This is a genomic window from Kribbella sp. VKM Ac-2566 (assembly GCF_004366005.1).
Taxonomy (GTDB): Bacteria; Actinomycetota; Actinomycetes; order Propionibacteriales; family Kribbellaceae; genus Kribbella; species Kribbella pratensis.
The window spans coordinates 335,733-392,442 of sequence record NZ_SODT01000013.1; the positions used below are offsets into that span (position 1 = coordinate 335,733).

55 protein-coding genes (2 of these 55 only partly in view) are annotated in these 56,710 nt (G+C 67.7%); 33 read left to right on the forward strand and 22 right to left on the reverse strand.

All coding sequences use genetic code 11. The annotated features are described in order from the left end of the window. Window positions 1–70, forward strand: partial view of a glycosyltransferase family 4 protein gene (locus tag EV647_RS32345; RefSeq protein ID WP_134009734.1) — the 3' end only. 1,028 nt of this gene lie to the left of the window's left edge; 70 of the gene's 1,098 nt are visible here — the last part of the coding sequence; the start codon falls outside the window, past its left edge; it ends in the stop codon at window positions 68–70. On the opposite strand, the gene EV647_RS32350 is transcribed toward EV647_RS32345, so the two are convergent. After that, window positions 46–1,008, reverse strand: coding sequence for a YafY family protein (locus tag EV647_RS32350; protein ID WP_134009736.1), 963 nt, complete (start codon window positions 1,006–1,008; stop codon window positions 46–48). The two genes, EV647_RS32345 and EV647_RS32350, sit on opposite strands and share 25 nt — an antisense overlap. A 63-nt stretch (window positions 1,009–1,071) precedes the next feature. Between EV647_RS32350 and EV647_RS32355 the strand changes: the two genes are divergently transcribed. Then, window positions 1,072–2,211 (forward strand): epoxide hydrolase family protein, encoded by a 1,140-nt coding sequence (locus tag EV647_RS32355; RefSeq protein ID WP_134009738.1) that lies wholly within the window; start codon window positions 1,072–1,074, stop codon window positions 2,209–2,211. A 3-nt stretch (window positions 2,212–2,214) separates the two neighbouring features. Here EV647_RS32355 and EV647_RS32360 read toward each other — a convergent pair whose 3' ends face one another. Beyond that, a complete protein-coding gene (locus EV647_RS32360) occupies window positions 2,215–2,619 on the reverse strand; it encodes an HIT family protein (protein ID WP_134009740.1) in 405 nt (134 codons plus the stop codon). Between the two features lie 82 nt (window positions 2,620–2,701). Here EV647_RS32360 and EV647_RS32365 point away from each other — a divergent pair, with 82 nt between their 5' ends. The 3 genes from EV647_RS32365 (at window position 2,702) to EV647_RS32375 (ending at window position 5,386) form a co-directional block, all read left to right on the forward strand. After that, complete coding sequence (locus EV647_RS32365) at window positions 2,702–3,151, forward strand: hypothetical protein (protein WP_134009742.1); 450 nt, start codon at window positions 2,702–2,704, stop codon at window positions 3,149–3,151. Continuing rightward, window positions 3,148–4,023, forward strand: coding sequence for a tetratricopeptide repeat protein (locus tag EV647_RS32370; protein ID WP_134009744.1), 876 nt, complete (start codon window positions 3,148–3,150; stop codon window positions 4,021–4,023). Before EV647_RS32365 ends, EV647_RS32370 begins: the two co-directional genes overlap by 4 nt. 115 nt (window positions 4,024–4,138) lie before the next feature. Further along, the gene (locus tag EV647_RS32375) at window positions 4,139–5,386 is read left to right on the forward strand and encodes an AAA family ATPase (protein ID WP_134009746.1); all 1,248 of its coding nucleotides are present in this window, start codon (window positions 4,139–4,141) and stop codon (window positions 5,384–5,386) included. 1 nt (window position 5,387) lies between these two features. Here EV647_RS32375 and EV647_RS32380 read toward each other — a convergent pair whose 3' ends face one another. Continuing rightward, the gene (locus tag EV647_RS32380; protein WP_134009748.1) at window positions 5,388–7,538 is read right to left on the reverse strand and encodes an elongation factor G-like protein EF-G2; all 2,151 of its coding nucleotides are present in this window, start codon (window positions 7,536–7,538) and stop codon (window positions 5,388–5,390) included. A 118-nt stretch (window positions 7,539–7,656) separates the two neighbouring features. On the opposite strand from EV647_RS32380, the gene EV647_RS32385 reads away from it, so the two are divergent. Next, a complete protein-coding gene (locus tag EV647_RS32385) occupies window positions 7,657–9,621 on the forward strand; it encodes a DUF2207 domain-containing protein (RefSeq protein WP_134009750.1) in 1,965 nt (654 codons plus the stop codon). Window position 9,622: 1 nt separating this feature from the next. Here the strand turns inward: EV647_RS32385 and EV647_RS32390 are convergent, their stop codons facing one another. Genes EV647_RS32390 through EV647_RS32400 form a run of 3 tightly spaced genes read right to left on the reverse strand, consistent with a single transcriptional unit; the run spans window position 9,623 to window position 13,122 of the window. Continuing rightward, window positions 9,623–10,150 carry a ferritin gene (locus tag EV647_RS32390; RefSeq protein ID WP_134009752.1) on the reverse strand — a complete coding sequence of 176 codons (528 nt, stop codon included), beginning with the start codon at window positions 10,148–10,150 and terminating at the stop codon, window positions 9,623–9,625. A 51-nt stretch (window positions 10,151–10,201) separates the two neighbouring features. Continuing rightward, on the reverse strand, window positions 10,202–12,109 hold the full coding sequence (locus tag EV647_RS32395) for a DUF2264 domain-containing protein (protein ID WP_134009754.1): 1,908 nt from the start codon (window positions 12,107–12,109) through the stop codon (window positions 10,202–10,204). Continuing rightward, complete coding sequence (locus EV647_RS32400; protein ID WP_238177497.1) at window positions 12,106–13,122, reverse strand: hydroxyacid dehydrogenase; 1,017 nt, start codon at window positions 13,120–13,122, stop codon at window positions 12,106–12,108. The genes EV647_RS32395 and EV647_RS32400 overlap by 4 nt, the downstream gene beginning before the upstream one ends. Before the next feature lie 173 nt (window positions 13,123–13,295). Here EV647_RS32400 and EV647_RS32405 point away from each other — a divergent pair, with 173 nt between their 5' ends. Continuing rightward, window positions 13,296–14,210 carry a proteasome assembly chaperone family protein gene (locus EV647_RS32405; RefSeq protein ID WP_133788382.1) on the forward strand — a complete coding sequence of 305 codons (915 nt, stop codon included), beginning with the start codon at window positions 13,296–13,298 and terminating at the stop codon, window positions 14,208–14,210. 253 nt (window positions 14,211–14,463) lie between these two features. Then, a complete protein-coding gene (locus EV647_RS32410) occupies window positions 14,464–15,303 on the forward strand; it encodes an acyl-CoA thioesterase II (protein ID WP_134009756.1) in 840 nt (279 codons plus the stop codon). Between the two features lie 7 nt (window positions 15,304–15,310). Here EV647_RS32410 and EV647_RS32415 read toward each other — a convergent pair whose 3' ends face one another. Continuing rightward, window positions 15,311–16,669, reverse strand: coding sequence for an aminotransferase class I/II-fold pyridoxal phosphate-dependent enzyme (locus EV647_RS32415; RefSeq protein WP_134009758.1), 1,359 nt, complete (start codon window positions 16,667–16,669; stop codon window positions 15,311–15,313). A 153-nt stretch (window positions 16,670–16,822) separates the two neighbouring features. On the opposite strand from EV647_RS32415, the gene EV647_RS32420 reads away from it, so the two are divergent. From EV647_RS32420 to thrS, 6 genes are all read left to right on the forward strand, one after another. After that, window positions 16,823–17,776, forward strand: a complete 954-nt coding sequence (locus EV647_RS32420) for a hypothetical protein (RefSeq protein WP_134009760.1) — start codon at window positions 16,823–16,825, stop codon at window positions 17,774–17,776. Further along, entirely contained in the window at window positions 17,773–18,597 is an 825-nt protein-coding gene (locus EV647_RS32425) for a deaminated glutathione amidase (RefSeq protein WP_202876374.1), read from the forward strand. The genes EV647_RS32420 and EV647_RS32425 overlap by 4 nt, the downstream gene beginning before the upstream one ends. Window positions 18,598–18,613: 16 nt before the next feature. Further along, complete coding sequence (locus tag EV647_RS32430) at window positions 18,614–19,549, forward strand: ABC transporter substrate-binding protein (protein WP_134009762.1); 936 nt, start codon at window positions 18,614–18,616, stop codon at window positions 19,547–19,549. A 2-nt stretch (window positions 19,550–19,551) separates the two neighbouring features. Further along, the gene (locus EV647_RS32435; RefSeq protein WP_134009764.1) at window positions 19,552–20,475 is read left to right on the forward strand and encodes an amino acid ABC transporter permease; all 924 of its coding nucleotides are present in this window, start codon (window positions 19,552–19,554) and stop codon (window positions 20,473–20,475) included. Beyond that, entirely contained in the window at window positions 20,472–21,236 is a 765-nt protein-coding gene (locus EV647_RS32440) for an amino acid ABC transporter ATP-binding protein (protein ID WP_134009766.1), read from the forward strand. The genes EV647_RS32435 and EV647_RS32440 overlap by 4 nt, the downstream gene beginning before the upstream one ends. Window positions 21,237–21,390: 154 nt before the next feature. Further along, window positions 21,391–22,638: a threonine--tRNA ligase gene (gene thrS / locus EV647_RS32445; protein ID WP_134009768.1), complete on the forward strand. Its 1,248-nt coding sequence runs from the start codon at window positions 21,391–21,393 to the stop codon at window positions 22,636–22,638. Window positions 22,639–22,682: 44 nt separating this feature from the next. Here the strand turns inward: thrS and EV647_RS32450 are convergent, their stop codons facing one another. The 4 genes from EV647_RS32450 to EV647_RS32465 are packed head-to-tail and all read right to left on the reverse strand — an operon-like array spanning window position 22,683 to window position 26,905. After that, entirely contained in the window at window positions 22,683–23,540 is an 858-nt protein-coding gene (locus EV647_RS32450) for a MaoC/PaaZ C-terminal domain-containing protein (RefSeq protein WP_134009770.1), read from the reverse strand. Window position 23,541: 1 nt separating this feature from the next. Continuing rightward, entirely contained in the window at window positions 23,542–24,888 is a 1,347-nt protein-coding gene (locus EV647_RS32455) for a 3-oxoacyl-ACP reductase (RefSeq protein WP_134009772.1), read from the reverse strand. Window positions 24,889–24,896: 8 nt separating this feature from the next. Then, window positions 24,897–26,174, reverse strand: coding sequence for an acetyl-CoA C-acetyltransferase (locus tag EV647_RS32460; protein ID WP_134009774.1), 1,278 nt, complete (start codon window positions 26,172–26,174; stop codon window positions 24,897–24,899). After that, window positions 26,171–26,905 carry a TetR/AcrR family transcriptional regulator gene (locus EV647_RS32465; RefSeq protein ID WP_134009776.1) on the reverse strand — a complete coding sequence of 245 codons (735 nt, stop codon included), beginning with the start codon at window positions 26,903–26,905 and terminating at the stop codon, window positions 26,171–26,173. The genes EV647_RS32460 and EV647_RS32465 overlap by 4 nt, the downstream gene beginning before the upstream one ends. A gap of 88 nt (window positions 26,906–26,993) precedes the next feature. On the opposite strand from EV647_RS32465, the gene EV647_RS32470 reads away from it, so the two are divergent. Beyond that, on the forward strand, window positions 26,994–28,337 hold the full coding sequence (locus EV647_RS32470) for an acyl-CoA dehydrogenase family protein (protein ID WP_238177498.1): 1,344 nt from the start codon (window positions 26,994–26,996) through the stop codon (window positions 28,335–28,337). 12 nt (window positions 28,338–28,349) lie between these two features. Here the strand turns inward: EV647_RS32470 and EV647_RS32475 are convergent, their stop codons facing one another. From EV647_RS32475 to EV647_RS32485, 3 genes are all read right to left on the reverse strand, one after another. Continuing rightward, on the reverse strand, window positions 28,350–29,228 hold the full coding sequence (locus tag EV647_RS32475) for a site-specific integrase (RefSeq protein WP_166680478.1): 879 nt from the start codon (window positions 29,226–29,228) through the stop codon (window positions 28,350–28,352). 101 nt (window positions 29,229–29,329) lie between these two features. Further along, window positions 29,330–29,545 (reverse strand): hypothetical protein, encoded by a 216-nt coding sequence (locus EV647_RS32480; protein WP_134009780.1) that lies wholly within the window; start codon window positions 29,543–29,545, stop codon window positions 29,330–29,332. A gap of 795 nt (window positions 29,546–30,340) precedes the next feature. Continuing rightward, a complete protein-coding gene (locus EV647_RS32485) occupies window positions 30,341–31,234 on the reverse strand; it encodes a CPBP family intramembrane glutamic endopeptidase (RefSeq protein WP_238177499.1) in 894 nt (297 codons plus the stop codon). A 292-nt stretch (window positions 31,235–31,526) separates the two neighbouring features. Here EV647_RS32485 and EV647_RS32490 point away from each other — a divergent pair, with 292 nt between their 5' ends. Continuing rightward, on the forward strand, window positions 31,527–32,180 hold the full coding sequence (locus tag EV647_RS32490) for a hypothetical protein (RefSeq protein ID WP_134009785.1): 654 nt from the start codon (window positions 31,527–31,529) through the stop codon (window positions 32,178–32,180). On the opposite strand, the gene EV647_RS32495 is transcribed toward EV647_RS32490, so the two are convergent. From EV647_RS32495 to EV647_RS32510, 4 genes are all read right to left on the reverse strand, one after another. Then, window positions 32,170–32,829, reverse strand: a complete 660-nt coding sequence (locus tag EV647_RS32495; protein ID WP_134009787.1) for a histidine phosphatase family protein — start codon at window positions 32,827–32,829, stop codon at window positions 32,170–32,172. The genes EV647_RS32490 and EV647_RS32495 overlap by 11 nt on opposite strands. Then, entirely contained in the window at window positions 32,826–33,428 is a 603-nt protein-coding gene (locus EV647_RS32500; RefSeq protein WP_134009789.1) for a histidine phosphatase family protein, read from the reverse strand. The genes EV647_RS32495 and EV647_RS32500 overlap by 4 nt, the downstream gene beginning before the upstream one ends. Window positions 33,429–33,474: 46 nt before the next feature. After that, window positions 33,475–33,816, reverse strand: coding sequence for an alpha/beta hydrolase (locus tag EV647_RS32505; RefSeq protein WP_134009791.1), 342 nt, complete (start codon window positions 33,814–33,816; stop codon window positions 33,475–33,477). A gap of 148 nt (window positions 33,817–33,964) precedes the next feature. Then, window positions 33,965–34,150 (reverse strand): hypothetical protein, encoded by a 186-nt coding sequence (locus EV647_RS32510; protein ID WP_134009793.1) that lies wholly within the window; start codon window positions 34,148–34,150, stop codon window positions 33,965–33,967. A gap of 78 nt (window positions 34,151–34,228) precedes the next feature. Between EV647_RS32510 and EV647_RS32515 the strand changes: the two genes are divergently transcribed. The 5 genes from EV647_RS32515 to EV647_RS32535 all read left to right on the forward strand — a co-directional run bounded on the left by EV647_RS32515 (window position 34,229) and on the right by EV647_RS32535 (window position 38,335). After that, window positions 34,229–34,705, forward strand: a complete 477-nt coding sequence (locus EV647_RS32515) for a hypothetical protein (protein WP_134009795.1) — start codon at window positions 34,229–34,231, stop codon at window positions 34,703–34,705. Then, window positions 34,693–34,887 carry a hypothetical protein gene (locus tag EV647_RS32520; protein WP_134009797.1) on the forward strand — a complete coding sequence of 65 codons (195 nt, stop codon included), beginning with the start codon at window positions 34,693–34,695 and terminating at the stop codon, window positions 34,885–34,887. Before EV647_RS32515 ends, EV647_RS32520 begins: the two co-directional genes overlap by 13 nt. A 501-nt stretch (window positions 34,888–35,388) precedes the next feature. After that, window positions 35,389–36,642, forward strand: coding sequence for an AI-2E family transporter (locus EV647_RS32525; RefSeq protein WP_166679760.1), 1,254 nt, complete (start codon window positions 35,389–35,391; stop codon window positions 36,640–36,642). A gap of 24 nt (window positions 36,643–36,666) precedes the next feature. After that, window positions 36,667–37,566 carry a YihY/virulence factor BrkB family protein gene (locus EV647_RS32530; protein ID WP_134009801.1) on the forward strand — a complete coding sequence of 300 codons (900 nt, stop codon included), beginning with the start codon at window positions 36,667–36,669 and terminating at the stop codon, window positions 37,564–37,566. Window positions 37,567–37,873: 307 nt separating this feature from the next. Beyond that, window positions 37,874–38,335, forward strand: coding sequence for a hypothetical protein (locus tag EV647_RS32535; RefSeq protein ID WP_134009803.1), 462 nt, complete (start codon window positions 37,874–37,876; stop codon window positions 38,333–38,335). Window positions 38,336–38,566: 231 nt separating this feature from the next. On the opposite strand, the gene EV647_RS32540 is transcribed toward EV647_RS32535, so the two are convergent. Both EV647_RS32540 and EV647_RS32545 read right to left on the reverse strand, forming a co-directional pair. Next, the gene (locus EV647_RS32540) at window positions 38,567–38,794 is read right to left on the reverse strand and encodes a thioesterase family protein (RefSeq protein ID WP_134009805.1); all 228 of its coding nucleotides are present in this window, start codon (window positions 38,792–38,794) and stop codon (window positions 38,567–38,569) included. A 1,075-nt stretch (window positions 38,795–39,869) separates the two neighbouring features. Further along, window positions 39,870–41,096 (reverse strand): MFS transporter, encoded by a 1,227-nt coding sequence (locus tag EV647_RS32545; protein WP_134009807.1) that lies wholly within the window; start codon window positions 41,094–41,096, stop codon window positions 39,870–39,872. A 105-nt stretch (window positions 41,097–41,201) separates the two neighbouring features. On the opposite strand from EV647_RS32545, the gene EV647_RS32550 reads away from it, so the two are divergent. The 5 genes from EV647_RS32550 (at window position 41,202) to EV647_RS32570 (ending at window position 45,693) form a co-directional block, all read left to right on the forward strand. Continuing rightward, the gene (locus tag EV647_RS32550; protein WP_134009809.1) at window positions 41,202–41,672 is read left to right on the forward strand and encodes a helix-turn-helix domain-containing protein; all 471 of its coding nucleotides are present in this window, start codon (window positions 41,202–41,204) and stop codon (window positions 41,670–41,672) included. Between the two features lie 398 nt (window positions 41,673–42,070). Beyond that, window positions 42,071–42,922, forward strand: coding sequence for an alkaline phosphatase family protein (locus EV647_RS32555; RefSeq protein WP_238177500.1), 852 nt, complete (start codon window positions 42,071–42,073; stop codon window positions 42,920–42,922). A gap of 54 nt (window positions 42,923–42,976) precedes the next feature. Further along, entirely contained in the window at window positions 42,977–44,251 is a 1,275-nt protein-coding gene (locus tag EV647_RS32560) for an MFS transporter (protein ID WP_202876375.1), read from the forward strand. Next, window positions 44,248–45,225 carry a PD40 domain-containing protein gene (locus EV647_RS32565; RefSeq protein WP_134009811.1) on the forward strand — a complete coding sequence of 326 codons (978 nt, stop codon included), beginning with the start codon at window positions 44,248–44,250 and terminating at the stop codon, window positions 45,223–45,225. The genes EV647_RS32560 and EV647_RS32565 overlap by 4 nt, the downstream gene beginning before the upstream one ends. A 246-nt stretch (window positions 45,226–45,471) precedes the next feature. After that, complete coding sequence (locus tag EV647_RS32570) at window positions 45,472–45,693, forward strand: hypothetical protein (protein WP_134009813.1); 222 nt, start codon at window positions 45,472–45,474, stop codon at window positions 45,691–45,693. Between the two features lie 44 nt (window positions 45,694–45,737). Here EV647_RS32570 and EV647_RS32575 read toward each other — a convergent pair whose 3' ends face one another. Beyond that, the gene (locus EV647_RS32575) at window positions 45,738–48,053 is read right to left on the reverse strand and encodes an FdhF/YdeP family oxidoreductase (RefSeq protein WP_134009815.1); all 2,316 of its coding nucleotides are present in this window, start codon (window positions 48,051–48,053) and stop codon (window positions 45,738–45,740) included. Between the two features lie 161 nt (window positions 48,054–48,214). Next, the gene (locus EV647_RS32580; protein ID WP_134009817.1) at window positions 48,215–49,429 is read right to left on the reverse strand and encodes a CdaR family transcriptional regulator; all 1,215 of its coding nucleotides are present in this window, start codon (window positions 49,427–49,429) and stop codon (window positions 48,215–48,217) included. A 306-nt stretch (window positions 49,430–49,735) separates the two neighbouring features. Between EV647_RS32580 and dnaK the strand changes: the two genes are divergently transcribed. From dnaK to EV647_RS32615, 7 genes are all read left to right on the forward strand, one after another. Then, window positions 49,736–51,616 carry a molecular chaperone DnaK gene (gene dnaK / locus EV647_RS32585; RefSeq protein WP_134009819.1) on the forward strand — a complete coding sequence of 627 codons (1,881 nt, stop codon included), beginning with the start codon at window positions 49,736–49,738 and terminating at the stop codon, window positions 51,614–51,616. After that, window positions 51,616–52,119, forward strand: a complete 504-nt coding sequence (locus EV647_RS32590) for a nucleotide exchange factor GrpE (protein WP_134009821.1) — start codon at window positions 51,616–51,618, stop codon at window positions 52,117–52,119. Before dnaK ends, EV647_RS32590 begins: the two co-directional genes overlap by 1 nt. A gap of 4 nt (window positions 52,120–52,123) precedes the next feature. Then, on the forward strand, window positions 52,124–53,101 hold the full coding sequence (locus tag EV647_RS32595; protein ID WP_134009823.1) for a DnaJ C-terminal domain-containing protein: 978 nt from the start codon (window positions 52,124–52,126) through the stop codon (window positions 53,099–53,101). Then, complete coding sequence (locus EV647_RS32600) at window positions 53,098–53,403, forward strand: chaperone modulator CbpM (protein WP_134009825.1); 306 nt, start codon at window positions 53,098–53,100, stop codon at window positions 53,401–53,403. Before EV647_RS32595 ends, EV647_RS32600 begins: the two co-directional genes overlap by 4 nt. Continuing rightward, on the forward strand, window positions 53,394–56,027 hold the full coding sequence (gene clpB / locus EV647_RS32605; RefSeq protein ID WP_134009827.1) for an ATP-dependent chaperone ClpB: 2,634 nt from the start codon (window positions 53,394–53,396) through the stop codon (window positions 56,025–56,027). Before EV647_RS32600 ends, clpB begins: the two co-directional genes overlap by 10 nt. 101 nt (window positions 56,028–56,128) lie before the next feature. Beyond that, window positions 56,129–56,563, forward strand: coding sequence for a thioredoxin TrxC (gene trxC, locus EV647_RS32610; protein WP_134009829.1), 435 nt, complete (start codon window positions 56,129–56,131; stop codon window positions 56,561–56,563). A gap of 57 nt (window positions 56,564–56,620) precedes the next feature. Beyond that, window positions 56,621–56,710, forward strand: partial view of a manganese catalase family protein gene (locus EV647_RS32615; RefSeq protein WP_134009831.1) — the 5' portion only. 591 nt of this gene lie beyond the right edge of the window; the window shows 90 of its 681 coding nt (coding positions 1–90); its start codon is at window positions 56,621–56,623; the stop codon falls past the right edge of the window.

Genomic DNA, 56,710 nt, shown 5'->3' on the forward strand with positions numbered 1-56,710 from the left:
ACCGAAGTACGACTGGTCCGTCCTGCTGCCAGACCTGCTCTCGGTCTACGAACTCGTAGCGCGCCGGTAGCGCTCGGCCAGCCGCGCCACGTACGCCGTCAGCTCCGGAGGACCGTCGAGTACGACGAAGTCCGCGTCGAGCAGGCCGAGATGCAGAGCGAGATTCTGGACGCTGTCGGCCCCTGTCCGCAGCAGACACCGCTCCTCGTCGATCGGCTCGACGACTCCGACGGCAGGCGTCAGCTGTTCCACAAGCATCGGCGCAGGTACGGCGACCTCCACGGACGCCCGGTACCGCCAGGCCGCGGCGGACACCCGCCGGGACACGTACGCCGCCACGTCACCGTCCTCGGGCAGCTCGCGCGGAGCGAACCGCGGACCGGTCGGGATCCGCGGCCGCACCCGATCGACCCGGAACGTCCGCCAGTCTCCGCGCTCCAGGTCGAACGCGACGAGGTACCAGCGCCGGCCCCAGTTGACCAGCCGGTGCGGTTCGACCCGCCGGAGCGACTCCGAACCGTCATGTGCAAGGTAGTCGAACCGCAGCTGCTCCCGGTCCCGGCAGAGCCCGGTCAGCTGCGTCAGCAGCTCCGGATCGACCTGCGGACCCACCTCGTCCGCCGGCACCTGCACTGTGTATCCGGCGAGAGTGTTGACTCGCCGACGCAGTCGCGACGGCAGCACCTGCTCCAGCTTGCTCAGCGCCCGTAGCGAGATTTCCTCCACTCCGGCGACGCCGGCGGCCTTCCGTAGCCCGATCGTCACCGCTACGGCTTCGTCGTCGTCCAGCAGCAACGGCGGCAGCGCAGCTCCCGCCCCCAGCCGGTAACCACCCACGGATCCACGGGTGGCGTCCACCGGATAGCCGAGCGACCGCAGCCGCTCGACGTCGCTGCGCACCGTCCGGGCGCTGACCTGCAATTTCTCGGCCAGCTCGGCACCGGTCCAGTCGCGCGGCGACTGCAACAACGTGAGCAGCTTCAGCAGCCGTGCCGAGGTCTCGATCATGTGCGAAAGTCTCGCATGCATTTAGGAAGCTAACCCGCCTAATGGGCTTCTAGCGTGAAGGACATGACGAACAACATCGAGATCCGGCCCTTCCGCATCGACATTCCGCAGGCGGACCTGGACGACCTGCGCGACCGCCTCACCCGCACCCGGTGGGCGAACGAGCTCGACATCGACTACACGGACGCCGTCCAGACCGGGCCGCTACCGCCCGAGTGGGAGTACGGCGTACCGCTGTCCTACGTACGGCGGCTCGCCGGCCAGTGGCTGACGTCGTACGACTGGCGGAAATGGGAGGAGCGGCTGAATTCCTACCCGCAGTACGTCACCGAGATCGATGGGCAGAACGTCCACTTCTTCCACGTCCGGTCCGCCGACCCGGACGCGATCCCGCTGATCCTCACTCACGGCTGGCCGAACACGTCGCTGGAGTACGTCGACCTGATCGAGCCGCTGACCAACCCGCAGAACGGCGAGCAGGCGTTCCACCTGGTCATCCCGTCGGTTCCCGGCTTCGGCTTCTCCGGCCCTACCAAGGACCGCGGCTGGAACAGGTACCGGGTGGCCGCCGCCTGGGCGGAGTTGATGCGCCGGCTCGGTTACGAGCGGTACGGCGCCCACGGCAACGACGGCGGGTCCTACGTGTCCCCGGAGGTTGGACGTGTCGACCCGGAGCACGTCCTCGGCGTCCACGTGACCCAGCTGTTCTCGTTCCCGAGCGGGGACCCGGCGGAGTTGGAGAACCTCACCGAGGAGGAGCAGGGGTACCTTCAGTTCCTGCAGTTCTTCAACGAGAACCTGGGCGCGTACGCGAAGCTGCAGGAGCAGGCTCCGCAGAACATCGCTCACGCGGTGGCAGACTCGCCGACCGGTCAGCTCGCGTGGATCGCCCAGTTGCTCAGCTCCTGCTCCGACGAGCACGTCCTGACCAACGCGACGATCTACTGGCTGACGAACACCGGTGCGTCGTCGGCGCGGTTCTACTACGAGGACAAGCACGCCGAGCATCCGAAGGAGCCGACGACCACGCCGACCGCGCTGGCCAGCTTCGCGTTCGACTTCCGTCCGCTCCGCCGGTTCGCCGAGCGGGACCACGCGAACATCGTTTCCTGGCACGAGTTCGACCGCGGCAGCCACTGGGCCACCCAGGATGCGCCGGACCTGCTCGTCCAGGACCTTCGCGAGTTCTTCTCCGGGCTATGAGGCTCAGGTGAGTTTGGCGGCTGTTGCGTTGATCTCCTCCAGGTCTCCGGGAGTCGGGTGCCAGGGGAGCTGGAGGGGATCGTCCTTGTAGCGGGGGATGACGTGCAGGTGGGTGTGGAAGACGGACTGCCACGCCTCGGCGCCGATGCAGCTCAGCAGGTTGGCGCCGTCGGCGTCCAGGCGGTCGATCACCCGGGAGATCAGCGACTGGGCGAGCAGGGTCGCGGCGGTGAGGTCCTCGGGAGCGGCCTCGCGCAGATCGGTCGAGTGTTCGCGCGGCACCACGAGCAGGTGTCCGGTCGTGCCGGGGTTGATGTCCATGAACGCGATCGCCCGGTCGGTCTCGGCGACCCGCGTGGAGGGGATGGTGCCGGCCACGATCCCGCAGAAGATGCAGTTCTCGCTCATCGGCCCAGGCTATACACTGCGCGAGCCGAACCCTGCCCATTTGCATTGCCCATTTGCACTGCCCATCTGCACCTGGAGCCCGATGCCGGACGAACTCCTGCGCCCGACCGTCGGCGCCGGCCTGGACATGTCGGCGCGCCCGTGGCGCTTGCTGTCCCAGACGTACGTCGCGTTCTTCGGCGGCGTGCTCGCGTCCACGGCCGTGGCCTTCCTCAACGCGGGCCGGCTCGGTGTCGACGCCGCGAAGCGCCGGCTGATCCTGCTGACCGGGCTGGTCGGCCTGCTCGCGGTGATCGGCGTGTTCGTCCTGCTGTACGACGACGCCGGCGTCACGTCGGGTCTCCGGGTGAGCATCCGCGTGGTCGCCGTACTGTGCTGCCTGGTTCAACTGCGGCTGCAGCGTCCGATGGACCGCGCGTTCCAGTTGCGGGGCGCGGACTACGGATCATTGTGGGGCTGGGGAATCGCGGTGACGATCGGCGGCGCGATCGCCGAGGCGTTGATCCTCTTCCTGGTGACGGTGGTGCTGTGAACGAACCGAGTGAGGCACGGCTGCGGATGGCCGCGCACTGGCTGCAGATCGCCCGCCCCGAGCGCGTGCTCGACGAGCTGCAGGGGCTGTCCGGTGATGCCGCGTTGGACTACCGGGCGTACCTGTTCCGCGGCGCCGCCCTGCACGCGTTGCAGCGGGACGCCGAGGCGGTCGACGTACTGCGGGACGGCCTTGCCCAGCACGGCCCGTTCCCCGCGATGCTCCACGTTCTCGGGTCCGCGCTGCGTTCGGAGGGCCGTCTGCCTGAGGCCGAGGCCGCGTTCCTGCAGGGCCTGAGCCTCGATCCGAACGATCCGGATCTGTTGCTCGGGTACGCCCACGTCTGTTTGGCGGCTGGGCAGGCCGAGAAGGCGAGTGCCCTGGTCGAGCGTGCGGCGTCGCACGCGCCGGAGAGCGTGGCGGTCTCGGCGGCCCGTGCGCAGGTGGCGTTCGCGCTCGGCAAGGACCGCGACATGCACCGGCACAGCACCGAAGCCTTGTCGTACGACCCGGAGGACCCGAACGCGCGGGCGTTGCACGGTACGGCGTCGATGCTGACCGGCGACTCGCGAGCCGGATACAACTCGCTGCGGTCGGCCGCCGCGTCGCAACCGGGTGACGCCGATCTGCGGGCCGCCGCCCGCGAGGCGAAGCTGTTCAACCATCCGCTGATGGTTCCGCTGCGCCCGTTCGCCCGCATCAATCCGTTGGTCGTCTGGATCGGAGCGGTCGCGGTCATCTACGGCCTCCGCGCGGCCGGGCTCGCGCCGCTGTCGTTCGCGTTCGCCATGGTCTGGCTGGGCTTCTGCGTCTACTCCTGGGTGGTCCCCCCGCTGGTCCGCCGCTGGATCAACAGGAAATGGGGATCATGACTGTGTTGAATGCCGCGCCTCCGGCGCGGGGGTCATGGGGCTGTTACTCCTGCCCTTCCCTCGTCGCTCCGGTCGCTTCGCTCCCTCCGCTCCTCAGTCCAGGGCAGGAGGCCCCATGACCGGCGAGCGGATCGAGGCGTTGCGTAAGGCGGTCGACGCGGCGCCGGACGACGTACTGCTGCGGCTCGTTCTCGCGGAGTCGCTGGCCACTGCCGGTGAGATCGAGGGGGCGCTCGACCAGTACGTCGTACTGCTCGATCAGCACGGGCTACCCGATGACCAGTTCGTGCCGGTCGGTGAACTGGCCGCTGCGAACGGGCGGCTGGCACTGCTGCGGAACCTGCTCGAAGCGGCTCGTCAGCGCGGCGTGGTCGAGGGGACCGGGCGGCTGCAGCAGCTCGTCGACGGCATGATCGCCGAGCGCAGCGGCGTACGGATCAAGGTCGGGCCGGAGGACGAGCACGATCCGCTGATCCCGGACACGCCCAAGGAGACCACCACCTTCGACCAGGTCGGGGGGATGGAGGAGATCAAGCGGGTCATCCACCGGATGGTGATCCTCCCGCTGAGCCGGCCGGAGCTGTACGAGAAGTACGGGCGGAAGTCCGGCGGCGGCGTGATGCTGTACGGCCCACCCGGCTGCGGCAAGACGCTGCTGGCGCGAGCGACTGCGGGAGAGTGCGGACTGCCGTTCGTCAACGTCCGGATCGAGGACGTGATGGACCCGTACCTCGGGGTCTCCGAGCGCAACCTGCACGCCGCGTTCGAGCGTGCCCGCGCCAACTCGCCGTGCGTGCTGTTCCTCGACGAGCTGGACGCGCTGGCGTTCGCACGGCACAAGCACGGAGGGTCCGAGGCGCGTCGGCTGGTCGACGTACTGCTGCAGGAGCTGGACGCGATCGGCTCCGAGAACGAGGGCCTGCTGGTGCTCGCCGCGACCAACGCGCCGTGGGATGTCGACGAGGCGATGCTCCGCCCCGGCCGATTCGACCGGGTGATCTTCGTGCCGCCGCCGGACGAGCCGGCCCGCGCCGACATCCTGTCCGTGCTGACCAAGGAGGTCCCGGCCGACGGCCTCGACCTGAAGGCACTGGCCGGGCAGACCGCGATGTTCAGCGGCGCCGACCTGCGCGCGCTGATCGAGCGCGGCGTCGACAAGGTGATCGACGAGGCGCTGTCGAGCGGTGGCGAGCCGCCGCTCGCGATGCGGCACCTCACCGACGCGCTGACCGCGGTGAAGCCGTCGACGCTCGACTGGCTGCACCGCGTCCGCTCGTACATCGAGTTCGCCAACCAGAGCGAGCGCTACGACGACGTGGCGGCGTACCTCAAGTCCCGCGACGTACGCCGCCGCCTCAGCTGACTCACTTCAGTTTGGACGCGATCGACTCCGGCATCGGCTCGTAGCGGGCGAACTCGCGGGTGAACGACGCCGAGCCGTGCGACAGCGAGCGGAGGTCGATGGAGTAGCGGGTGATCTCCACCTGCGGTACTTCGGCCTTCACCAGCGTCCTGTTCTCGCCGACCTTGTCGGTCCCGAGCAGCCGTCCGCGACGCCCGGACAGGTCGCTCATCACCGCGCCGACGAGATCGTCGGGCACCAGCACCGACACCAGGTCCACCGGCTCCAGCATCGCGACCTTGGTAGCGGCCGCGGCCTCGCGGAGCGCCAGCCCGCCGGCCATCTGGAACGCCATGTCGGACGAGTCCACGCTGTGCGCCTTCCCGTCGCGCAACGTGACCCGGATGTCGACCATCGGGTACCCGGCCCCGACGCCCTTCTCCATCTGCGCCCGGATCCCCTTCTCGACGCTCGGGATGAACTGCCGCGGCACCGCACCGCCGACCACCTTGTCGACGAACTCGAACCCCGACCCGCCCGGCAGCGGCTCGACCTCGATGTCACAGACGGCGTACTGACCGTGCCCGCCGGACTGCTTCACGTGCCGCCCGTGGCCCTTGGCCGGCCCGCCGAACGTCTCCCGCAGCGGCACCCGTAGCTCGACGGTGTCCACGGTCACGCCGTACCGGTTCGACAGCGCGTCCAGTACGACGTCCGAGTGCGCCTCGCCCATGCACCACAGCACGATCTGGTGGGTCTCCGGGTTCTGCTCGATCCGCAGCGTCGGATCCTCGGCCGCGAGCCGCTGCAGCCCGGCGCCGAGCTTGTCCTCGTCGGTCTTGGCGTGCGCCTGGACCGCGATCGGCAGCAACGGCTCCGGCATGTTCCACGGCCGCAGCAGTAGCGGATCCGCCTTGTCGGAGAGCGTGTCACCGGTCTCCGCGCGGGTCAGTCGGCCGATCGCGCACAGGTCACCCGCGATCACCTGCCCAGCCGGGCGCTGCGTCTTGCCGAGCGGGAACGACAGCGAGCCGATCCGCTCGTCCTCGTCGTGGTCCTCGTGCCCGTGCGACGCGCCGTCGTGATCACCGAAGAAGGACGTGAAATGGCCCGACACGTGAACCGTCGCGTCGGGCCTGATGGTGCCGGAGAACACCCGCACCAGGCTGACCCTCCCGACGTACGGGTCCGACGTCGTCTTCACCACCTCGGCGAGCAGCGGTCCGGCGGTGTCGCACGTGAGACCCTGGCGGGCGACCCCGTGCGGGGTGAAGACGTCCGGGAGCTTGTGCTCGAGCGGCGACGGGAAACCGCTGGTGATCACCTCGAGCAGCTCCAGCGTGCCGACCCCGGAGGCGCTGCAGACCGGGATCACCGGGAAGAACGAGCCGCGCGCGACCGCGCGCTCGAGGTCGTCGATCAGTACCTTCTGGTCGATCTCCTCGCCGCCGAGGTACCGGTCCATCAACGACTCGTCCTCGGACTCCTCGATGATGCCCTCGATCAGCGTGCCGCGCAGTTCCTCGATCTGGCCGGCGTACGACGGGTCCGGCGCCGCGACCGAACGTTTGCCGCCGGCGTACTCGAAGTACGACTGGGAGAGCAACCCGATCAGCCCGTCACCAGCGGGCAGGTAGAGCGGCAGCACCTTGTCGCCGAACGCGGCCTGCGCCGTGGACAGCGCGTTCTGGTGGTTCGCGCGGGCATGGTCGAGCTTGGTGATCACGACCGCGCGCGGCATCCCTACCTGGTCGCACTCCTGCCAGACCGTCCGGGTCGGCTCGTCGACGCCCTCGCTCGCCGAGATCACGAACAGCGCGCAGTCGGCGGCGCGGAGCCCGGCCCGCAGTTCACCGACGAAGTCGGCGTACCCGGGCGTGTCGATCAGGTTGATCTTGACCTTCCCCTGGCCGCCGTCGTGCGGCAGCGAGGCGAGCGACAGGCCGACCGAACGCTGCTGCCGGATCTCGGCGTCGTCGAAGTCGCACACCGTGGTTCCGTCCAGGACGGTGCCGGGTCTGTTCAGGACTCCGGAGGCCACCAGCAGGGCCTCGACGAGGGTGGTCTTGCCGGAGCCCGAAGGGCCGACCAGGACCACGTTGCGGATGGCTGCCGGGCTGTCCACAGCGGGCGCGGCTCCGGTGCCTTGGGAAGTGTTCGCCTTGTCTGCCATGACGTTCCTCCTGGTCCACCCACGATTCCCCTAACCGACACTTCGCACAAGGCCCCTCAGCTCGCGGATTCGTGTCGGGCATACAACCCAGGACCCTGGCCGTCGGTAGGGTCGCGGCATGCTTAGAGCGCGTCTCCCGATCCCACGCCTACTGCGCGGCACTCGGCTCGCTACGGCGTGGGACCGGGAGACACGCTCCAGGGCACTCGGGGTCGTCATCAGTACGTTGGTCGCCGTCCTGGCGCTGGCCGGTTTCGCCGTACCGGCGAGCGCGGGTACGGCGGACGCCGGGGACGAGATCAAGAACTTCAAGATCGACTACAACGTCTCCGCGGACGGGGTGCTGCACGTCACGGAGACGATCGACTACACGTTCGGGAGCACCGGCCGGCACGGGATCTACCGCGACCTGGTCACCCGTGAGCCCTACAAGGACGACGACTCCAAGGACCAGGAGTACCAGGTCTCGAACATCAAGGTCTCGTCGCCCTCGGGTGCCCCGGACGAGTTCACCGAGAAGACGTTCGAATCGAACAAGGGCCGTTACAAGGACCTGCAGATCAAGATCGGCTCGGCCGACGAGACGATCTCCGGGTACGACGCGACGTACGTCATCAAGTACGACGTACGTGGCGCGCTGCGGCACTTCGACGACCACAGCGAGCTGTACTGGGACGCGACCGGCAGCGCGTGGAGTGCGGACATCAAGCAGGTCGACATCAGCGTCACCGTGCCGGGCGGGGTGCAGAAGACGGACTGCTTCCAGGGACAGACCGGCTCGACGCAGCAGTGCACGAGCACGGTCAGCGGTGACCAGGGTGTCTTCGGCGGCACCAACCTCGCCCGCGGCGAGGGGATGACGATCGTCGCCGGGATCACCGCGGGCGCCGTCCAGAACGACACCCCGATCCTGGTCGACCCGCCGAGCTGGCTGGAGCGCAACGGGGTGTCCTGGCCGTCGCTGATCGGCTCCGGTATCGCGACCGTGGCCGCCATCGTGCTCGCCGCGCTCTACGCGAAGTTCGGCAACAAGGACCGGCGGTACGCCGGGATGCCGCCGGGAGCGTTCCCGCCGGACGGGATCGCCGCGCAGCCGGTGAAGGACGACCTCACCGAGGACCAGATCCCGGTGGCGTTCGCACCGCCGCGGATCCCGGTCGCCGAGGGCGGTCTGCTGATCGACGCGAAGGCGAACACGACCGAGACGGCCGCGACGCTGATCGACCTCGCGGTGCGGGGCGGCGTACGGATCGACAACGACGGATCGTCGCAGAAGGCGGTGCTGCTGAATCCGGCGGCCGCGACCGCACCCCACGAACAGGCACTGATGCTCGGCCTGTACCCGGGACTGCAGCCAGGCATGGAGGTGCAACTGGAGCGCGGAGCAGTGGGTGACAACACCATGCGGAACGCGCACAACGAGATGATCAAGGCACTCCGTGACCAGGTGAGGGCTCGCGAGTGGTACCTGCGGATGCCGCGGGCCGGCGGCGGCTCGGCGTTCAAGAACGGCTTCGGCTGCGCCTGTATGGCGATGATCGGGATCTGGGTCGTCGGCGCCGGACTGATGGGCACCGTGGTCAGCGCCGCCACCGGCGGGTTGGGCCGGGCGGTCGTCGTCGCGGTCCCGGTGATCGCGGTCATCGTTGCCATCGGCACCTGGATCGCGATCCGGGGCCGCGGGCAACGGAACCCTGCCGGACGCGCGGTGGCCGACCAGCTGATCGGCTTCCGGAAGTACCTCGCCACGGCCGAGGCGGACCAGCTGCGCTTCGAGGAGGGCGAGGACATCTTCTCGAAGTACTTGCCCTGGGCCATCGCTTTCGGTCTCGCGGACCGGTGGCAGAAGGTGTGCGAGCAGCTCGTCGCCGCAGGTCGCATCCCGCCCGACCCGTACTGGTACTCCGGACCGTCCTACTACACCTCCGGCTGGACCGCGGGCGCGGTCGGCGCGACCGTCGCGACCACCTTCAGCCCGCCGCCCACACCGTCCAGCTCCGGCGGTGGCGGCGGCAGCTCGTCCGGTTTCAGCGGCGGCTCCTCCGGCGGCGGTGGAGGTGGAGGTGGCGGCGGGAGCTGGTAGGTCAGACCGTTCCGCCCGCGGCGGTCGGGGCCGTGGGGTCGGTGCCGGCGTCGCCGACGGTCTCGCGGGCCAGGTAGTCCTCGAGGTGGAACAGGTTGTCGCCGGCGCGCTTGGCGACGTTGACCAGAGTCTTCATGGCGGCGACCTCCTCGACCTGCTCCTTGAGGAACCACTGCATGAACTGCTCGCCGATGTAGTCGCTCTCGTCACGGGCTGTGCGCGCGAGCATCTCGATCTGCTTGGTGACCGTGATCTCCTGCGCCAGCGCGAGCTCCAGCGGCTCCAGCGCGGTCTTGAAGTCGTTCTCGACCTCGCCGACCGACGGGATGTGCGGCCGGATGTCCTTGTCGAGCAGGTACTGGACCATCATCATCGCGTGGTTGCGCTCTTCCAGTGACTGCTTGTAGAAGTGCGCGGCCAGCTGCGGCAGGTCCTGGTCGTCGAACCAGACAGCGACTGCCACGTACTGCTGAGCGGCCGTGAATTCGTTACGGATCTGTTCCTGCAGGAGTTTCTCGTACGTGCTCATTCCGTCAATCTAACGGCCGCCCGCCGAATGCACACCCTTGGCGAGCCTGACCTAACCGGCGCGTTTCCGTCCCAGTTCGACCACCTCTGTACCGCCTCCGGGCAGGCTGATCCGCACCGTCGTACCGTCGACGGCGACATCGATGCCCTCGGCAAGCGCCTCCGGCCGGAGCGCGTCGCGGGTCAGCAGGACGGCGTTCACGAGCACCAACGGCTCCCCGTGATGCGGTGCCGTCAGGTACGGCGTCGCCGAGTGCGCGCCGTACGGGTTCACTCCGAGCCCACGATGCACGCCCGCTTCGTCGTACCCGTGCAGGCCGACCACCGCCGACACCAACCCGTCTGCATCCCGTGTGGAGGCGGCCTTTTCACTGACCGTTGCCTCCGGCAAAGAATCGCCCGCGACCGCGAATCCGCCGCTTCGCACCAGCGCTCCGGAAGGACCTTCGACCAGGGCGCACCGGATCTCCCAGCCGCTGTGCACCACCGACGTGATCTCGATCGCCCACGGTCCTTCGTCGCCGAGCCAGGCGTTGTGCCACGAGGACGCCGTACTGCCGTCCACACCGAGCCGCCGGATCCGCCCGCGCCCGCTGGCCAGACCCTCGGGGGAGACCAGCGAGATCAGGTTGTCGACGTGCGGCTCGTGATCCGACAGGTCCGGGCCCGCGTGGTTCGCGTACGCCAGCCGGTTGTAGTGGGCATCGCCCGCCGGCTCCACGCCCTGCGGCTCGGCCACCGGCGCGTGGTCCGCCCCATGGTTCACCAGCTGCACCACCTGGTCGTGACGGCTCGCGTGCACGATCCACCCCGGCTCAGGCATCGCTCGGAGCTGGTCCGCGTCGTCCAGCGGAATCGAGTCCTCCGGGTCCGCCCACACCGGGTGCTCCGGCGGCAGAATCAGCCCGACGAAACCCTTCGAGGCCCAGTACGGCGAACCGGGACCGGAGTACTGCTGCGTCGTCGGCAGGAACGTGTCGTACCACCCGAGCGTCAGGACCCCACGCTCGTCCGGCACCCCGTGCTGCACGAAATGCCGCGCGATCCCAGAGCACAGCCGCCGCGTCTCACCCGGCGTCAACGGTGTCGAGTCGAGGATCGCGCCCATCCAGTACGGCGCCGCGGCCGCCATCCGGTAGGTCAGCGACCGCCCCTGGTAGATCGGTGCACCGTCGTTCCCGACGAGGTGTACGGCGTCCTCGAGGAAGAGCTTGATCCGCTCCTTGTAGAGCTTGAGCCGGTCCTCGTACTGCGCTCCCGGCGTCACGGCGGCCATCCGCGCCCACAGGCCCGGGTACAGGTGCATCGCCCAGCCGATGTAGTTGTCGAAGTTCTGCCCGTCGCCGTCGGAGTACCAGCCGTTGCCGACGTACCAGTCCTCGATCCGGTCGAGGCCGCCGTCGATGTCGTCCTGCGAGTACGGCGCTCCGACCGATGCGAGGAACTGCTCGCTGACGACCTGGAACAGTCGCCAGTTGTTGTCGTGCGTCGTCGACCCGTTGAAGCCGCCGAGCCACTCCGCGACGTGCTCCTGCGCCCGCGTGTCGAGGCGGTCCCAGATCCATTCGCGGGTCTCGTGCAGCGACACCGCGATCGCCGCGGCCTCGACCATCTGCTGCGATCTCGGGGTGAGCCGCAGCCACGCCTCGCGGTGGTCCGGGTTGGCGCCGTTCGCGACGCCCCGCGCGTACCGCTCGATCAGTTCCTCGCAGCCCTTGCCCTGAACGCCGGCGATCCGGAACGCGGCGAGCATGAACGACCGGGCGAATCCCTCCAGCGCGTCGGACGCCGTACCCGACCGGCTCGGCCGGCCCGGGAGCTCGACCAGGGATGCGCCGGGGGAGAAGTACGGAACGAGCGAGTCGAGCAGATGGTCCGCAAGCGCCTCCCAGTGCGCCCGCACCCATCCGGTCTGACGCGACAACTCACGGTCGGTGTCCGGCAGGATCAAGCGGGTCATGCGAGTCTCCCGATTTCGGAGGGGCTGATGGCGTGTTCGAGGGGCAGGCCGGCGGCGAGGCGTTCGAGTTCGCTGACCGCGAGCTCGCCGAGGCGGGCGATCTCGTTGCCGACCGCACCGGCGACGTGCGGGGTGACGAAGACGTTCGGCAGGTCGAGCAGCGGCGAGTCCGGCGGCAGCGGCTCGGGGTCGGTGACGTCGAGGATCGCGTCGATCCGGCCGGTCACGCATTCGCGGATCAGCGCCTCGGAATCGATGATCTTGCCGCGGGCCGTGTTGATCAGCGAGGAGCCGTCCTTCAGCAACGCGAGCAGCCGCGCGTCCACCAGGCCGACCGTCTCCGGGAGCAGCGGCGCGTGCACGCTGAGGATGTCACTGCGGCGGAAGAGCGTGTCGTTGTCGACCAGCTCCGCGTCGAGCGCCGCGGCCTCGTCCGTGGTCAGGTACGGGTCGCTGATCAGCACTTCGAGGTCGAACCCGCGCAGCCGCTCCGCGACCATCTTCGCGATCCGCGACGCCCCCAGGAGGCCGACCGTCGTACCGTAGCTGCCCGGCATCCCGTGGGGATCGGCCTTGTGCCGCTCCAGCCGGTACTGCGCCGCGAGCCGGAAGGCCCGCTTCCCGGCCAGCACGATCGCCGCGACCGTGAACTCGGCGACCGGCTGCGCGTTCGCCGTGGCCGCCGACGAGACCTGGATCCCGCGGTCGAACGCCGCCGGATCGACGATCGCCTTGACCGAGCCGGCCGCGTGCAGGATCGCCTGCAGCTTCGGCGCCGCCTCCAGAACGTCCGGCCCGATCCGCGGGCAGCCCCACCCGGTGAGCAGTACGTCGACGTCCGGGAGAGCCGCCCGTACGGCGGGATCCGCGAGAAAACTGGACCCGGGTCCGACCGGCAGCACAGTGGCGACCGCCTCGAGGCGCTGCCGGACCCGCGGTACGAGGACGCGGTCCCGGCTGGCGTCGTTCATCGCCAGCATGACGGTCAGGGCGGAGTTCGGCTCAGGGCTCACGACGATAACCTAGCAAGCGCTTTCCGCCGCTGTCTCGCCGACCGCCGAGTCTTGGAACATCCTGAATCTTTCCGGCAACTTCCCCAGGCTCGGAATTACTCCGCGACATCGCGGCGTTGGGAAAGGTAGAACTGCCTGTCAGTCTGTTGGAAGAAGTTGCGAAGGAGACGACGATGCTGCGACCGGACGACCTCTACGAGATCGTCGACGAGTCGGTGGCGACCGGCCCGGCGGCGACGCCGAAGGTCCTGGTGCACTCGCTGGACGGGTTCATGGACGCCGGCCAGGCCGGCCGCGTGACCGCGGACCACCTGCTCGAGGTGCTGGACCACCGGCTGCTCGCGCGATTCGACGTCGACCTGCTGCACGACTACCGGGCCCGGCGGCCCGAGGTGACGTTCGCCGAGGACCGGTTCACCGACTACACCCCGCCGCACCTCAGCCTGCACCTGGTGACCGACGACGCGGGCGTCGACTTCCTGCTGCTCGAGGGCGCGGAGCCGGACAACCACTGGGACCGGTTCGCCGGGGCGATCCGGCAGCTCAACGAGCTCTACAACGTGACGCTCACGGTCGGTGTGCACGGCATTCCGATGGGTGTTCCGCACACGCGGCCGCTCGGCCTGACGGCGCACGCGACGCGGCCCGAGCTGGTCACCCGCTCGAACATCTGGGACGGCGAGATGCTGCTGCCCGCGAGCGCCGGGACGATGCTCCAGGTCCGTCTCGGCGAGGCGGGCAAGGACGCGATGGGCTTCGCCGTCCACGTGCCGCACTACCTGGCCGAGAACCGCTTCCCGGGCGCCGCACTGGCCCTCGTCCACGCGATCTCGGCCGCGACCGGCCTGCTCCTCCCTAGCAAGGCCCTGCTCGACGAAGCCGCCGTCACCGGCCGGCTGGTCGACGAGCAGGTCGAGGCTTCCGAGGACGCCAGCGCAGTCGTCAAGGCACTCGAAACCCAGTACGACGCCGCCGAAGGCTCCCTCACCCGCAAGAGTCTCCTCGCCGACTCCACTCCGTCGGCCGACGAACTAGGCGCGGAAGTAGAACAGTTCCTCGCCGAACTCAACCGCGAAGACAACGACTAACTTTCCGCACCGCCGCCCCCCGCACCGTCACGCCAACGCCCCGCAGTCGCCCCGCAGCACCCTGATTTGCCTGGCAGACCCATCAATTTGCCTGGTGGACCCATCAAGTGAGGGGTTTGTGACCCTTAGCCAGGGTCAGGAACCCCCCATTTGATGGGTCTGCCAGGCAAATGGGGACGGGGCGTTGGGCGCACGTGACGGTTTGCACAGTGGGTACGGCGTTGCGCGGCGGGCGGGGCTGTCAGGATGAGGCATGCCTGAGTCGCTGGAGGATCTGGTCGAGCTGCTCGACCTGGAGATGATCGACGTCGACCTGTTCCGCGGCCGTCAGCCGCAGACCTCGATGCAACGGGTGTTCGGCGGTCAGGTGCTAGGACAAGCGCTGGCCGCCGCGAGCCGAACGGTCGACCCGGAGCGGGTGGTGCACTCGTTGCACGGCTACTTCCTGCGCGCCGGCGACACGTCCGTGCCGATCGTGTACCGCCCGGAGCCGACCCGCGACGGCGGGTCGTTCAGCAGCCGTCGAGTTGTGGCGTCGCAGAACGGCAAGCCGATCTTCTACATGTCCGCGTCCTTCCAGCGACCCGAAGCCGGTCTGGATCACCAGGATCCGATGCCGGACGACGCCGTACCGCCGGAGGAGGCACCGCGACTGGCGACCGTCCTCGAGGCGCGGTCCGGCCGGTCGGCGGCCGACTGGGACAAGGAGTGGGCGGCGCTCGACGTACGCCTGGCCGGAGTCACCGGCCGGCAGTTCTGGATCAGGGCCGCCGGCAAGCTGCCCGACGATCCAGCGCTGCACGCGTGTGTGCTGGCCTACGCCAGCGACCTGACGCTGCTCGGCGCCAGCCTGCTCCCGCACGGCATCGTCATCGGTGACCGCCGCATCCAGCCGGCTTCGCTCGATCACGCCCTCTGGTTCCACCGGCCGTTCCGCGCCGACGAGTGGCTGCTGTACGACCAGTCGTCGCCGTCCGCCTCCGGAGCCCGCGGTTTCGCGACCGGCCGCCTCTACAACGAGGCAGGCAGCCTCGTCGCATCCGTTGCCCAAGAAGGTCTCATCCGCCCCGTCGGCCTGGACCTCGAGAGCTAGCCGCGGCTTATCGGGCCTGTACGGCGCGGGCGACGGCGTCGGCCACCCGATCGGCGTCGGGGATGGGCAGGCCGGTGGCGATGCGGATGGCAGGTGGACCGGGTTTCGTCCAACTGGCGCTCGCACCGGCGACGGCGATGCCGTGTGATGCGAGAACGAGGAGTGCCTCGTGTTCGCTGCGGACCGGCACCCAGATCGCCAGGCCGTCGACGCCGGTCGCCTGGACACCCCGTGCGGCCAGCAGTTCCGTGAGATGGTCACGGCGTTCCCGGTACGTCGTACGCGCGGCGGCGATCGCGGTCTTCGACAGCTCGTCGTCGAGTAGCCACGCGAGCGCGTTCTGCAGCATGCGGCTCGTCCAGCCTGATCCGAACTGCCGGTAGACGCGGACCCGCTCGATCGGCTCGGCGGCGCCGGCCATCACGGCGAGACGGAGATCGGGGGAGTGCGACTTGGAGTAGCTCCGCACCAGCACGCTCTGATCCGGCAGCACTTCGCCCACACCGTGGTACTCGAACGAGCTCAGCTCGCCGAGCCCGTCGTCCTCGATCACGAGGGTGTCGGTGCCGGCGAGCAACGCCGCCAGCTCGTCGCGGCGCGATGGCGTCACCGAGGCGCCGAAATGTGAGCTGCTCCGCGGCTCGTAGATGAACGCGACCGGATCGTGCTGGAGCGCCGCTCGCAGCGATGCCGGGACCGGCCCCTCCGCATCGGCCGCGACCGGCACGGGCCGCGCGCCGACGTTGTCGAGGATGTCCAGCAGTCGAGGAGTGGCGGGCTCTTCGATCGCCACGTGTTCGCCGGGGACAACCGTCGTACGCATGAGCAGGAGGAGACCCTCGTAGCCGCCGTTCACGCACATCCAGTTCTCGGTCTCGAAGGGCCACGTCCGGGCAGCGGCAGCGTGGAGCGGCCCGCTGATCGAGACCACCTCGTAGGAGTGTAGGTCGGGGTCGCGAAGGGCATGGACGAACGCGCCCGCCATGTCCGGCAGCAGGGCCGGATCCGGGATCGCGCGGGTGAGGTTGAGGGTCTGGTCCGGCCAGAGACGGGAGATGTTCTCGTAGCGGGTCGGCCGGGGAACCGCGAGTCCGCCGAGCACCCAGGTGCCCTGCCGTCCGCCTCCGGCGACGACGCGTTGCTTGCGCAGGGTCGCCCAGGCCGCGGACACGGTCGCCGGGCTGACGTCCAGCCGGGGAGCGAGCGCGCGTACGGTCGGAAGACGGGTCTGCGGCTCGAGCTCACCGTGCCGGACCAGCCGGGAGATCGCCGCCGCGATCCCCGCCGCGCTGGGTTCGGTGATCTGCTCGGCGAGCCAGGCCGACGACACCGCCGGACCGTCCTGCGGTGGAACGTCTTCGGCCATGCCTTCCCCCAGTTTTTGATCAGTAACATTTCAATGCATTGTTCGGGCGATCGCGCTGAACATAGGCTACCGAACAATCGAGCTCGCGACAGCGACGTCGCGCATCCGACCCGGACCCCACGAGAGCGTCCCGGCATCGAAGGAACGAACCGCGTGAAGCTTCACCTCGGCGTACGCCACTGGGACCATGTGATCCCGTTGGCCCTCGGCGACGTCCCCGGCCCGGCCGTCACCCGGCTGGAGGCGACGCCGGATCTGTGGGGCTCACCCGAGTACGACGGTGGCGAGACCTCGTTCAGTCGCTACGTCCGCGCCCGTGCGGCCGGGGACGACCGGGTGGTCGCGCTGCCGATCTTCCTGATGCGCGGCTTCCGGCATCGCTGCATCATCGTGCGGCGGGACGCGACGGCCGAGACGGCGGCGGACCTGAAGGGCGGCCGGATCGGCCTGACCGGCTGGCCGGACAGCGGCAACACCTGGACCCGTGCGATCCTCGCCGAGGCCGGCGTCGGCATCCATGACGCCGAGTGGCAGGTCGGCCCGCTGACCGCGGCCCACCCGGTCGTGGACCGCATCGGGGGAGTTGCTGTCGGCAACAACATCCGTCACACCGCCGACGGCGCCCGGCTCGTGGATCTCCTGCTGGACAAGGAGCTCGACGCCGTGATGACGCCGTTCATGCCACCCGGATTCCATGCCGAGGACTCGCTGTACCGCACGCTGTTCCGTGACACTCGCGCCGAGGAGCGGGAGTACTACGGTCGCCACGGCTACATCCCCGGCATCCACTTGCTTGCCCTGCGCAAGGAAGTGCTGGAGGAGCGGCCGGAGATCGCTCAGCAGCTCATCGACCTGTTCGAGCAGGCGAAGCAGCTCAGCTTCCAGCGCCGGAACAAGCTGATGGACATCACCCCCTGGCACAACGAGGAAATCGGCGTCACCACCAGGACCTTCGGACCGGACTGGATGCCGTACGGCGTCTCCGCCGACCGCCGCATGGTCGCCGCCTTCCAGGACCACCTCGTGGCCCAGGAGTTGCTCGCGCAGCCGGTGCCCGCTGAAGACCTGTTTCCTTACCAGATCGACCCGTTGGAGAAGATCGCATGAGTACGCTGAACGTCTCTGCCGCGCAGTTCGTCGCGAGCATCGACTGGCAGGAGAACCTGGACACGGCGACTCAGCTCATCAAGCAGGCGGACGCCGACGGCGTCGACCTGCTCGTGCTCCCCGAAGGCGTCCTCGCGCGCTTCATCGAGGAGCGTGAGCGCATCCGCGAGCACGCCCAGCCGCTCGACGGCCCGTTCGTCACCGGCCTGCTCAAGGCGACCGAGGGCCTCCAACTCACCGTCGTCGTCGGTATCCACGAGAAGTCCGCCAACGACAAGCCCTACAACACGCTCGTCGTCCTGAAGAACGGCGCCATCACCGGGCTCTACCGCAAACTCCACCTGTACGACGCGTTCAGCCAACTGGAGTCCGACAACGTGACCCCGGCCGACGTCGTCCCCGAACTGATCGACGTCAACGGTTTCAAGGTCGGCCTGATGACCTGCTACGACGTCCGGTTCCCCGAACTGTCCCGCCTCCTCGCCCTCGACGGCGCCGACATACTCGTGCTGCCGGCCGCCTGGGTCAAAGGCCCGCTCAAGGAACACCACTGGCAGACCCTCGTCACCGCCCGCGCGCTCGAGAACACCGTGTACGTCGTCGCGAGTGGTGAATGCGGTCAGCGCAACATCGGCCAGAGCCTCATCGTCGACCCGCTCGGTGTCCCGCTCGCCCAAGCCGCAGAGGAGCCGGCCACCATCACGGCCGTCGTCTCCCGGCAGCGTCTGACCGACGCTCGCCGCCGCCTGCCGGTCCTGATCAACCGGCGCTTCTCCGTCATCCCCACCCCTCGACCGGTCGAAGCCGTCCCCACCAGCTGAAGCCGTAGGAGTAGTCGTGTCCATCCCCCGCAGCACCACTCTCGCCGTACTGGCCGCAAGTCTGCTCGGCGTGACCGCCTGCACCGCAGACCCGGTCGACACCAGCACCAACGCCAACGCGAAGGCGCCTGCCGCCGCGATCCCGCAGCAGCAGGTCGACAAGGCCCTGCACGACCAGCTGCCGGAGAAGATCAAGACCGCCGGCAAGATCGTTGCCGTCAACAACGGCTCGTTCCCGCCGTACGTGATCGTCGGCACCGACAAAGACACGTCCATCGAGGGCGCGACCGCCGATCTGTCCCAGGCGATCAGCCAGCTGCTCGGCATCCGGATCGAGCACACCACCGTGGACGGACTGGCCAGCGTCCTGTCAGGGATGCAGGCGAAGCGGTACGACCTGGATCTCGGCCCGACCGGCGACTTCGTCGAACGGCAGAAGCAGGCGACCTTTATCGACTACGTCCAGGAGTACGTCGTCTTCGCCGTACACAAGGGGAATCCGAAGGGCATCGACGGCCTGGACACCGCGTGCGGCAAGCGGATCGCCGTACAGGCAGCGGGATCCGCGGAGAAGGTCATCAAGGCGCAGTCGGCCAAGTGCGTGGCGTCCGGGAAGCCGGCGGTCGAGGTGCAGTCGTACAAGGACCAGCCGTCGTCGATCCTCGCGGTGCAGTCCAACCGGGCCGACGCGTTCTTCTCCTCGCAGGCGCCGCTGACCTACTTCGTCGCGCAGTCCGGTGGCAAGCTGGAGCTGGCCGGCGTTGGCAAGAGCAACGGTTTCGACGACCTGTTCCAGGGTGCGCTCGTGCCGATCGGGTCGCCGCTGGCCGACGTACTGCTCGCCGCACTCGAGAAACTGCATGCCAACGGCACCTATGACGCGATCATGGCGAAATGGGGGCTGGAGAAGAACAAGCTGGCCAAACCCGGCCTCAACCTCGGGAAGAGCTGACCATGGCAACCACGGTGCAGGACGCTCCGGCCGCCGGCCTGGAGCTCGACGTCCGCAACGCGGCGCATCGCAAACACCCCTGGCGCTGGCTGTCGGCGCTCGTCGTACTGGTGTTCGCCGCGCAGCTGGTCAAGATGCTGATCACCAACGACAACTTCGGCTGGGACGTGGTCTGGAGCTGGTTGCGGGCCGAGTCGATCGCCCGGGGCCTGGGCATCACGCTGATGCTGACGGTCGTCGCCATGGTGATCGGCGTCGTGCTCGGCGTACTCCTCGCGGTCTGCCGGATCTCGGCCAACCCGCTGTTGCGCGGCGCCGCCGGACTGTACATCTGGTTCTTCCGCGGTACGCCGACACTTGTGCAGCTGATCTTCTTCTACAACCTGTCCGCGCTGCTGCCCAAGCTGAACCTCGGCATTCCGTTCGGTCCGGTCTTCGCCAGCGTCGACACGAACACCCTGATCACCCCGTTGCTGGCGGCGATCCTGGGTCTCGGGCTGAACGAGGGCGCCTACATGGCCGAGATCGTCCGCGGCGGTCTGCTCTCGGTCGACCCCGGCCAGCGTGAGGCGGGTCAGGCGCTCGGGATGAAGAACTCCCGGATCATGAAGCGGATCATCCTGCCGCAGGCGATGCGCTTCATCGTGCCGCCGACCGGCAACCAGGTGATCAGCATGGTGAAGGCCACCGCGCTGGTCAGCGTGATCGCACTCTCCGACCTGCTCTACACGGCGCAGTCGATCTACAACCGGACCTTCGAGACGATCCCGATGCTCATCGTGGTCTGCCTCTGGTACCTCGCAGTCACCTCGGTCCTGTACGTCGTCCAGTCGTTCATCGAACGGCACTACAACCGCGGCGCGCGGCATCAGGCTCCCAGCTTCTGGGACTTCCTGCGTATCCGTCCGAAGGGGAGTGCGGCATGAGTACGGCGGTCCTGCAGGCGCGCGGCGTCCGCAAGAGCTTCGGGCACACCGAAGTACTGTCCGGGATCGACCTCGACGTGACGCCGGGCGAGACCGTGGTCGTCCTCGGCCCGTCCGGATCCGGCAAGTCGACCTTCCTGCGGTGCATCAACCTGCTCGAGTCCCTCGACGCCGGCCGCATCACGGTGGACGGCCGTGATGTGGGGTACGACGTACGCAACGGCCGGCTGCACGAGCTGTCGCCGAACGAGATCGCCCGGCGGCGCAAGGACATCGGCATGGTGTTCCAGCAGTTCAACCTGTTCCCGCACATGACCGCGCTGGAGAACATCATCGAGGCGCCGATCGAGGTCCTCGGGGAGGGGCGACGGGAGGCGACCGCGCGGGCCGTCGACCTGCTCGCCGAGGTGGGACTGGCCGGCCGGGAAAAGGCGTACCCGCGCCAGCTCTCCGGCGGTCAGCAGCAACGTGTGGCGATCGCCCGCGCGCTGGCGATGCGGCCGAAGCTGATGCTGTTCGACGAGCCGACGTCGGCGCTCGACCCCGAGCTGGTCGGCGAGGTGCTCGCCACCATGAAGCGTCTCGCCAGCGCCGGTCTCACGATGGTCGTCGTCACCCACGAGATCAGCTTCGCCCGCGAGGCCGCTGATCGGGTCGTCTTCATGGACGCCGGCCAGGTCGTCGAGCAGGGCACGCCGGAGCAGGTGATCGACAATCCACAGCACGAACGAACTCGTGCTTTCCTTTCCCGTTTCCTCTGATACCGTGAAGACATGTTGCAGCGCGCAGTAGTCACGACGACGCCGGACCTCGTCCTGGCGCGCTGACACCTGACTGTCTGACCAAGCCCCGGGGCGAGTGCCCCGGGGCTTTGTCGTGCTCCGTGGGTGACTCGCCTCAACCCATGGAGGAATCTTGTACGACCACCGCAAACTCGGCCGCGAACTCGGCCTGTTCGACTCCGACCCGCTGATCGGCGCGGGCCTGCCCTACTGGTTGCCCGCCGGTGCCGCCGTACGGCACGCGTTGGAGAGCTACGTCGCCGAGGTGGAACGAAGAGCCGGCTACCAGCAGGTCTACTCACCGGTCCTCGGCAAGCGCGAGCTGTACGAGATCTCGGGCCACTGGGCCAAGTACCACGAGGACATGTACCCGCCGATGGATATGGGCGGTGAGCAACTGGTCCTGCGACCCAGCATCTGCCCGCACCACGCGCTGATGTTCCGATCCCGCTCACACAGCTACCGCGAACTCCCACTCCGCTACTCCGAGCTCGGCGGACAGTACCGCGCCGAACTCTCCGGAGCGATCGGCGGCCTGAGTCGGGTCCGCGCGATGCAACTCAACGACGCCCACATCTTCTGCCGCCTCGACCAGGTCGCGGAAGAGGCCTCCGGTGCCTTGAGACTGATCAAGCAGGCGTACGCCGACATGGGCATCAGCGCATCGCGCTACGTCCTCGCGCTGCCTTCGGACGACGCGGAGTTCAACAGCCCGGCCAGCAAGTACGTCGGTGACGCGGCGAGCTGGGCGCAGGCCGTCGAGCTGCTCCGAGAGGTGCTCGAGAACGCGGGCGTCGAGTACGAGGACGCGCCGGGCGACGCGGCGTTCTACGGGCCGAAGATCGACATCCAGCTGGAGGATTCGGCGGGCCGCGAGTTCAGCCTGTCGACCGTCCAGATCGACTTCCACCAGCCGGAGCGGTTCGGGCTCGAGTACATCGGTGCCGACGGCAACAAGCATCGCCCGGTGATGGTGCACCGGGCGATCGTCGGAAGCATCGAGAGGGCGGTTGCTCAGCTGATCGAGGTGCACGGCGGCGCGTTCCCGGCGTGGCTGGCCCCGGTACAGGTCGTCGTACTGCCGATCTCCGACGACGAGGAGAAACTCGCCGCGGAGGTCGCCCGCAGAGCGTCCGATCGCGGTCTCCGGGTCGAGATCGCGCACGCCGACGAGGGCAGTCTGGGAGCCCGGATCCGCGAGAACCGGCTGGCGCCGTACCAGGCCGTCATCGGTTCCCGCGAGGCCGCGGCCGGCCAGCTCGCGGTCCGGGAACGGGACGGCAGGCGGTGGGATGCGGCCCCGATCGGCGAGGTGCTGGATCGGATCCGGTCAGCGGCGGATCCCCAGGCCATCGCAATTGCCGACGGCGGCGAGCTATGAGCGTGAAGGTCGGCCGAGGAGCGCGATTGTGATGGCCTGGCGGTTCAGTTCTCCTGCAGTTGCCCGATCAGGTGGGTCACGTCGTGGCCTTCGTCGTACAGCGCGAAGTCGACCGTCTTGCCCGTCTGCTGGTAACCGAACCCGACCCGGGACGGCAGCAGCAACGGCTTGCGGAAGTCCACGCGGACCGTGAACGCGTCCGGCAACGCGCCGGCCCGCTGGAGCGACGCCAGTGCGGCAGCCTTGGCCCACATCCCGTGCGCGATCTGGCGCGGGAACCCGAACGCTTGAGCGGTCAGCTTGAAGAGGTGGATCGGGTTCCGGTCGCCGGACGCGGCGGCGTACCGGCGGCCGAGGTTGCCGTGCAGGTCCCACCACGCGCTCGGTCTCAGCACCGGGTCGGTCAGCAGATCGGCGTGCGCGCCTTCCGTCCCGGACGAGCGGCTGAGCAGGGTGGTGAGATCGCTCCACACCAGTTCCTTGTCGACGAAGACCTCGCTGATCACGTCGAAGACGGTGCCCTTCGGGTGCGGCCGTTCCGCCGTACTGTGCACGCGGATCGCCGGCTCGGCGTGCAGCGGGATCGGCTGCTTCTGCGTGATCGTGTTGGACAGATGCACGATCCCCATCGGCTTGTACGGGAACGAGGGATCGGACATCAGGTCCAGGTGCAGCGGGAACGCCAGAACATGTGGGTACGTCGGCGGCAGCGCGGGACCCGCCGCGAAGCCGGTCACCTCGCGATACGCGGTCAAGTGATCCTGGTCGATCGCCGACCGGGGCAGCTCGAGCGTCAGCCCGTCCGCGTCCGGCTCGTAGTCGGCCCGTCGGAGCGTGGCCCGGACGGTGCGCGCGTAGAGCGAGCCGAGCCCGGGGGAGTCGTCGTACCGTCGGGTCGGCATCTCAGGCGCCCATCATGCTCTGGCCGCAGACCCGCACCACGTTGCCGGTCACGCCGGCGGAGGCCGGATCCGCGAACCAGGCGATGGTCTCGGCCACGTCGATCGGCAGACCACCCTGCTGCAGTGAGTTGATCCGCCGCCCGACCTCGCGGATCGCAAACGGGATCTTCGCGGTCATCTCGGTCTCGATGAACCCGGGCGCGACCGCGTTGATCCGGATCTGCCGCTCGGCCAGCGCGGGAGCCAACGCCTGTACGAGACCGATCACGCCGGCCTTCGAGGTCGCGTAGTTCGTCTGGCCGTTGTTGCCGGCGATCCCGGCCATCGACGACACCCCGATGATCGAGCCGCCGTCGTGGAGCGCCCCGGATTCGACCAGGTGCTTGGTGATCCGCTCCGGCGCGCGCAGGTTCACGTCGAGTACGGCGTCCCACGCGTCGGTGCGCATGTTGACGAGCCGCCGGTCGCGGGTGATGCCCGCGTTGTGGACGACGATGTCGAGCCCACCGTGCTGCTCCTGCGCGTGCGCCGCGATCCGCTGCGCCGCGTCGACCGCGGTGACGTCGAGGAGGAGCTCGGTCCCGCCGATCTTGGAGATCACCTTGCGCAGCGGGTCCGCGTTCTGCGGTACGTCGACGCCGATGATCGTCGCGCCGTCGCGGGCCAGCGTGTCCGCGATCGAGGCTCCGATACCACGGGCCGCTCCGGTCACCAGCGCCGTACGGCCGGCGAGCGGACGGCTCGGGTCGTTGCTGACCAGCGGTCCGGTCCCGATCCGGGCGACCTGGCCGTCGACGTACGCCGACTTGGGGGAGAGGAAGAAGCGGAGCGTCGAGTCGAGTTGCTCGTGCGCATCCGGAGCGACGTACACGAGGTTGACCGTGGCGCCGCGCTTCACCTCCTTGCCGAGGCTTCGCGTGAAGCCCTCGAGGGCACGCTGCGCGATGTGCTGCTCGGGGGAGCTCGCGAGTTCCGGCGTACGGCCGACGACGATGACGCGACCGGCCGGGGCGAGCTGGCGGACGACGGGGGAGAAGAAGCGCTGCAGGCTGGTCAGGTCCGCGGTCGAGGTGGCACCGGTCGCGTCGAAGACGATCGCCTTCGGCCGGATCGTGCTCGACGCGACGCCCTCGGTGACGGTGCTGAACGAGGCGCCGATGTCGCGGAGCAGCGCCTGGATCGCCTTACCGGCGTCGGTCTCGCCGATCGCGCCGAAGACGACCGGCCCGTCGATCACCGGCGAGCCCTCGGTCCAGCGGGGCAGCGGCGCCGGGTCGGGCAGACCCAGGTTCTTCACCAGCGTCTTGCCGAGCGGCGTCCGGGTGAAGGTCTGGTAGCGATCCGTCATCTCAGCTCCTACTTCTCGAGGATGGCGACGACACCCTGGCCGCCCGCGGCGCAGATCGAGATCAGGCCCCGCCCGCCACCGTTCTCGTCCAGTTGCTTGGCCAGCGCGGCAACGATCCGCCCGCCGGTCGCCGCGAACGGGTGACCCGCGGCGAGCGAGCTGCCGTTCACGTTCAGCTTGTCCCGGTCGATCTCCCCGAGCGGCGCGTCCAGGCCGAGCCGCTCCTTGCAGAAGATCGGATCCTCCCACGCCTTCAGGGTGGACAGCACCTGGGACGCGAACGCCTCGTGGATCTCGTAGTAGTCGAAGTCCTGGAGGGTCAGCCCGGCGCGCGCCAGCATGCGCGGTACGGCGTACGCGGGGGCCATCAGGAGGCCCTCGGCGCCCTTCACGTAGTCGACCGCGGCGGTCTGGGAGTGGGTCAGGTACGCGAGTGGCCGCAGTCCGTGCTCCTGCGCCCACTCGTCGGTGCTTAGAAGGACGGCCGACGCGCCGTCGGTCAGCGGCGTCGAGTTGCCGGCCGTCATCGTCGCGGTCTCGCCCTTGCCGTACACGGTCCGGAGCTTGGCGAGCTTCTCGAGCGTGGTGTCGGGACGCAGGTTCTGGTCCTTCTCCAGGCCCAGGTACGGCGTGATGAGGTCGTTCTGGAAACCACGGTCGTACGACTTCGCGAGGTTGATATGGGAGTTGTACGCGAGCTCGTCCTGCGCCTCCCGGGTGATGCCCCACTCGAGCGCGGTCAGCGCGGCATGGTCGCCCATCGACTTGCCGGTGCGCGGCTCGGCGTTGCGCGGGATCTCCGGTACGACGTCCTTCGGGCGGACGCGGGCGAGGACCTTCAAGCGGTCCGGGTACGTCTTGGCGCGGTTGAGGTCGAGGAGAATGTTGCGCAGGCGGTCGTTGACCGAGATCGGGGCGTCGGACGCGGTGTCGACACCACCCGCGATGCCCGCGTCGATCTGGCCGAGGGCGATCTTGTTGCCGACCAGGATGGCCGCCTCGAGACCGGTGCCGCAGGCCTGCTGGATGTCGTACGCCGGGGTGGTCGGGGCGAGCTTGGACCCGAGGACCACCTCTCGCGCCATGTTCCAGTCGCGGGCATGCTTGAGGACGGCTCCGGCGACCACCTCACCGACCTCCTGACCACCGAGGCCGGTGCGGTCGACGAGACCGTTCAGGGCGGCGGTGAGCATGTCGGAGTTGGAGGCGTGACGGTAGGTCTTGTCCTGCCGGGCAAACGGAATCCGGTTGCCGGCGACCACGGCCACCTTGCGCGGTTCGGTCACGATATGTCTCCTGCTCTAGCGGAGCGGGTCTTCTTGGTTGTCAGGGCTTTCTGTCCCACCGCGGTGGCGAGTGTCGCGGTGATCGCGGTCGACCGGACGGTGCCGACATCGGCATGATGCACCACCGGGTGGCCCGGTTGGCTGCCCGACACGATCAGCCCGACCCTTGCCATGTGCAACGATCCGAGCGTCTGCGTGTAGAGATGGTTCGCCAGGTACGCCGTGTCGACCTCGTCGAACACGCCCGCACGCTGACCGGCTTCGAGGATCACCGCGATACGGCCCAGTGGTGCGGCCATCGCCGTACCCAGTTTGACCATTACCGGCTCGGTGATCTCGCCGAACAACTCCTCGCCGGTCCTTCTGAGCAGGCTCATCGCACAGTCGGTGAAGGCGGGGTACTCCAGGCAGAAGTCGACGAACGTCTCGCTGAGGGCCTTGAGCCGGTTGAGGGGCGCTCTTCGTGGACCGTCGTTTTGTTGCAGCCGTTCGTCGAGCTCTTGGAGGTAGTTGACCAGGGTGAGCGCGAACAGCTCTTCCTTGCCGGCGAAGTGCCGATAGATCAGGGCCTTGTTGATCCCGACCCGCTTGGCGATATCGTCGATCTGGGCGTCGATCGTGCCGCGCTCGTCGAAGAGCTCGCGGGTGGCGCGGATGATGTCCCGCTCGCGGTCGCGCCGACGTTCCGCCGTGGTGCGGCGGCGTCCGATCGCGAGCAGCGCGGAGCTCATGAATTGATCTTAGCCACAATGGTACCCGTTGGTGCAAACGACAGTTACACTCGTCGGTAACATTGGACCCGGTTCTGTGAGGAAGTTGATGAGCGACCCTGTTGTCTCCGCAGACGTGATGTCTCTGGCCGGTGAGCTCGGCGCCGAGCGCTCGAAGCCGGACTGGAGCACCTTCTCGCTGGCGATCAACGACGACCAGCGCGAGATCCGGGACTGGGCGCACACGTTCGCCGCCGACGTCATCCGGCCCGCCGCGGCCGAGTGGGACGAGCGCGAGCAGACGCCCTGGCCGATCATCCAGGAAGCCGCGAAGGTCGGCATCTACGGCCTCGACATGAACATCAACCTGTTCGTCGACCCGACCGGTCTGCTGATGCCGCTCGTCCACGAGGAACTGTTCTGGGGCGACGCCGGCATCGCGATGTCGCTGAAGGGCACCGGCCTCGCATCGTCCGCGATCTTCTCCAACGGCACACCGGAGCAGTGGAGCCAGTGGATGGGGCGGTGCTACGGCACGCCGGACGACGTACGGGTTGCCGCGTTCTGCTCGTCCGAGCCCGGTGCCGGGTCCGACGTGTCCGCGATCCGTACGCGGGCTGTCTTCGACGAGCGCACGTCCGAGTGGGTCATCAACGGGCAGAAGGCGTGGGCGACGAACGGCGGGATCGCTGACATCCACGTCGTCGTCGCGACCGTCGACCCGTCCCTCGGTACGAAGGGTCAGGCGGCCTTCGTCGTACCGAAGTCGGAGGTTCGCGGCCTGGAGCAGGGCACCAAGCTCCGCAAGCACGGCCTGCGTGCCTCCCACACCGCAGACGTCTTCTTCGACAACGTCCGCATCCCCGCCGAGAACGTCCTCGGCGGCAAGGAAAAGCTCGACGCCCGCATCGCCCGAGCCCACGAAGCCGCCTCTAATGGGACTACTGGATCTGGCTCCGCTTCTGGTTCGGCGGGCCGCAACGCCTCGATGGCCACCTTCGAAATGACCCGCCACATCGTCGGCGCCCAAGCCATCGGCATCGCCCGCGCCGCCTACGAGGTGGCCCTCGACTACGCCAAGACCCGCGAACAGTTCGGCCGCCCGATCATCGACAACCAGGGCATCGCCTTCAAACTCGCCGACATGGCCCTGGAGATCGACGCCGCAAGGCTCCTGGTCTGGCGAGCCGCCAACATGTCCGCCGCCCTCATGCGCGGCGAAACCCCCGACTACCGCCACGGCGAAGGCTCCATGGCCAAGCTGAAGGCCGGCGAGGTCGCCGTCAAGGTCACCGAAGAAGCCATCCAAATCCTCGGCGGCAACGGCTACACCCGCGAATACCCCGTAGAACGAATGCACCGAGACGCCAAGATCTACACCATCTTCGAAGGCACCTCCGAAATCCAGCGCCTGGTCATCGCCCGAGCCATCTCCGGCATGCGCATCCGCTGACGTTTCCGCAGGTCAGAGGCCGATTCCAGGCTCATCGGTATAGGTTCCGCCGTCGGGCTCCCAAGGGGCAGTGGGGGAGCGGTCGGCGGCCTGTTCCGTGACAGTTCCGTGGGAGAAAGTGGAGAAGAGTCGGGCCAGTCGGGCGTCCACCGCCTTCCGCGCTCGCTCGTGCGAGGACGGAAGCATGTGGGTGTACAGCCGGAGAGTGAAGCCTGGGTCTCCGTGACCTAGGTACTCGGCGAGTTCCTTGATGTTGACGCCGTCGGCCAGAGTGATGCTCGCGTAGTAGTGGCGCAGCGCGTGCATGCCGGTGTCGCGGCTGGTCGTGTATTGCCGACGTCCGCGAGCGTCCTTCCCCGGCATTGGAATCATGCCCGCCTGGGCGAGCGCCGCTTTCCAGACAAGGTCGTCGTAGGTGCGAGCCAGGATGTGCTTGTCGTCCGTCCATCGGAACAGAAGTTTCACCGCGAGAGGCTTTCCGTCGAGCCTTTCCCACGGCAGGGTGTACGGCCGAGGCTTCGTTGCTTCGATGTGCTCTCGGAGTGTCCGTGCGGTTCCTTCGGACATCGGCACCGTTCGCTCGGCGTCGTTCTTCGGCAGCGCGAACACGAAGGCCCTACCTAGCTTCTTCACCTGTCGCCGTACATGGATGACCATCGCGTCGAAGTCGATATCCTCCTCGGCAAGCCCGAAGAGCTCGCCTTGACGCAATCCACATGCCGCGCCGACGGACGCGATCGGCCGATACAGGGGTGGATGGCATTCGACGATCCGGAACACGGTCTCATCGCTCCACGCGACGACCCTCCCGGCCTTCTCGGCCGGGACTTTCACGCCTCGGGCCTTGGCCGGGTTCCGCTTGATCGCCTCGTCGTCGACCGCGAGTTCCAACGTCCCGTGCAGGACAAGGAATGCGGTGCGAGCCGTCGACGACCCGAATCGCGCACCAAGGTCAGCGATCCAGGCAGCAATCTCCGACGGCTTGATACTGCTCAACTGCCGCTTCCCGAAGACCGGCGCAACATGCGCCGCAACGACGACTCATACCTGATCGCGCTTGCCGGATCCACCACCCGCGACTTCAGCCACCGGTCGGCAACCACCTCGAACGGCACCTTGCCGGCATTCGGATCGATGTACTCCCCACGCGCGCCATCTGTCTCCATAGCCGCCCCATGCCGCTCGGCAGCCACCTTGGTGCTGAACACCTTCGTCCGCTCGTTCCCCCCGGATCCAGCCAGCCTGCCATCCACCGTTTCCCGCGCCCCCACCTCTTGCTCCGCTCCCGCACGACCGTGCCATCGGCCTGCTTCACCGGATGAGTCCACAGATCCTTCGCGTAAGCCATCGCCCTTGCACCTTTCAGTCGACAGGTCAAACCTTCAGGTTCAACGTCTGAGCTGTCGCCGAATCGGGGCCTGGCCTGCCAGCAATGAAGCTGGACGCCCACGTGGGCGCCTATGAAGGCAACCACGCATAAACATGCGCCTGAACCCCACGACCTCATGCCGAGAAGGCGCTCTGGCTTGGGCCTGGGCTAGCTCCGCGGACTGTCGGTCAGTGGTCAGCCGTCTGGCTTCGCTGATACATCACCAAGTAGTGCAGATTGTCGACGAGGCGCTCATTCATCGGCCGACGGTGTGGTCAAGGTGCGCGTCCGAGGAGGAACACGCACCTTAACCACACGCCTCGAACTCTGTGACGGCGCCGTAAAGCTTCCTCCCCTCCGCTGAGGGACAGCTTGCAACGGGCGGCCGAGCGCTTATGAATGCTCACCTCCGAAGGCACTAGCTGCGCTGGTGATGCCGTTCGTTGGTCTGAGCGATTAGCCGGGCCTCTAGCGCGTCCGCATCGGCCGTCAGGCGCCGAGCTTACGTGGGAGCCGATTCAGTGGTTGCGGGCGATGCGGTGCAGGCGGCGTTTTCGCAGCCGCCCGAGCATTTGTCTTCTCGTCGCCTTGTTCGGTAGGCGTCGGGGCTGCATGTGTTCTGGCGGTACCCGGGTCACAGCTGTGGTGGCGCTTGGTCGTGAGGGCTCTCCTGGTGCCTGGCAGTCGAGTCGACAGTTCCGCCGGTCCCAGGCTGAGGAGTGTCGGAGCCGGCCGCTCGGCGTCGCAGATAGACGAGAATCACGGCGACCGCGATCACGCCGATGCCGATCATGCCGCCCACTGAGACGACGAAGGGGTCGCCGGACAGGTGCGCGCTGTCCGAGAGACGGTCCGAGAAGGAGTTCAGGCTGCCGTGGAGGATGGCGGCCATGAGAACGCTCGATCCGGCAGCGACGTACAGCCGGGTGAGCAGGAGGGACAGGCCGATGCCGAGGACAGACATGAAGAACAGCACGCCGAGCGGGTTCTTGCCGGGATAGTTCAGTCCCACCAGCAGCAGGGGCAGGTGCCACGGAGCCCAGATCAGAGCGACGATGACTGACGCCTTGACCTCGCCCAACGGAAGCAGTTTCGGGAGCAGATAGCCCCTCCATCCGTATTCCTCACCGAGGGCGAGCACGGTGCTGATCGGAGTTCCGATCACCAAAAGCAGCACGAAGACGTACCAGAACGGCTTTTCGGTGCCTGGGTCGAACTGGCTCAGGCCGCTGGCGTCCGAGATCCCGATCGTGGAGCTCACCAGAACGATCGGTCCGAAGATGGCCAGCATGTAGTAGCGCCATGGCCGGACGAGGCCGAGGGACCCCCTCAAGCCTTCCTTGCTGATGAACAGGCGCATGATGAGCGCCGCGGCCGCCGGTGCGAACATCCCCAGCGGGGCGTAGCTACCACCGGCATAGTTCGTCGGTGTCCGCCAGGTCTTCAGAGCTTGCAGCGCATCCGGCCACACCGGTGCCCAGAACGCCCAGGCGATTCCGTAGCTCAGGACGACAAACGTGATGACCATCCGCCACGGGACTTGCTTGTGGTGTGCCTGTCCGCGATTTTGTCGGGCGCTGCCGGCACCGCGTCTTGCTGTGTCCATCGTCGGTCCTTCCCTGTCGGCGTTGGTGACCTCGTCCAAATCCTTGACGTCCAGATCCTCGCGGCGGCGTTTGCAGGCGACTTGCACGGCCAGCTGTCGGAAGTGCGGCGTTCGCATCAGCGCAAGCCCCGCACGCAACGCAGGTGCAAGGCTCCGGCAGATCGTCTGGACGCGGCTCGTTCGGCCGCGCAATCACAATCGTGAGGAGACGAACATGACCAACAAGGTCCTGCGGGCCGCCCTAGGCGTGACCATGCTTGTGATCGGCGGCTGTCTCGCCGTCAGCGGGGCGATCCTGAGCGCGGTTGCCGGTCCCGACGACACCATGCGGACCGGGTATCACCCGGTGACGGCCGGCAGCCGTGCGCTGGTGGCCCGTGCGGCCAACATCTCGCCGGGCGCGGTGCCCCACGGGTTCGGCGACTTCACCCTGCGGATCAACGTCCGCTCCGCCGATAAGCCCGTGTTCATCGGAGTGACGCCGGATGCCGCGGCCGAGAGCTACCTGTCCGGCGCTGCCGTGCGTACTGTGCGCGGTCTGGAGCTGTGGCCCTACAAGTTGCATGCCGCCGACACACAGGGGACCGCGACCCCGCCGCCGCCCGGGAACGAGTCGTTCTGGGTGGCGTCGGCCGACGGCGGGTCGCCACAGCTGACCTGGAATGTGACGAATGGGAACTACCGCGTGGTCATCATGAACCACGACGCCTCGCCAGGCCTGACCACCGAAGTGAGGTACGCACTGACAATTCCGTGGCTCTTCGAGATCGGCATCGGCTCACTGGCCCTCGGCGGCGTCATCGGTATTCCCGGCCTGGTCCTGCTCGTGGGCACTGTCCGCGGACATCGCAGCCAGATCAGCGTGTAGGCAGCGGTTGGGGTCGGGTGGCTTCGTGGCATCGCCACGGAGTGAAGTTCCACCCGACCACTGCCCAGTCGCCGTCTCGGCAGCTGAACACGCTTGCCGATGCGGGCGACAGGGCGAACTTGGCGGCGGACCTGGATGGCAGCTGGAGCAGACGGGCGGCGAGGATACGCAGCAGATGTGCATGTGCGAAGACGAGTACGTCGCTACCGGTCTCCAGGACCGGAAGTACCCGTCCGAGCGCCTGGTCGGCGCGGGTCGCGACCTCGGCTAGAGGTTCCCGGGGTGCGAACCCGTCCGGCGCGGATGCATCCCAGATGCTCCAGTATCGCCCGACCGCGGTGGTGATCTCGTGCTCGGTGCGGCCCTCGAGTGGACCGTAGTCCCACTCGACGAGGTTCTGTTCGACCTCGGCGGTGAACCCGGCCAGCGCCGCCGTGCGCCTGGCGCGGCTCAGCGGGCTGGTGAGTACTGCGCCGTACTCCCGGCCGGCTAGGTAGGGGTGGAGCGTCGAAGCCTGTCGCTCGCCTTCTCGAGTCAACGGGAGATCGGTCCGTCCGGTGTATCTGCCGGTCCGGCTCCACGCGGTTTCACCGTGCCGGACGAGAATGAGCCTCCCTTGGCTGTGGCGGCGTGCGTCGAGTGCATTCATAGCGGCGGCCACGCGCGCGGGAGGAAGTTCCAAAGGAGCAGAGCCCGGTTGTCGCGGCGACTGCCCAGGACGCTCAGGGATCCGGTCGCCAGCGGCAGCCGGGGCGCCGCCAGGGCGGGCAACCCGAGCCACCGGGCGGCGAGGATCTGCAGCATGTTGGCATTGGCTACGAGCACCACATCTTTGCCGTCGGCAAGCACGGTGTCTGCCTCGGCGAGGACGTGATCCGCCCGCGCGGTCGGTGCGTGAGTAGCCTCGCCGGACATAGTGATCGGTGCGCTCGTATCGAACCGGATCGTTCCGCAGCGGTCACCCAGTCCGGGCTTAGCCGACGTGGTCTGGCTGCTGGTGACTGAGCACCACTCGATCAGGTTCTCGTCTGGTTCGGCTTCAAGGCCGGCCAGCGCCGCGGTCTGGCGCGCCTGTGAGAGCGGGCTGGACAGCACGCGACCGAAGCGGCGATTACGCAGGTAGGGTCTGAGCGCGCGGGCTTGGTCCTCGCCGGCGTCGTTCAGCGGTAGGTCAGGCTGTGCCGCGAGCTGGACGTGATGGGCGTGCGCGGCGACAGCGCCGTTGCGAACCAACAGCAGTTCACTCATCGGTCCGTCCTTTCGGTCGGACTCCCAGGAGCACGGTGGCCCTGCATCAGCGGCCTACCGTCCCGAATGTGGAAACCGTGTTGGTGCAGGTGATGTCGGAGGCCGGGAGTTGTCCGGTCACCAGGTACCGCGTGACAGTCGCATCGACGCAGGGGTTGCCGTAGGTCAGGTACACGATGTGTTTCTGAGCGTTGGCCAGGGTGATCAGCCGGGAGTTGTGCAGCAGTTGGTGCAGGCGCCGCGCCCCGGAGGCTGGAGTCGCGGTGTCGAGTTCTGACTGGACCATGAGGATGCTCGGCGCCTCGTTGCCCGGTCCGATCGGCGTGGCCGGCTCGAGCGGCCGGAACGGCCAGAAGGTGCACGGTTTGACCGTGGCGGCGGTCGCCAGTCTCGATCCTCGCCGGCTCGCGCAACGTCAACGTCGGCACGATCACCGGCGACTTCACTGCGCCGGAGTACATCAACAACACCGGTGCGGCACTGATCTATCGCGGATCCTCCACGACGCAGGCGCTGGGCGCGCCCGGCGAGAACCATCACCTCTGGGACTTCGACACGTCCCTCGACGGCTGGACCGCGGGCTTCAACGCGACCGTGTCCGCGCCCGGCGACGTGCTGGAGTACCGGTTGTCCGGACCGGACGCGCGCATCGTGAACGCGCCGGACCTCACGCTCGACGCGGGCCGGCTGAGGTACGTGAAGATCGGCTTGCGCAACGCCACCACGGGACCTACGGCCAGGTCTACTTCCGGACCGCCGCGGATCCGACCTGGACAGAGTCGAAGAAAGTGACCTTTACCGTGCGTCCGACAACCGCCGGCTTCGTCGAGTACGTCGCCGACCTGGCAACCGTGCCCAGCTGGACCGGCACCGCGATTCAGCTTCGCATCGACCCGCCTGATCAAGCGGCCTCCGGCGACGACGGCATCGTCGACGGCGCGATCGACTACGTACTTCTGTCGCCGGATCCGCGGCTGAGCGGCGCTGTCCGCTGGGACACCGACGCGGAGCTCGCGACCCTGACCCGCAACTACATGAGCAGTCCACAGATCAGCGACGGCAAGCTCACGTACGACGTGACCGACACCCAGGAGGCGGCGCCGCGGTTGACCACACCCGACGTGGGTGAGCTCGGCCTGGGTCTTGCGAGGCTCGGCACGGTGGAGGTCAGATCAAGAATCCCACCATCGGCACGAATGTCGCCGTCTTCCACACGACCAAGGAGTATCCGGTGCAGGACGCCGAGCGACGAGCCAGTCTGCAGGTGGCCACGCTGACATCCGGCTACGCGACCTTCTACGTCGACCTCACAACCGGCTCCTGGACCCCGACCGAGACCCTGGCAAAGATCCGCGTCGACCTGCCTCGCGTCCCGGGAGTCGCGTCGACCGACCACGGCGTCGAATCGATCGCCGTCGTAGGCAACCTCACCTTGCTCGCGGCCCGCGCCAACCACTGACATAGCCCTTCGAAGGCCGCGTGATCCGGCCGTTGCGGCTGGCGCGTCTGGTCGTGGATGGTGACGATCGGGCAGCCGGGTAGAAGGTTGTCTGAGGCATTCGAGGAGCGGGCGAAGGCGACGGCGTTCTCCTTTGGCGCCAGTAGGTTCCACGCTCTCGTTAACCTGCTGATGCGCCTGGGTACTGGACTTGTGAGCGGTTCGTGAGGGTCCTGGGGTTAAGCAGCCAGCCTCAGGGCCCGCGAACCGGAGGCCGAGGCGGCGGTCCCCGCGGTACGGCGGCAGGGGAGGCGGGGCATGACGACCGGACGCAGTGACGACGACAACGCACCCGGGATTTCCGCGCGACGCAGCGCCGACGCTCAGGAGGCAGCGATCCCGGATGATTCGGTTGACGCCGTGCGTCCGGACCCGATGCCTGCAGACGATGCCGAGCCGCCTGCGGCGCCGTCGCCGGCTCACGATTCGGTTGCTGTCGAGCCGGTGGTCGTGCCGCGGTGGGTGCAGGCGATCGTGGTGGCGGTGGCCTTGTTCGCGTTGACGGCGCTCGCGCGTGCGGCGGCGCCGGTGTTGATGATCTTCCTGGTTGCTGCCGTTGTGGCATTGATCGTGAATCCGCTGGTGGTGGGGTTGCAGCGGGCGCGCGTTCCGCGCGGGATCGCCATCGTCCTGGTGTTCCTCGGCTTCTTCGTAGTGATGGGTGGCGCGGTCGCGTTGCTGGTCCGTCAGGTTGCCGTGCAGTTGGCGGCGTTCCAGGACGATCTGCCCCGTTTGATCGACTCGGCCAACGGATCGTTGGCGAATCTGCAGCAGTGGCTGGATCAGCGGGGGATCGGCATCCAGATCAAGCGCCCGGGCGAGACCGCGCTGGACACGTTGCAGGCCTCGGTACTGCGTGGCTCGGGAGACGTCGTCGCGTTCACCCGAGATCTGGTCACGACAGTCGTCGAAGCTGGTTTCGTACTCATTCTGACGCTGGTCGTCACGATCTACATGCTGATCTACGCGGGCCGGATCGGTGCCCTGACCCGGCAGGTGATGCCGTCCGGAGACGATGCCGTTGACGACGACTACCCGGCGCGGGTGCAGCAGGCGGTTTCGGGCTACGTCCGAGGGCAGCTTGCGTTCAGCCTCATTATGGGGCTCAGTGCCGGGGTGTCCTTGTGGGTGTTCGGGGCTCTCGGCATCTTCCCGTCCGGCAAGACGTACGCGGTGTTCTTCGGTGTGTTCTACGGCCTGATGGAGTTGATTCCTTACCTGGGGCCGGTTCTGGGTGCGGCGCCCGCGATTCTGGTGGCGTTGTTCCAGGGCGATCTGTGGACGGCTTTGTGGCTGCTGCTGCTGTTCGTCGTGCTGCAACAGCTGGAAGGGCATATCGTCGCGCCGCAGGTTTTCAGCCACAGCCTGCGTATCAACCCGTTGCTGGTGATGTTCGCATTGCTGCTCGGTGGGCACCTGCACGGCATCGCCGGAGCGCTGGTCGCGCTGCCGCTGGCTGCCATCGCACGCGAGACAGTTCTCTATCTGCGGCACCATCTGATGCTAGAGCCGTGGGGTACGCCGAGCGCTGCCACGCTGCGAGCTCGCCCACTGGCACCCACGATCTCTGCGGGCGCCCCACGAGCTCACAAGACCGCCGCCCATCACGGCCGCCTGCCCGGCCTGCGGCAGTTGGTGCCCCGGCTGCGCGACCGCGTCCACCGCGGCTCGGCCGACGATCGGTCATCCGGCGAACCCCGCACACCGCGCTCGTAGCGCATTGGTTCGGAGGGTCGCCTGGTGGCAACAGACAACCGCGACAGCATGCGATGGCGGCAACGACTGACCGCAGCCCCGGCACGGGCGGGTGCGGTGATCGGCGCCGCGGTGCAGAGCGCGTGGGGACACCGGGTGCTCGGGATGGCGGCGGAGATCGGCTTCTGGATGCTGCTGTCGCTGCCGCCGCTGGCGCTGTGTCTGCTCGGCCTGGTCGGCTACCTGGGGAGCGCGTTCGGCGTGGATCTCGGGACGGAGATCGAACCGCGACTCATTGAGATCGCGTCGCAAGCTCTCACTCCTGCGACCGTGAACAGTCTTGTCCGGCCTCTGGTCGACGAGGTGCTCACCAATGGGCGCGCTGACGTCGCATCGGCCGGGTTCTTGCTTGCGCTGTGGGCCGGCTCGACTGCGACAGCGAGCTACGTGAACGCGATCGCCATCGCCTACGGGCAGCGCAGCGAGCGCGGTGCGGCGCACAGCCGGGTCCTGGCGCTCGGCATGTATCTGGCCGGCGTGGTGATCGGAGTCGTCCTGCTGCCGCTGCTGCTCGTCGGTCCACAAACCCTGATCCAGGTCCTCCCGCCGACCGGCCACGATCTGGCGCAGACCGTGCTCCAGCTCGCCTACTGGCCCAGCCTGCTCGTCTTGTCCCTGGCGGCGCTGGTCACCTTCTACCATTACGCGGTACCGCTGCGCGCGAGATGGCGCGATCACCTGCCCGGCGCCGCGGTCGCCACTGCCATTTGGCTCGCAGGTGCAGCCGCCGTACGGCTCTATCTGCGCTACGCCTTCGACACCGTCAACATCTACGGCCCGATCAGCGCCCCGATCGCCGCACTGCTGTTCTTCTACCTCACCGCACTCGCCATCCTCCTCGGCGCCGAGGCGAACGCGCAGATGCGGAGCGAATCTCGGAGGTGACGAGCAAGCGGATCGCGGCGCAAACTGGAAGGGAGACCTTCGCCTGCCCGAGGAGGGGACGGCCATGCATCGACGACACTTCAGGCGTCTCCAGCGGCACCCAGCCACCGCGACGCCGACGCAGGTCCCCTCGCCGCAGTCGCGAGGCAGCATGTCGATCGAGACCCGGATGAACGAGATGCTGATCCTCGCTCGCTACCGAGCCTGGCGCCGAGGCCGCCGCCACTAGTCACTCGATCGGACTGGAGATCGGGGATGAACTGGCGGTTGGTGCCCGACGACCGGGAGGTCACGGTGCTGTACCGACGTGCCGAGAATCTGCTGGAGACCCTGGGACGCGGCGAAACGAGCGAGCGGTTGCTACCCGCAGTACTCGACCGAAGGCCATGCGTTGGCTGCGTTGCAACGGACAGCGGCAGTACGGCGGGACGCGCTGGACGCATGCGCCGTACCGGCGGTCGAACCCCGCTACAGCACCCGGCCCCGGCTGTTCGCAGCGGGCCGGGAGCGGAGTCCCCTGCGGGCGGTGTGGATTTCGCAGTCCGAAACGGAGACTCTCGCGGCGGCTCTCCGAGCCATGAACCTTGCGCTGACGCCGCGCGACCGGGTCGCCGTGGTCGATCCGGATCAGCGCCGACGGCTGGATGCATTAGCCGCACTCTTGGATGAATTCGAGCCGGACCCCCAGCTCTGGGTCGGCCCGCGGCGCTTGACAGACCGCAGAGAGCTCCTCAAGCCGCTCGCCCGGCTGGTCGCTCTGCTGAACTAGATCCGTCTCGGCCCGATCCATCAGCAGCGCCGAGCACGTGGGCGACCAACGTGGTTCTGCCTCCGCCGATCTGGCCTCGTCCCCTGCCAGGATTCATGATCCTCGACGCTGCTCCGGAACCTGGGCGGGCGCGAGGGCCGCATGTGGCCGCCGCTGCGAACCTTCTCCCCTACCCGGTACTCGTCACTGCCGGGCTGGATGATGCCGCCATGGACCAGCGACAGCGGACACCTAGCCCGCGGGCGTAAAATTTCTCACCCGCGTGAACACCTGCTCCTGATAGAAGACTCGCTCGTCCCAGCCCAGGATCTGGGTGGTGATCTCGAACCGGTCGAATAGCTGCCAGGACCGGCGGTACTTCATGGTCGACGCCACGATCACCGGCGCCCAGCATTTCGCGCGGGCGACCGGGAACATGCCGAGATCGCGGAACTGGTTGTTCCGGGCAACATCCATCATCTGCTGCTGCTGGGGACTCTGCGCTGCGACTGTCTTCGGCTAGCAGGATGCCTAGGTTGTTCAGCGTTCCAGCAAGGTAGGGCAAGTGGGCGGTGGGGTTCGCGTCGGCGAGTTGCCGGCGGATGGCAGTGCTTTGTTTGGCTGCGGCGAGGGCTTCGTCGAGGCGGCCGGCTCGCCCGAGCCGGCGATGGGACGACAGACCGGATCAGCCCGGTGGGATCGAGCAGTGTTCCGGCGTCGCCGTGTGCCCTGATCAACTCTGTTCCAAGCCGCCTCGGTGACAGGTGTCAGCTGCAGAGGCGGGATCCAACCCTTGGACAGCTGCTCGAGCCGTTGCCGACGGACGATCCAGCGCTGCGTGCGCAGGTCGACGCCGCTCACCGTGACCAAGTCGAACGCGGCGTAGGAGGCGGGACGCTCGGCCGCCCTTGGCTCGGGCCTTCGCGGGCTGGTAACGAGGCGACCTCGCGGGTTTCGCGGTGCTTCACCTTGACCCGGGCGTCGCGGCGGCCCGGCGTGTAGCGCGAGGCTGCGCCTTTGACGACGAGTCCTTCGACCCTCATCGCGGCGGGCAACACCTCGACCCACTCGGTGGAGCGTCGGCGGAGTCCTCGGACCGATCAGCCACCCCGACGTCGTGATCGCCGGCCTGTACATCGGTGAGCTCGTCGTCGTCGGCCGCGCCGTGCCGCTGCCGATGACAAGCCCGCGGATTGTTGTGTGGCCGCGTTGGACGGGCTGGCGCGGCTGGAGTAGCGATGAGTCCCGCGCGTCGTCGGACTGAGACCGCGCAGGTGCGGATCCCGGCCGAGCTGGCGGGCCGGGCGAGGTGGCGCTGGCGAGATCGGTCGATCAGATCCCCGGCCCGGGGCGATGCAGGGCGGGTCACGGTATGTGGTGAAGTGGGGCCGTTACCTTCACTGAACTGGTCGAGCCGGTGGCGCGGGTGGGTTTCCAGCCGTGAGGAGTGGAGGAGCTGGGCAACGACGAGTCCTGTTTCTGCGAGTTCGGTGAACGCTCTCTACTGAACTGTTTTCGAGTAGGCCGGTTGGCTTTCGCGATGTGAGGTGGCGAATCAGTCGGTGGAGGCGGTCTCGAGGGCGCGTTCCTGTGGAGCCGCCTCGCGCAGAGACCTGCGGACGACCGAGGCGCCGATCAGTGAGATGCCGAAGACCACGCTGAACGCGATCGCGCCGTTGACCAGCGCGGTCATCAGTCCATTGGCGGTGACGATCGCACCCAGGGCCGGAGCGCCGATGCCCTGGGAGATGTAGCCGAGCAGGTAACCGCCGGAGACCATGCTCGCGCGGTGGTGTGGCGCGGCGTACCGGTTCAGGATGGTCAGCCCGCCGGCGAAGTCGAAGGAGTATCCGATTCCGGCACAGGCCGAGGCGAGGAAGAAGACCACGATCGAGTGCGTCGTACCGGTGACGACGAACAGCCACACCGCGCCGGATGAGAAGACGGCGCCAACGATCACGGCGGTCCACAGGTCCAGTCTCTTGGCCAGCAAGGCGGTGGCCGAGATCGAGATAGCGAAGACGGACAGCAGTGCACCGGTGAGTAGGGCGTTGTCCGAACGCGCGAGTTGATGAGCGATCTTGGCGCCGAGCGGAAGCACCAGCGATCCGAGCATGAACGACGAGGCGAACGCGATCGAGCCGGCCGCGAAAATCCCGCGGTTGCCGCGCGGGATGACGATCGCGCGGATCCGCCAGCGCGATCGCGCCTCGTCGGGTGTGTGCCGCGGCAACCTGAGGGCGAAGAAGACGACGACAAGGATCATCAGCGCCAGCACGACGAAGGTCAGGCGGAGCGGGTACGGCGCGTATTGCGACAACCCGCCGCCGACCAGCATCGCGAGTGCGATGCCTGAGGCGGAGACGGCGGTGCCGATCGCGCCGGCGCGCTTGTCGGCGCCGGCTGCGCTGAACTCGACCATGGCCACGCTCGCCGGGCTGAGTGACAGGCCGACGCCGAGCCCCATGAAGGCGCGACCGACCAGCAACAGGGTGACGTCCCTGGCCAGGACGAACAGCACTACGCCCACAAGTTCGGCGGCCAGGCCCAGCAGTATCGCCGCCCGCCGGCCGATGTGGTCGGACAGGTTTCCGAAGATGACAAGGACAGGGATCAGTGCGATCGGATAGGCGGCGAAGATCCAGGCCACGGTGGTCGACGTGACGCCCCAGTCGGCCTGATAGAGCGGGTAGATCATCGTCGGGCACGCGCTGGTCCACAGCGCCAGCGCGACGACCGCGCCGGCTGTCCAGAAACTGGCGCGCTCACTGAGCGATCGCACGGATCCTCCAAGTGCTGCGGCAGACCGCCGCCTAGCTGAGTTGATTTTCTGAACCTAGCATCTTCTGGGTATAGTTTCATAACTCAGCTCGAAAGGCGGGACGACATGCCAAAGTCGCTAGGCAAGGACTCGACCTGCTCGATCGCGCGCAGCCTCGAAGTGCTTGGCGACCGCTGGACGCTGCTGATCCTGCGCGAAGCGCTGATCGCGGGATCGACCCGGTTCCAGGAGTTCCGCGAGGCACTTGGCATCGCCCCGAATCTGCTGACCCAGCGGCTCACGTTCCTGATCGACGAGGGTCTGCTGACCCGTCGTACGTATCGGGAAGAAGGCGCGCGGGCGCGGGACGAGTACGTTCTGACCGAGACCGGCCGCAGTCTCAACCTGGTGATCGCCGCGCTCAGCGATTGGGCAAGGACGTGCCGGCCGCGTCCGGACGGGACTTCACCGGCGTTTGTTGTCGAGGACTCCGGAGCGCCGGTGCGATTGGCGTTCGTGACGGGGGACGGCGACCAGGTGAACGCGCAGCGGTTGGTCGCCCGTCGTACCCCCGATCGTGAACTCGCCGGCCCCTGACGCTGCGCCGCCTGACTCGTGGTCGGTACGTCAGTGGCGTGAGCGCCTGGGGTCCGACTTGTCTTGAACTGCCTGACCGGGGACGACTGCCGGACAGGGCCCGCTCTGACTGACCCGCGCCTAGTGGCTGATCCGGTAGGCAGTGGTGATGTCCCACAGGGTGGCGCGCGGATCTTCGGTCGGCAGGACGGTGCGGCTTGGCGTGCTCGGTAGCCTCGCCCGCGCTGCGTGTGGTGTCTCGCTGTGCGACGGGGATGTTTCTGAGAGTGAGCGTGGTTTGTTTACCTCGCGCACATCTCGGGTGCTCGCTGTATTGGGCTCAGGGCGGCTGTCGGCTCACAGAATTGGTCGCGGCTCTGATGCGTAGTCAGGGCCGGCCCATCGTGTGAGGAGGAATCGTGATACGCAAGCGCATCGCGGCCGTGGTCTGTGCGGCGGCCGGCGTCATCGCTTCGGTGACGGTTGTCCACGGTAGCTCGTCCCCCGCGCAAGCGGCGACCAGCGTCCCGGTCTTCGACCACATCGTGTTGGTGATGTTCGAGAACCACGCGTACTCGCAGATCAACGGCAGCTCCAGTGCCCCGACGTTCAACAGCCTGGCGAGCCAGGGCGCGAAGTTCACGCAGGCGTACGGCGTGACGCACCCCAGCGAGCCCAACTACCTGGCGATCTTCTCGGGAAAGACGCAGGGCATCACCGACGACAGCTGCCCGCACACCTTCAGCGGGAACAATCTCGGCAACCAGCTGATCGGCGCGGGCAAGTCTTTCAAGGGTTACTCGGAGAGCATGCCGTCCGACGGCTACACCGGTTGCTCGAGCGGCACGTACCGGCGCAAGCACAACGGCTGGGTCGACTTCAGCAACGTACCGGCGGCCAGCAACCTGAGGTACTCCGTCTTCCCGAGCTCGACCAACTACGCCAGTCTGCCGACGGTGTCGTTCGTAAGCCCGAACATGTGCAACGACATGCACGACTGCTCGGTCGGCACGGGTGACACCTGGCTGAAGAACAACCTGACGGCGTACGCGTCCTGGGCGAAGACACACAACAGCCTGCTGATCATCACGTTCGACGAGGACAACGGCAGTTCGTCGAACCACATCTTCACCGCGTTCGTCGGCGCGCACACCCAGGTCGGCACCTTCTCCAACCAGATCAACCACTACAACGTCCTGAGCACCATCGAGAGCGCGTACGGGCTGACGCACCTGAACTCGGCCGCGGAGATCACCAACGTCTGGAACTGATCATCGACACCGCTCCCGGCACGTCCGCGAGCGGGGTCCGACATCGCCACGGAGGTGATCCTCGTCGTGTACCTGTCCTCGATCGACCGTCCGCACGCCGCGCACCCGTCGCGTCGACGATCGCTGTTCCTCGTGAGCGGCAACGTATTCGCACTCGGCGCGGTCAGCCTGATCACCGACATCTCTTCCGAGATGGTGACCGCGGTGCTGCCGGTGTACCTGATGATCGGCCTGCACCTGAGCCCTGCCGTGTACGGCGTGGTCGACGGCACCTACACCGGCGCGACGGCGCTGTTGCGACTGGTCGGCGGGTACGTCGCAGACCGGACACGCCGGCGCAAGTTCATCGCGGGACTCGGCTACGGGTTCTCGGCGGTGGCGAAACTCGGCCTGCCGGCCGCGGGCAACGCCGTCGGCGTGATCGGCGCGGTGATCGCGATCGACCGCACCGGCAAGGGCCTGCGGACGGCGCCGCGCGATGCACTGATCACCTTGTCCACGCCGCCGCAGTTGTACGGCCGCGCGTTCGGTGTGCATCGGATGATGGACACCGTCGGAGCGTTCGCCGGGCCGCTCGTGGCGTTGGGCATTCTGGCGGCGACGGCTCAGGCGTACGACGCGGTGTTCGTGGCGAGCTTCTGCATTGCGGCGTTCGGCGTACTCGTGCTGGTGCTGTTCGTGCGGGACCGCGGCGGCGAACAGCCGTCGAAGGGCACAGTGGCGCTCTCATCGCTAGGCGGTCTGCTGCGGATTGCGCCGGTACGTCGGCTGGTGCTGGCCGCGTGCCTGGCTGGAATGGTGACCATCGGCGACGGCTTCGTCTACCTGTTGCTGCAGCGGCGGGAGGACCTCAGTGTCGGCTGGTTCCCGTTACTTGCTGTCGGCACCAATCTCTCCTACCTGCTGCTCGCCACGCCGCTGGGCGTGCTCGCCGACAAGATCGGTCGGCAGAAGGTCGTGCTGGCCGGATACACCGCGCTGATGCTGGTCTACCTGTTGCTGTTCGGACCGTTCGGTGGCTGGCCGCTGCTGGTTGTCGTGCTGGCGCTGTACGGGCTCTTCTACGCGTCCACGGACGGCGTACTGATCGCTCTGGCCGGACCGGTACTGCCTACCGGAGTACGTACGACGGGGATCGCGCTGATCCAGACCGGGCAGGCGATGGCGTACCTGGTGTCGTCGGTGCTGTTCGGGTTGGCGTGGACGGTGTGGGGACCGGCAAGTGCGATACGGATCGCTGCGGTGCTGGTTGCTGTGGCGGTGTTCGCGGTTGCTTTGCTCCTGCGCGGAATCCCGTCCACCGACGCCGACGAGGAGGAGCCGGCATGACACGGCGGATAGTGCTCGCCCTGGTCGGCGCCGTTGTGCTGGCCATGGTCGCGGTCGGGTACGGCGTACTCACGAGCGCGCGCGAGCACACGACGGTGGCTGCGGCCAATGCGCTGAGCCTCGTGGGGCCGCGGATCATGTTCCGCAGCACAGCACCGGACAGCAAGGGGCACCTGGCCTTGGTGGCGAAGGACGATCCGGACGGGCCGCGCTCGGTTTCCGCACTCGGCTGTCTGCGGGTGTACGCGGCCGGAGGCACCGGCGCCTGCCTGCGACAAGACGGTGCGTTGACCACGTTCCAGATCGCCATCCTGGACCGGAACCTGAACGTGGAGAAGGCGATTCCCCTGGTCGGCGTACCGAACCGGACCCGGGTGTCCGGCGATGGGCGACTGGTGGCCTGGACAGTATTCGTTGCGGGCGACTCGTACAACCACGGCCGCTTCTCCACCCGCGCCGGGCTGATCGACCTGAGGTCCGACGATATGGTCGACTCGCTGGAATTCCTGTCGGTGACGCTGGACGGGCACCCTTACACCGCTCCCGACCTCAACTTCTGGGGCATCACCTTCGCCGCCGACGACAATCGCTTCTACGCGACGATGTCCACCGGCGGGAATCGATACCTGGTCGAAGGCGACATCGCGGCAAAGACAGTGCGAACCATCGCGAAGAACGTCGAATGCCCATCATTGTCACCCGACGGAACACGCATCGCCTTCAAGTCGGCGATCGACGGGGACCCCGCGAAGGGATGGCGACTGTCCGTACTCGACCTGGCATCAGGCACGAGAACACCGCTCGCCGAAGCCCGCAGCGTGGACGACCAGCCCGCATGGCTGGACGCGAACACCATCGGCTACTCCATTCCGCGCGGCACCGGCGACTCGGACGTCCGGGTGGTTCCCGCCGACGGCTCCGGCAGCCCACGTCTGCTCATCCCGCACGCAGAATCCCCGGCCGCGCTCGGCTGATCGCGACCCGGGCCGCTTGGGGTCAGCTGGCGAGACTACGGTCACGCGCGAACCGGGAGGAACGCCAGGGGCGGGCCCCCGCTTAGCCCCGCCCCTGACGAGCTTTCCCCGACGCTGTTCAAAACGACCAGCAAGCAGGAAGCGTTACGAGCAGGTGACCGTTCAAACGATGTCTGTCCGGACGCACAGATCGCGTTGTTCAAGGCTACAAATCGCAGGGAGGTGGCCCTCGATTAGCCTGATGACATGACGAGAGATCCGAGTAACGAGGTCAAGGCCGTCACCACCGACCCGAGTGTTGTGGCCGAGGATGCGGACTACGAACTCGACGCCGCGAAGGCCAGCGAACCCGACGACGCGCTCGGTGCCGAATCCGCGGAGCAGTCCTTCGATCCGACCGCGACGACAGCACTTGAGTCGGACCTACAGAATCTGAAGAGCGCCGCGGAGGCGTTGGAAAGCGACTGATCCAAAGGCAGCTGTCCGTCAGGACAATTCGTCCGCCGTCGCGTTCACTGACCTGACGAGGTGACGCGGACCATGATGTTCTTCATCAAGGGTTGATCGCTCTGTCGGCTGTAGTCGTTGTGCGCGACCAGTACGTTCATCTCGGGCATGTAGCCGGCAGCGCTGCCACGAGGTACGTCGTACGCCAATGCCCGGTATTCATGCAGCGAGCGCGTCGTTCCGTCTCGCGCGGTCGCGGTGATGTCGACCAGATCGCCTTCGCTGATTCCGCGGGCGCGCATGTCGTCGGCGTTCATGAGGATCAGGGTGCGCAGGTTCTTCACGCCGCGGTAGCGGTCGTTGTCGGAGTAGATCGTGGTGTTCCACTGGTCGTGCGAGCGCATCGTCTGCAGCACCAGTACGTCGTCCGATGCGGGGATCACGTCGGGGAGCTCAGCGGTGGAGAACTCGGCTCGTCCCGACGGGGTGTGGAAGACGAGTTCCCGTGCAGGTTGGCGGAGGCGGAAACCGAGCGGCCGGCGGACTCTGCGGTTGAAGTCCTCGAATCCGTCGAGCGCCTTGGCCATCACATCTCGGATCCGGTCGTAGTCGTCGACGTACCACTCCCACGGGGTCGAGCTCTCGGGCAGCGTGGCGCGGGCCATCCCCGCGATGATCGCAGGTTCGGACAGCAGGTACGGCGAGGCCGGGCGCTTCCTGCCCGTGGAGAGATGCACCATGCTCATCGAGTCCTCGACCGAGGTGGATTGTCGGCCACCTTGCTGCATGTCCAGTTCGGTCCGCCCGAGACACGGGAGGATAAGCGCCTGCCGCCCGTGCGTGAGGTGGCTGCGATTGAGCTTGGTGCTGACGTGGACTGTCAAGTCGCACTGCTGCAGCCCTTGAGCGGTGAAGGCGGTGTCCGGTGCGGCGAGTGCGAAGTTGCCGCCCATCCCGACGAAGACCTTGACTGTCCCGGTGTTCATGGCCGCGACAACGTCGACTGTGTCCAGGCCGTGCTCGCGGGGTGGTTCGATCTTGCAGGCCTCGGCGAGTCGGTCGAGGAACTGCGGCGTGGGGCGGTGGTCGATCCCGCAGGTGCGGTTGCCTTGGACGTTGCTGTGCCCGCGTACCGGCGACGGTCCGGCGCCTTCTCGTCCTAGATTTCCGCGCAGCAGTAGGAGGTTGACGATCTCGCGGACGGTGTCGACGCCGTGCTCGTGCTGGGTGACGCCGAGGCACCAGCTGATCAGAGTGCGCTTGGACCGGGAGTAGATCTCGGCCGCACGCCGGATGTCGGTCTCGGACAGGCCGGACTGCCGTTCGAGGTCGCTCCATTCCGTTGCTTCGCACAGCTCGCGGTACTTTTCGAAGCCGTGCGTGTGGCGCTCGAGGAAGACTTCGTCGAGCGCCTTCGGATCGGACCGGTGCTCCTCCAGCACGGCCTTCGCAATTCCGCGGAGTAGGGCGAGGTCGCCCCCGGGCCGGACCTGGAGATTCAGCGTGCTCGTCGGTGTGGACTTGAACAGGGCCATGTCGACGATCTCGTGCGGCACAATGGTCCGCCGGGCCGCGGCCTCGACCAGCGGATTGATGTGCACGACCTGCGCCCCGCGACGATACGCGTCGGACAGTGCGGTCAGCATTCGCGGGGCGTTCGAAGCCGCGTTGACGCCGATGATGAACAGCGCCTCGGCGGACTCCCAGTCCTTGAGATCGGCCGTGCCCTTCCCGGTGCCCAGTGCGGCCTGGAGTGCGCGGCCGGACGCCTCGTGGCACATGTTCGAGCAGTCCGGCAGATTGTTGGTGCCGTACTCGCGGGCCATCAACTGGTAGAGGAACGTGGCCTCGTTGCTCAGCCGCCCGGAGGTGTAGAACGCCGCTTGGTCCGGACTGTCCAGGGCTCGGAGATTCTGGCCGATCAGTTCGAACGCCGCCTGCCATTCGATCGGTGCGTAGCGATCGGTCGCAGCGTCGTACACCATCGGTTCGGTCAGCCGGCCGACGTCCTCCAACGCGAAGTTCGTCCAGGTCTCGAGCTCGGCCATGGTGTGTTCGGCGAAGAACTCGCGCCCGGCGCGCTTCGGAGTCATCTCCCAGGAGACGTGTTTGATGCCGTTCTCGCAGATGTCCAGTTTCAGCCCGTCGGTGGCATCGGGCCAGGCGCAGCCGGGACAGTCGAATCCGCCGCTGTCGTGGTTCATGGTGAGCATGGCACGGGTTCCGGATACAACCGTGTGTTCTCGGCCGAGCACCCGAGCTACCGACAACGCAGCACCCCAGCCGGCGGCCGGGTGGTGGTAGTCCTTCTGCGACCACTCCCGGTCGGTCGTCGGTCCATCACCGCCCGCGCGGACGTCGTCCACCGTGTCGTCGCTCATCGCTACCGTGCTCCCTGCTCGCGGATCAGGACTGCTTTGAGGTTAGTTACGAGTCTGCACCCGAGGGTGCGACGGGAGGAGACGTTGTGGACGCCGACGAACGATGTTGTCCCTCGCGACAGCTCTCCGATCCGGTGTCCGTCCGGACGGCCGTCGGCTCGTTAGTTGTGGCCGTGGGTGGTGGTTGCATCCGGGCTGATTTGAACGGCGTACGACGCTGCGGCCAGTTCGGCGGCGTCGTTCGGGTCCGACAGTGAACGTCCGGTGAGTTCTTGCAGTCGACGGAGCCGGTAACGAACTGTGTTCGGATGGCAGTGCAGCACACGGCCGGCGTGCTCGGCCGAGCCGTCGTGATTCAGATAGGCGGTGAGCGTTTCCAGCAGGATGGCGCGGTCGTCGGACGGCAATGCGAGTACGGTTCCGAGGACAGCCTGGGTGATCCGCCGTCCTTCAGCCGGGTCCAACGCCAGGAGTGCGGCCAGCGGGCTGGGGTCGAACAGGCGCACCTCGGCGCGACCCGCCGGAACTGCGCTGAGCGCCGTACGTGCCAGGTGCAGGGCTCGCGGGGTGTCCGACAACGACGGGTACGGCGGACTCACTCCGGTCCGTGCCGTCACGGTTTCGCGCAGTGTGGACAGGACTCGGTCCTGCTGCTCGAGGGGGACTGCCACTAGCCCCAGCTGTAGGGCAGGGGTCAATCGCCAACCGGAGACCACACCACGATCGGACAGTCGGCGTTCGATCCCGGGCAGGCTCTCCTCGGCCAAGCCACGGGTTTCGGCGGCGACGACGATCAGTTGCGCGCCTGGTGGGAGTCCGAGCAGCGATGCGGCCTCCCAAGGCCCACCATCGGGTCCTGGTTGACCAGTGAGCAAAGCTTCGACCAGCGCGCCCCGGCGCTGCTGGCGGGCGAGCAGGATCTCTGCGGTTGCCGCGCGGTAGGCCTCGGTGACCGCGAGTGCGTGTTCGTCGGTGAACTGCCAGATCAGACTGGCTGCTGACAGTAGGGCGTCAACCGCTGACTGGCCACGGCTCTCGCGGGCGTGCGCGACCAGGGCATCCCAGAGGGTCGCGAAGCAGATCCGGTACGCCTGGAGTACCTCGGGCAACGGCGCAGACTGCTGGGCGCGCCGACGCCCGGTGTCTCGTGGAGCGGCGAGATCGCGCGGTTCCTCGGGCGCGCGGAGGGCGCTGACCAGGAACCGAAGGTTATGGCCGACCGAGCGGCGCAGGTCGGCGACCGATACCACCGCGCCACCGTGGTAGAAGGGCACTCGGGCCAGGATCGCGGTGCAAGCGTTCTCCGCGAGTTGGGGCAACTGTGACTCGGCCCAGGCGGCGAGATCAGCCAGGTCGGTCGGTTGGTTGTCGCTCATGTCCTCGCTCTCATGACAGGTCGTGCTCTTCTGCTATCTCAGCACACCGTCGGCCAGGAGGCATTGACCCGCGACAGTGGGTTGTTGGCCGTTGGCCGGTCCAACACAGTGTCGGCAGTTGACCGACGCCGACTTCTGGCGCGCCGGACAACGGCAGCAGTAACGTCGAACAAATCCCACTGCGATCTACCGCCGGCTTGCCCGGCCGGCGGTAGCGTTCCAGCGTGCCTGAGGATCCCGGCACGGGCTGATGCCTGAGGCAACAAGAACCGTGCCGGCGGACGACCGAGACGGACGGAGACGGACATGGCGAAGGCAGTCGGTATCGACCTGGGCACCACCAACTCGGTGATCGCCGTCGTGGAAGGCGGCCAGCCCACGGTGATCCCGAACAGCGAAGGATCCCGCACCACACCCTCGGTGGTGGCGTTCACCGATGACGGTGAGCGTTTGGTGGGTAACCTCGCGCGGCGGCAGGCGATCCTGAACCCGAAGGGCACGATCTACTCGGCGAAGCGGTTCATCGGCCGGCGGTACGACGAGGTCACGAGTGAGATGACCGCGGTGTCGTTCGATGTGGTCGAGGGGCCGGACGGGTCGGTGCGGTTCGACGTACGGGGGAAGCTGTACGCGCCGGAGGAGATCTCCGCGCTGGTGTTGCGCAAGCTCGTCGAGGACGCGTCGAAGTTCCTGGGGGAGAAGGTGACCGAGGCGGTCATCACGGTTCCGGCGTACTTCAACGACACGCAGCGGCAGGCGACCAAGGACGCCGGGAAGATCGCAGGTCTGGAGGTACTGCGGATCATCAACGAGCCGACCGCGGCGGCGCTGGCGTACGGGCTGGACAAGCAGGAGAACGAGACCGTTCTGGTGTTCGACCTGGGTGGCGGCACGTTCGATGTCAGCGTTCTGACGGTCGGTGACGGTGTGGTCGAGGTGTTGTCGACGTCGGGTGACGGGCATCTGGGTGGTGACGACTTCGACCGGCGGCTGGTCGACTACCTGGCGGACGAGTTCAAGAAGACCGAGGGGGTAGATCTGCGGGAGGACGCGCAGGCGTTGCAGCGGTTGTTCGAGGCGGCCGAGAAGGCGAAGGTCGAGCTGTCGTCGGTGTCGCAGACGCAGGTGAACCTGCCGTTCGTGACCGCGACGTCGACGGGTCCGAAGCATCTGGTGGTGACCGTGATGCGGTCGACGTTCGACGAGATCACGCATGATCTGGTGGAGCGATGCCTGGGGCCGGTGCAGCAGGCGATGGCGGACGCGAAGGTGACGGCGAACGACATCGACGAGGTGATCCTGGTCGGCGGGTCGACGCGGATCCCCGCCGTACAGCAGCTGGTCCGGCGGTTGACGGGTGGCAAGGACCCGAACATGACCGTGAATCCGGACGAGGTGGTCGCGATCGGCGCCGCGACGCAGGCCGCGATCATCAAGGGTGAGCTGAAGGACGTGCTGCTGCTCGACGTGACGCCGTTGTCGCTGGGTGTGGAGACGCTGGGCGGGATGATGACGAAGGTCATCGAACGGAACACGACGATCCCGGCGCGGCGGACGGAGACCTTCAGTACGGCGGAGGACAACCAGAACGCGGTCGACATCGTGGTCCTGCAGGGCGAGCGGGAGCGGGCCGCGGACAACCGGGTGATCGGACGGTTCCGGCTGGAGGGGATCCGGCCGGCGGGGCGTGGTGAGCCGCAGGTCGAGGTCACGTACGACATCGACGCGAACGGGATCCTGAACGTGTCGGCGAAGGACAAGGACACCGGGGTCGAGCAGCGGATCACGATCACCGAGAGCTCGGCGCTGGATCCGGGCGAGGTCGACCGGATGGTCGCGGACGCCGAACAGCACCGGACCGAGGACACCCGGCTGCGCGAGGAGGTCGACGCGCGCAACGAGCTGGACGCGGTCGCCTACCAGGTCGACCGCCGGCTGACCGAGCTCGGCGACACGGTCGCGGTGCACGAGAAGGCTCGTGCGGAGACGTTGGTGGCCGATGCGCGGCAGGCGGTGAAGGAAGGTGCTGGGCTCGACCGGGTGCGGCCGCTCACGCAGGAGTTGCAGCAGGTGTACCAGGGCCTGCTGGCCAGCCGGTCCCCAGATGGCCCGCCGCCCGGCCAGTCCGGTAAGCAGGACTCGGCCGCGGACGACGACGTGATCGACGCCGACTTCACGGTCGACTGATGTCGGGCGAGCAGTCGGACACGGCCGCCACCTCAGCTGAAGAATCGGCAGCCGTCGTCGACGAGGAGCCGGACAAGGATGAGGAGATCGCTCGTCTCGACGATCAGTTGCGTCGTACGGCGGCTGACCTGGACAACCTGCGGAAGCGGTACCAGCGCGACCTGGACCGGGAACGGTCCGCCGAGCGTTCTCGGGCTGCGGCCACCTGGTTGCCGGTCGTCGACAACCTCGAGCTGGCTGTGCAACACGCCGACAGCGGCGCGGAGGCGGTCGTCGAAGGGATCAAGGCGGTCCACGCGCAGGCCGTCGCGGCGCTGGGCCGGCTCGGGTATCCGAGGTTCGACCCGGTTGGTGAGCCGTTCGACCCGGCCGTGCACGAGGCCGTCAGCACGATCGCCGACCCGAACGCCGAACCCGGCACGGTGATCGCCGTGGTCCGGCCGGGATACGGGACCGCGGACGAGCTCCTCCGGCCGGCCTCGGTCGTCGTCGCGAAGCAGTAGTGCCATGGCCGACTTCTACGAACTGCTCGGAGTGGGTCGCGATGCGACGGCCGACGAGCTGCAACGGTCGTACCGGAAGCTGGCCCGGCAGTACCACCCGGACATCAACAAGGACCCCGGCGCGGAGGAGAAGTTCAAGCAGGTCTCCGAGGCGTACGACGTACTGTCGGACCCCGACCAGCGGAAACGGTACGACGCGTTCGGCGACGACTTCCGCAGGGTCCCGCCCGATGTCGACCCGGAGGCGTGGGCAAGAGCGCAACGCGCCGGAGCCGGTCGTGGTGCGCCCGGCGGGTGGTGGTCAGGCCAGGACGGCCCGGCGGCGACCGGCAGCCGGGGTGGCTGGAGCGGGTCTCCGGGCTGGGGCGACGGCGCCGGGGACGTGGACCTGGAGGACCTGCTCGGCGGCATGTTCGGGGGCCGCGGGCGGCGGCAGTGGGGACCGATCCCGGGCGCCGACCAGGAGGTCGAGCTCGAGCTCACCGTCCCCGAGGCCTACAACGGTGGGCAGCGGCGGCTGACGATCTCCGGCCCTGACGGCGAACGTACGGTCGAGGTTTCGATCCCGGCCGGGGTGATCGACGGTCAGCGGATCCGGCTGGCCGGTCAGGGCGGTCAGGGGAGTGGCGACGCGCCGGCGGGCGACCTGTACATGGTGGTCAGGCTGCTCCCGGACAAGCGGTACCGAGTCGAAGGCCGCGACATCTATGTCGACCTGCCGGTGTCCGCCTCCGAGGCCGCGCTCGGCGCGCGTGTCGCGCTCGAGACGCCAGGCGGCGAGGTGAAGCTCCGTGTCCCTGGCGGGACGTCGAGCGGGAAACGCCTGCGGTTGAAGGGCCGCGGCCTGCCGGCGAAACGGGCGCCCGGTGATCTGTACGCCGAGATCCGGATCGTGATGCCCGACAAGCTCTCCGACGAGGAACAGCACCTGTTCGAGCAGCTCGCCGCCGCCACGACCTTCGACCCGAGGAGGCAGCGATGAGTAACGCACTGGCCCGGCCGCTGCTGCTGGATCCGGAGGCGTTCGCGCGGCTGACCGGCGTCCATCCGCATCTGGTCGCGCGGTTCGTCGCCCTCGGACTGCTCGAACCCGCGCGGGACGTGTCCGGTCGACTCTGGTTCTCGTACGCCGATGTCGCGGCCGTGGCCCGCATCCAGCGGCTGCGGGCCGCGTTCTCGCTCAACTACGCCGCGGTCGGGCTGGTGATCGACCTGCTCGACCGGCTCGCCGCCCAGGAATCAGCACTTCGTGCCAAACATTCCGGAGGCCGATCATGGACATGAACCGCCTGACGCAGAAGTCGCAGGAAGCCTTGCACGACGCGCAGACCAAGGCGCTGCGTTTCGGGCACCAGCAGGTCGACGGCGAGCATCTGTTGCTGGCGCTGCTGGATCAGCCCGACGGACTGATTCCCCGGCTGCTCACGCAGTCCGGCACCGACCCGGACCGGCTGCGCGCTGATCTCGAGTCCGATCTCAGCCGGCGCCCCAAAGTGACGGGGCCCGGCGCCGAACCGGGACAGGTGTACGTCACGCAGCGCCTGTCGAAGGTGTTCGACACCGCCGAGCGCGAGGCGAAGCGGCTGAAGGACGAGTATGTCTCGGTCGAGCACCTGCTGATGGCGCTGCTCGACGAAGGCGCAGAGACGGCAGCGGGACGGCGGGCGCGCGAACAGGGCCTGACCCGGGAGAAGTTCCTGCAGGCGCTGACCGCAATTCGCGGGAACCAGCGCGTCACGTCGGCCATGCCGGAGGCGGCCTACGAGGCGTTGGAGAAGTATGGCCGCGAACTCGTCGCCGACGCCCGAACTGGGCGGCTCGATCCGGTGATCGGGCGTGATCAGGAGATCCGGCGGACGATCCAGATCCTGTCGCGGAAGACGAAGAACAACCCGGTCCTGATCGGTGAGCCGGGCGTCGGGAAGACCGCGATCGTGGAGGGGCTGGCGCAGCGGATCGCGAACGGCGACGTACCGGAGGGACTGAAGGATCGGGCGGTGTTTGCGCTCGATCTGGCGGCGCTGGTGGCGGGAGCGAAGTACCGCGGTGAGTTCGAGGAGCGGCTGAAGGCGGTGCTCAGCGAGGTCGCGGCGGCCGAGGGACGGATCTTGTTGTTCGTCGACGAGCTGCACACGGTGGTCGGCGCCGGCGCGACCGAGGGCGCGATGGATGCGGGCAACATGCTGAAGCCGATGCTTGCGCGCGGCGAACTGCACATGATCGGCGCGACCACGCTCGACGAGTACCGCAAGCACATCGAGCCGGACGCGGCGCTGGAGCGCCGGTTCCAGCCGGTGGTGGTCGACGAGCCGTCGGTCGAGGACGCGATCTCGATCCTGCGCGGCCTGCGGGAACGGCTCGAGGTCTTCCACGGCGTGAAGATCCAGGACGGTGCGCTGGTCGCCGCCGTCGTACTGAGTCATCGCTACATCACCGACCGGTTCCTGCCGGACAAGGCGATCGACCTGGTGGACGAGGCGTGCGCGATGCTGCGGACCGAGATCGACTCGATGCCGGCCGAACTCGACGAACTGACCCGCAAAGTCACTCGGCTGGAGATCGAGGACGCGGCGCTCTCCAAGGAAGAGGACGCGGCCAGTGAGTCCCGGCTGGAGGAACTGCGCAAGGAACTCGCCGACCTGCGCGCCGAGTCAGACGCGATGCGGGCACAGTGGGAATCCGAACGCCAGGTGGTGCACCGCACCCAGGACCTGCGCGGGCAGATCGAACAACTGCGCCACGACGCCGACCAGGCCGAACGCGAGTACGACCTCAACAAGGCGGCCGAACTCCGGCACGGCAAGTTGCCCGAGCTGGAACGGCGGCTGCTGGCCGAAGAGGACCAGCTCGCCACCAAACAGGGAGGCGGCCGACGGCTGCTGCGCGAGGTGGTCACCGACGAGGAGATCGCCTCGATCGTGTCCCGGTGGACGGGGATCCCGGTCACGCGGTTGCAGGAGGGCGAACGCGCGAAACTGCTGAGGCTGGACGAGATCCTGCACGAACGCGTGATCGGCCAGGACGAGGCCGTCAACGTCGTGGCCGACGCGATCATCCGGGCCCGGTCCGGGATCAAGGATCCGCGACGGCCGATCGGGTCGTTCATCTTCCTCGGGCCGACCGGCGTCGGGAAGACCGAGCTGGCCAAGGCGCTGGCGGCGGCGTTGTTCGACTCCGAGGACAACATCGTCCGGATCGACATGAGCGAATACCAGGAACGGCACACGGTCAGTCGGCTGGTCGGCGCGCCGCCCGGGTACGTCGGGTACGACGAAGGCGGTCAGCTGACCGAAGCGGTACGCCGTAAGCCGTACTCGGTCGTGTTGTTCGACGAGATCGAGAAGGCGCACCCGGATGTCTTCAACACGCTGCTGCAGGTGCTCGACGACGGACGGCTGACCGACGCGCAAGGACGGACGGTCGACTTCCGTAACACCGTGATCATCATGACGTCGAACATCGGGTCGTCGTACCTGCTCGACGGCGTCACGCCGGACGGCCAGATCAAGGAGGACGCCCGGGACGCCGTGATGGCCGATCTGCGGCATCATTTCCGGCCGGAGTTCCTGAACCGCGTCGACGACATCGTGCTGTTCACGCCGCTCACGCTGCCCGAGATCGAGCAAGTGGCCGAACTGATGCTCGGCGACCTGCGCACCAGGCTCGCCGACCAGCAGATGACCCTCGACGTCACCCACGACGCGCTGCGTTTCCTCGCCGAACAAGGCTTCGACCCGGTGTACGGCGCGCGCCCGCTGCGCCGCTTCATCGCCCGCGAGGTCGAGACCCGCGTCGGCCGAGCACTGCTCACCGGCGACGTCGTCGACGGAGCTGTCGTCAAGGTCTCGCTCGACGGCCAGAAACTCGTTGTCGACGTCCAGAACCCACCACAAGCCGCGGCTGAGTAACCCACAACGACAGGGAGCTTCCCCGTCCAGTACACGGCGATCGTCTGCGACGACCTGCGCCAAGTGGAACGGGTGACCGGACGTCTGAGGAAGGAGGGGCTATGACGGCGGAAGCCGACATCGTCAGTTGCCCGCACTGCGGCCAGAAGAACCGGGTGCAGGCGACCGGCGACGGGAAGCCGGTCTGCGGCAAGTGCGGCAAGCCGTTGCCCTGGGTCGTCAACGCCGGCGACCAGGACTTCGCGAAGGTTGTCGAGCAGTCCCGGATCCCGGTTCTGGTCGACGTCTGGGCACCGTGGTGCGGTCCGTGCCGAATGGTCAGCCCGGTGCTCGAACAACTCGCCACCGAGAAGGCCGGCGACATCAAGCTGGTGAAGATCAACGCCGACGATGCGCCGGAACTGTCGCGCCGGTTCGACATCCGTTCCATCCCGACCCTGATGGTGTTTCGGTCCGGGGAAGCGGTCGCCACCCAGATCGGTGCCACGCCGGCCGCCGTACTGCGTCCTTGGCTCGAGGATGCCCTGAGCAACTGATTCGTCCACTGACCCACCGGTCCGGCAGGCCGGCCAACAGAACCGCAGGAGCAGCACATGTTCAACCACCGACGCGATCTACAGTTTGCTTGCCGGCCCGACCGGCCTGATCTCCGGTACGCCGACCGCCTGGAACACGTTCTCGCC

Bases quoted from the DNA above. Each gene is read 5' to 3' on its own strand.
- EV647_RS32350 (WP_134009736.1), bottom strand. From the start codon at position 1,008: ATGATCGAGACCTCGGCACGGCTGCTGAAGCTGCTCACGTTGTTGCAG.
- EV647_RS32355 (WP_134009738.1), top strand. From the start codon at position 1,072: ATGACGAACAACATCGAGATCCGGCCCTTCCGCATCGACATTCCGCAG.
- EV647_RS32360 (WP_134009740.1), bottom strand. From the start codon at position 2,619: ATGAGCGAGAACTGCATCTTCTGCGGGATCGTGGCCGGCACCATCCCC.
- EV647_RS32365 (WP_134009742.1), top strand. From the start codon at position 2,702: ATGCCGGACGAACTCCTGCGCCCGACCGTCGGCGCCGGCCTGGACATG.
- EV647_RS32375 (WP_134009746.1), top strand. From the start codon at position 4,139: ATGACCGGCGAGCGGATCGAGGCGTTGCGTAAGGCGGTCGACGCGGCG.
- EV647_RS32380 (WP_134009748.1), bottom strand. From the start codon at position 7,538: ATGGCAGACAAGGCGAACACTTCCCAAGGCACCGGAGCCGCGCCCGCT.
- EV647_RS32385 (WP_134009750.1), top strand. From the start codon at position 7,657: ATGCTTAGAGCGCGTCTCCCGATCCCACGCCTACTGCGCGGCACTCGG.
- EV647_RS32390 (WP_134009752.1), bottom strand. From the start codon at position 10,150: ATGAGCACGTACGAGAAACTCCTGCAGGAACAGATCCGTAACGAATTC.
- EV647_RS32395 (WP_134009754.1), bottom strand. From the start codon at position 12,109: ATGACCCGCTTGATCCTGCCGGACACCGACCGTGAGTTGTCGCGTCAG.
- EV647_RS32405 (WP_133788382.1), top strand. From the start codon at position 13,296: ATGCTGCGACCGGACGACCTCTACGAGATCGTCGACGAGTCGGTGGCG.
- EV647_RS32410 (WP_134009756.1), top strand. From the start codon at position 14,464: ATGCCTGAGTCGCTGGAGGATCTGGTCGAGCTGCTCGACCTGGAGATG.
- EV647_RS32415 (WP_134009758.1), bottom strand. From the start codon at position 16,669: ATGGCCGAAGACGTTCCACCGCAGGACGGTCCGGCGGTGTCGTCGGCC.
- EV647_RS32425 (WP_202876374.1), top strand. From the start codon at position 17,773: ATGAGTACGCTGAACGTCTCTGCCGCGCAGTTCGTCGCGAGCATCGAC.
- EV647_RS32435 (WP_134009764.1), top strand. From the start codon at position 19,552: ATGGCAACCACGGTGCAGGACGCTCCGGCCGCCGGCCTGGAGCTCGAC.
- EV647_RS32440 (WP_134009766.1), top strand. From the start codon at position 20,472: ATGAGTACGGCGGTCCTGCAGGCGCGCGGCGTCCGCAAGAGCTTCGGG.
- EV647_RS32450 (WP_134009770.1), bottom strand. From the start codon at position 23,540: ATGCCGACCCGACGGTACGACGACTCCCCCGGGCTCGGCTCGCTCTAC.
- EV647_RS32455 (WP_134009772.1), bottom strand. From the start codon at position 24,888: ATGACGGATCGCTACCAGACCTTCACCCGGACGCCGCTCGGCAAGACG.
- EV647_RS32465 (WP_134009776.1), bottom strand. From the start codon at position 26,905: ATGAGCTCCGCGCTGCTCGCGATCGGACGCCGCCGCACCACGGCGGAA.
- EV647_RS32470 (WP_238177498.1), top strand. From the start codon at position 26,994: ATGAGCGACCCTGTTGTCTCCGCAGACGTGATGTCTCTGGCCGGTGAG.
- EV647_RS32485 (WP_238177499.1), bottom strand. From the start codon at position 31,234: ATGGTCATCACGTTTGTCGTCCTGAGCTACGGAATCGCCTGGGCGTTC.
- EV647_RS32490 (WP_134009785.1), top strand. From the start codon at position 31,527: ATGACCAACAAGGTCCTGCGGGCCGCCCTAGGCGTGACCATGCTTGTG.
- EV647_RS32495 (WP_134009787.1), bottom strand. From the start codon at position 32,829: ATGAATGCACTCGACGCACGCCGCCACAGCCAAGGGAGGCTCATTCTC.
- EV647_RS32500 (WP_134009789.1), bottom strand. From the start codon at position 33,428: ATGAGTGAACTGCTGTTGGTTCGCAACGGCGCTGTCGCCGCGCACGCC.
- EV647_RS32540 (WP_134009805.1), bottom strand. From the start codon at position 38,794: ATGATGGATGTTGCCCGGAACAACCAGTTCCGCGATCTCGGCATGTTC.
- EV647_RS32550 (WP_134009809.1), top strand. From the start codon at position 41,202: ATGCCAAAGTCGCTAGGCAAGGACTCGACCTGCTCGATCGCGCGCAGC.
- EV647_RS32565 (WP_134009811.1), top strand. From the start codon at position 44,248: ATGACACGGCGGATAGTGCTCGCCCTGGTCGGCGCCGTTGTGCTGGCC.
- EV647_RS32570 (WP_134009813.1), top strand. From the start codon at position 45,472: ATGACGAGAGATCCGAGTAACGAGGTCAAGGCCGTCACCACCGACCCG.
- EV647_RS32575 (WP_134009815.1), bottom strand. From the start codon at position 48,053: ATGAGCGACGACACGGTGGACGACGTCCGCGCGGGCGGTGATGGACCG.
- EV647_RS32580 (WP_134009817.1), bottom strand. From the start codon at position 49,429: ATGAGCGACAACCAACCGACCGACCTGGCTGATCTCGCCGCCTGGGCC.
- dnaK (WP_134009819.1), top strand. From the start codon at position 49,736: ATGGCGAAGGCAGTCGGTATCGACCTGGGCACCACCAACTCGGTGATC.
- EV647_RS32590 (WP_134009821.1), top strand. From the start codon at position 51,616: ATGTCGGGCGAGCAGTCGGACACGGCCGCCACCTCAGCTGAAGAATCG.
- EV647_RS32595 (WP_134009823.1), top strand. From the start codon at position 52,124: ATGGCCGACTTCTACGAACTGCTCGGAGTGGGTCGCGATGCGACGGCC.
- EV647_RS32600 (WP_134009825.1), top strand. From the start codon at position 53,098: ATGAGTAACGCACTGGCCCGGCCGCTGCTGCTGGATCCGGAGGCGTTC.
- clpB (WP_134009827.1), top strand. From the start codon at position 53,394: ATGGACATGAACCGCCTGACGCAGAAGTCGCAGGAAGCCTTGCACGAC.
- trxC (WP_134009829.1), top strand. From the start codon at position 56,129: ATGACGGCGGAAGCCGACATCGTCAGTTGCCCGCACTGCGGCCAGAAG.